This is a genomic window from Flexivirga sp. B27 (assembly GCF_052905685.1).
The window spans coordinates 401,375-456,314 of record NZ_JBPYUM010000001.1 but is presented as its reverse complement, the minus strand read 5'-3'; the positions used below and the strand labels follow the sequence as shown (position 1 = coordinate 456,314).

General features: G+C 68.4%; 60 protein-coding genes (2 of these 60 cut by a window edge). 43 read left to right on the top strand and 17 right to left on the bottom strand.

Annotated features, from left to right (window positions below; all coding sequences use genetic code 11):
* The 3 genes in view from ACSZL9_RS02235 to ACSZL9_RS02225 are tightly spaced (at most 37 nt apart) and all read left to right on the top strand, a layout consistent with a single transcriptional unit that may run on beyond the window.
* Positions 1 to 475, top strand: the 3' portion of a protein-coding gene (locus tag ACSZL9_RS02235) for an alpha/beta fold hydrolase (protein ID WP_446663834.1). The gene continues 353 nt to the left of window position 1, outside the view; 475 of the gene's 828 nt are visible here — the last part of the coding sequence; its start codon lies off the left edge, out of view; it ends in the stop codon at positions 473 to 475.
* Positions 476 to 509: 34 nt separating this feature from the next.
* A complete protein-coding gene (locus tag ACSZL9_RS02230; protein WP_446663833.1) occupies positions 510 to 1,337 on the top strand; it encodes a MerR family transcriptional regulator in 828 nt (275 codons plus the stop codon).
* 37 nt (positions 1,338 to 1,374) lie between these two features.
* On the top strand, positions 1,375 to 2,307 hold the full coding sequence (locus ACSZL9_RS02225; protein WP_446663832.1) for a transglutaminase-like domain-containing protein: 933 nt from the start codon (positions 1,375 to 1,377) through the stop codon (positions 2,305 to 2,307).
* Here the strand turns inward: ACSZL9_RS02225 and ACSZL9_RS02220 are convergent.
* From ACSZL9_RS02220 to ACSZL9_RS02210, 3 genes are all read right to left on the bottom strand, one after another.
* A complete protein-coding gene (locus ACSZL9_RS02220; RefSeq protein WP_446663831.1) occupies positions 2,282 to 2,776 on the bottom strand; it encodes a hypothetical protein in 495 nt (164 codons plus the stop codon). The two genes, ACSZL9_RS02225 and ACSZL9_RS02220, sit on opposite strands and share 26 nt — an antisense overlap.
* Before the next feature lie 160 nt (positions 2,777 to 2,936).
* Positions 2,937 to 3,332 (bottom strand): VOC family protein, encoded by a 396-nt coding sequence (locus ACSZL9_RS02215; RefSeq protein WP_446663830.1) that lies wholly within the window; start codon positions 3,330 to 3,332, stop codon positions 2,937 to 2,939.
* 104 nt (positions 3,333 to 3,436) lie between these two features.
* Complete coding sequence (locus ACSZL9_RS02210; RefSeq protein ID WP_446663829.1) at positions 3,437 to 3,721, bottom strand: EVE domain-containing protein; 285 nt, start codon at positions 3,719 to 3,721, stop codon at positions 3,437 to 3,439.
* A gap of 155 nt (positions 3,722 to 3,876) precedes the next feature.
* Here ACSZL9_RS02210 and ACSZL9_RS02205 point away from each other — a divergent pair, with 155 nt between their 5' ends.
* Entirely contained in the window at positions 3,877 to 4,365 is a 489-nt protein-coding gene (locus ACSZL9_RS02205) for an N-acetyltransferase family protein (protein ID WP_446663828.1), read from the top strand.
* Here the strand turns inward: ACSZL9_RS02205 and ACSZL9_RS02200 are convergent.
* The gene (locus ACSZL9_RS02200; RefSeq protein WP_446663827.1) at positions 4,358 to 4,795 is read right to left on the bottom strand and encodes a nitroreductase family deazaflavin-dependent oxidoreductase; all 438 of its coding nucleotides are present in this window, start codon (positions 4,793 to 4,795) and stop codon (positions 4,358 to 4,360) included. The genes ACSZL9_RS02205 and ACSZL9_RS02200 overlap by 8 nt on opposite strands.
* 90 nt (positions 4,796 to 4,885) lie before the next feature.
* Here ACSZL9_RS02200 and ACSZL9_RS02195 point away from each other — a divergent pair, with 90 nt between their 5' ends.
* The 6 genes from ACSZL9_RS02195 (at position 4,886) to pdxS (ending at position 9,856) form a co-directional block, all read left to right on the top strand.
* A complete protein-coding gene (locus ACSZL9_RS02195) occupies positions 4,886 to 5,437 on the top strand; it encodes an HIT family protein (protein WP_446663826.1) in 552 nt (183 codons plus the stop codon).
* Positions 5,438 to 5,465: 28 nt separating this feature from the next.
* Positions 5,466 to 6,101, top strand: coding sequence for a phosphatidylinositol phosphate synthase (gene pgsA, locus ACSZL9_RS02190; protein WP_446663825.1), 636 nt, complete (start codon positions 5,466 to 5,468; stop codon positions 6,099 to 6,101).
* Positions 6,098 to 7,039, top strand: coding sequence for a phosphatidylinositol mannoside acyltransferase (locus ACSZL9_RS02185; RefSeq protein WP_446663824.1), 942 nt, complete (start codon positions 6,098 to 6,100; stop codon positions 7,037 to 7,039). The genes pgsA and ACSZL9_RS02185 overlap by 4 nt, the downstream gene beginning before the upstream one ends.
* 8 nt (positions 7,040 to 7,047) lie before the next feature.
* Entirely contained in the window at positions 7,048 to 8,211 is a 1,164-nt protein-coding gene (locus tag ACSZL9_RS02180) for a glycosyltransferase family 4 protein (RefSeq protein ID WP_446663823.1), read from the top strand.
* A complete protein-coding gene (locus tag ACSZL9_RS02175; RefSeq protein ID WP_446663822.1) occupies positions 8,211 to 8,786 on the top strand; it encodes a hypothetical protein in 576 nt (191 codons plus the stop codon). Before ACSZL9_RS02180 ends, ACSZL9_RS02175 begins: the two co-directional genes overlap by 1 nt.
* Positions 8,787 to 8,962: 176 nt before the next feature.
* The gene (pdxS, locus tag ACSZL9_RS02170; protein ID WP_446663821.1) at positions 8,963 to 9,856 is read left to right on the top strand and encodes a pyridoxal 5'-phosphate synthase lyase subunit PdxS; all 894 of its coding nucleotides are present in this window, start codon (positions 8,963 to 8,965) and stop codon (positions 9,854 to 9,856) included.
* Positions 9,857 to 9,871: 15 nt separating this feature from the next.
* Here the strand turns inward: pdxS and ACSZL9_RS02165 are convergent, their stop codons facing one another.
* Entirely contained in the window at positions 9,872 to 10,390 is a 519-nt protein-coding gene (locus ACSZL9_RS02165; protein ID WP_446663820.1) for a GNAT family N-acetyltransferase, read from the bottom strand.
* A gap of 69 nt (positions 10,391 to 10,459) precedes the next feature.
* On the bottom strand, positions 10,460 to 11,368 hold the full coding sequence (locus tag ACSZL9_RS02160; protein WP_446663819.1) for an alpha/beta fold hydrolase: 909 nt from the start codon (positions 11,366 to 11,368) through the stop codon (positions 10,460 to 10,462).
* A 108-nt stretch (positions 11,369 to 11,476) separates the two neighbouring features.
* Here ACSZL9_RS02160 and ACSZL9_RS02155 point away from each other — a divergent pair, with 108 nt between their 5' ends.
* From ACSZL9_RS02155 to ACSZL9_RS02145, 3 genes are read left to right on the top strand one after another with little or no spacing between them, the layout of a single operon-like run.
* The gene (locus tag ACSZL9_RS02155) at positions 11,477 to 12,136 is read left to right on the top strand and encodes a TetR/AcrR family transcriptional regulator (RefSeq protein WP_446663818.1); all 660 of its coding nucleotides are present in this window, start codon (positions 11,477 to 11,479) and stop codon (positions 12,134 to 12,136) included.
* Between the two features lie 38 nt (positions 12,137 to 12,174).
* On the top strand, positions 12,175 to 12,642 hold the full coding sequence (locus ACSZL9_RS02150; protein ID WP_446663817.1) for a globin domain-containing protein: 468 nt from the start codon (positions 12,175 to 12,177) through the stop codon (positions 12,640 to 12,642).
* A gap of 2 nt (positions 12,643 to 12,644) precedes the next feature.
* A complete protein-coding gene (locus ACSZL9_RS02145; RefSeq protein ID WP_446663816.1) occupies positions 12,645 to 13,400 on the top strand; it encodes a VOC family protein in 756 nt (251 codons plus the stop codon).
* A 148-nt stretch (positions 13,401 to 13,548) separates the two neighbouring features.
* On the opposite strand, the gene ACSZL9_RS02140 is transcribed toward ACSZL9_RS02145, so the two are convergent.
* Entirely contained in the window at positions 13,549 to 14,343 is a 795-nt protein-coding gene (locus tag ACSZL9_RS02140) for a deoxyribonuclease IV (RefSeq protein WP_446663815.1), read from the bottom strand.
* Between the two features lie 97 nt (positions 14,344 to 14,440).
* Between ACSZL9_RS02140 and ACSZL9_RS02135 the strand changes: the two genes are divergently transcribed.
* The 7 genes from ACSZL9_RS02135 to ACSZL9_RS02105 all read left to right on the top strand — a co-directional run bounded on the left by ACSZL9_RS02135 (position 14,441) and on the right by ACSZL9_RS02105 (position 21,532).
* Complete coding sequence (locus ACSZL9_RS02135; protein WP_446663814.1) at positions 14,441 to 15,292, top strand: alpha/beta fold hydrolase; 852 nt, start codon at positions 14,441 to 14,443, stop codon at positions 15,290 to 15,292.
* A 9-nt stretch (positions 15,293 to 15,301) separates the two neighbouring features.
* Positions 15,302 to 15,826, top strand: coding sequence for an RNA polymerase sigma factor (locus ACSZL9_RS02130; protein WP_446663813.1), 525 nt, complete (start codon positions 15,302 to 15,304; stop codon positions 15,824 to 15,826).
* Positions 15,823 to 16,293, top strand: coding sequence for a hypothetical protein (locus ACSZL9_RS02125; protein ID WP_446663812.1), 471 nt, complete (start codon positions 15,823 to 15,825; stop codon positions 16,291 to 16,293). The genes ACSZL9_RS02130 and ACSZL9_RS02125 overlap by 4 nt, the downstream gene beginning before the upstream one ends.
* 70 nt (positions 16,294 to 16,363) lie before the next feature.
* On the top strand, positions 16,364 to 17,788 hold the full coding sequence (locus tag ACSZL9_RS02120) for a sigma 54-interacting transcriptional regulator (RefSeq protein ID WP_446663811.1): 1,425 nt from the start codon (positions 16,364 to 16,366) through the stop codon (positions 17,786 to 17,788).
* Between the two features lie 48 nt (positions 17,789 to 17,836).
* A complete protein-coding gene (locus tag ACSZL9_RS02115) occupies positions 17,837 to 18,976 on the top strand; it encodes a YCF48-related protein (RefSeq protein ID WP_446663810.1) in 1,140 nt (379 codons plus the stop codon).
* Positions 18,977 to 19,009: 33 nt separating this feature from the next.
* The gene (locus ACSZL9_RS02110) at positions 19,010 to 21,019 is read left to right on the top strand and encodes a vWA domain-containing protein (RefSeq protein ID WP_446663809.1); all 2,010 of its coding nucleotides are present in this window, start codon (positions 19,010 to 19,012) and stop codon (positions 21,017 to 21,019) included.
* A 27-nt stretch (positions 21,020 to 21,046) separates the two neighbouring features.
* Complete coding sequence (locus tag ACSZL9_RS02105) at positions 21,047 to 21,532, top strand: SRPBCC family protein (protein ID WP_446663808.1); 486 nt, start codon at positions 21,047 to 21,049, stop codon at positions 21,530 to 21,532.
* Between the two features lie 12 nt (positions 21,533 to 21,544).
* Here the strand turns inward: ACSZL9_RS02105 and ACSZL9_RS02100 are convergent, their stop codons facing one another.
* Positions 21,545 to 21,850 (bottom strand): hypothetical protein, encoded by a 306-nt coding sequence (locus tag ACSZL9_RS02100; protein ID WP_446663807.1) that lies wholly within the window; start codon positions 21,848 to 21,850, stop codon positions 21,545 to 21,547.
* Between the two features lie 177 nt (positions 21,851 to 22,027).
* Positions 22,028 to 24,145 carry an MMPL family transporter gene (locus ACSZL9_RS02095; RefSeq protein ID WP_446663806.1) on the bottom strand — a complete coding sequence of 706 codons (2,118 nt, stop codon included), beginning with the start codon at positions 24,143 to 24,145 and terminating at the stop codon, positions 22,028 to 22,030.
* Between the two features lie 195 nt (positions 24,146 to 24,340).
* Here ACSZL9_RS02095 and pdxT point away from each other — a divergent pair, with 195 nt between their 5' ends.
* From pdxT to ACSZL9_RS02035, 12 genes are all read left to right on the top strand, one after another.
* Positions 24,341 to 24,943, top strand: a complete 603-nt coding sequence (pdxT, locus tag ACSZL9_RS02090; protein WP_446663805.1) for a pyridoxal 5'-phosphate synthase glutaminase subunit PdxT — start codon at positions 24,341 to 24,343, stop codon at positions 24,941 to 24,943.
* Between the two features lie 99 nt (positions 24,944 to 25,042).
* Entirely contained in the window at positions 25,043 to 25,813 is a 771-nt protein-coding gene (locus ACSZL9_RS02085) for a YebC/PmpR family DNA-binding transcriptional regulator (RefSeq protein ID WP_446663804.1), read from the top strand.
* Between the two features lie 4 nt (positions 25,814 to 25,817).
* Positions 25,818 to 27,233, top strand: a complete 1,416-nt coding sequence (locus ACSZL9_RS02080; RefSeq protein ID WP_446663803.1) for a serine hydrolase domain-containing protein — start codon at positions 25,818 to 25,820, stop codon at positions 27,231 to 27,233.
* A gap of 118 nt (positions 27,234 to 27,351) precedes the next feature.
* Positions 27,352 to 27,885, top strand: coding sequence for a crossover junction endodeoxyribonuclease RuvC (gene ruvC, locus ACSZL9_RS02075; RefSeq protein WP_446663802.1), 534 nt, complete (start codon positions 27,352 to 27,354; stop codon positions 27,883 to 27,885).
* Complete coding sequence (gene ruvA / locus ACSZL9_RS02070; RefSeq protein ID WP_446663801.1) at positions 27,882 to 28,481, top strand: Holliday junction branch migration protein RuvA; 600 nt, start codon at positions 27,882 to 27,884, stop codon at positions 28,479 to 28,481. Before ruvC ends, ruvA begins: the two co-directional genes overlap by 4 nt.
* 8 nt (positions 28,482 to 28,489) lie before the next feature.
* On the top strand, positions 28,490 to 29,584 hold the full coding sequence (gene ruvB / locus ACSZL9_RS02065) for a Holliday junction branch migration DNA helicase RuvB (protein WP_446663800.1): 1,095 nt from the start codon (positions 28,490 to 28,492) through the stop codon (positions 29,582 to 29,584).
* A gap of 179 nt (positions 29,585 to 29,763) precedes the next feature.
* A complete protein-coding gene (yajC, locus tag ACSZL9_RS02060) occupies positions 29,764 to 30,129 on the top strand; it encodes a preprotein translocase subunit YajC (RefSeq protein WP_446663799.1) in 366 nt (121 codons plus the stop codon).
* Positions 30,130 to 32,136 carry a protein translocase subunit SecD gene (secD, locus tag ACSZL9_RS02055; RefSeq protein WP_446663798.1) on the top strand — a complete coding sequence of 669 codons (2,007 nt, stop codon included), beginning with the start codon at positions 30,130 to 30,132 and terminating at the stop codon, positions 32,134 to 32,136. It begins immediately after the preceding gene.
* The gene (secF, locus tag ACSZL9_RS02050) at positions 32,136 to 33,293 is read left to right on the top strand and encodes a protein translocase subunit SecF (protein WP_446663797.1); all 1,158 of its coding nucleotides are present in this window, start codon (positions 32,136 to 32,138) and stop codon (positions 33,291 to 33,293) included. Before secD ends, secF begins: the two co-directional genes overlap by 1 nt.
* Positions 33,286 to 33,828: an adenine phosphoribosyltransferase gene (locus tag ACSZL9_RS02045; protein WP_446663796.1), complete on the top strand. Its 543-nt coding sequence runs from the start codon at positions 33,286 to 33,288 to the stop codon at positions 33,826 to 33,828. The genes secF and ACSZL9_RS02045 overlap by 8 nt, the downstream gene beginning before the upstream one ends.
* An 80-nt stretch (positions 33,829 to 33,908) precedes the next feature.
* Positions 33,909 to 36,215: a RelA/SpoT family protein gene (locus ACSZL9_RS02040; RefSeq protein WP_446663795.1), complete on the top strand. Its 2,307-nt coding sequence runs from the start codon at positions 33,909 to 33,911 to the stop codon at positions 36,213 to 36,215.
* Between the two features lie 92 nt (positions 36,216 to 36,307).
* A complete protein-coding gene (locus tag ACSZL9_RS02035; protein WP_446663794.1) occupies positions 36,308 to 36,727 on the top strand; it encodes a hypothetical protein in 420 nt (139 codons plus the stop codon).
* A 24-nt stretch (positions 36,728 to 36,751) separates the two neighbouring features.
* On the opposite strand, the gene ACSZL9_RS02030 is transcribed toward ACSZL9_RS02035, so the two are convergent.
* The 4 genes from ACSZL9_RS02030 to ACSZL9_RS02015 all read right to left on the bottom strand — a co-directional run bounded on the left by ACSZL9_RS02030 (position 36,752) and on the right by ACSZL9_RS02015 (position 40,915).
* Positions 36,752 to 37,297, bottom strand: a complete 546-nt coding sequence (locus ACSZL9_RS02030) for a hypothetical protein (protein ID WP_446663793.1) — start codon at positions 37,295 to 37,297, stop codon at positions 36,752 to 36,754.
* A 47-nt stretch (positions 37,298 to 37,344) separates the two neighbouring features.
* Complete coding sequence (locus ACSZL9_RS02025) at positions 37,345 to 38,646, bottom strand: M18 family aminopeptidase (protein WP_446663792.1); 1,302 nt, start codon at positions 38,644 to 38,646, stop codon at positions 37,345 to 37,347.
* The gene (locus ACSZL9_RS02020; RefSeq protein WP_446663791.1) at positions 38,646 to 40,109 is read right to left on the bottom strand and encodes a DUF349 domain-containing protein; all 1,464 of its coding nucleotides are present in this window, start codon (positions 40,107 to 40,109) and stop codon (positions 38,646 to 38,648) included. Before ACSZL9_RS02020 ends, ACSZL9_RS02025 begins: the two co-directional genes overlap by 1 nt.
* 65 nt (positions 40,110 to 40,174) lie before the next feature.
* Positions 40,175 to 40,915, bottom strand: a complete 741-nt coding sequence (locus tag ACSZL9_RS02015) for a peptidylprolyl isomerase (RefSeq protein ID WP_446663790.1) — start codon at positions 40,913 to 40,915, stop codon at positions 40,175 to 40,177.
* Between the two features lie 166 nt (positions 40,916 to 41,081).
* Here ACSZL9_RS02015 and ACSZL9_RS02010 point away from each other — a divergent pair, with 166 nt between their 5' ends.
* Both ACSZL9_RS02010 and hisS read left to right on the top strand, forming a co-directional pair.
* Positions 41,082 to 41,777 carry an MBL fold metallo-hydrolase gene (locus ACSZL9_RS02010; protein ID WP_446663789.1) on the top strand — a complete coding sequence of 232 codons (696 nt, stop codon included), beginning with the start codon at positions 41,082 to 41,084 and terminating at the stop codon, positions 41,775 to 41,777.
* Positions 41,778 to 41,794: 17 nt separating this feature from the next.
* On the top strand, positions 41,795 to 43,126 hold the full coding sequence (gene hisS / locus ACSZL9_RS02005) for a histidine--tRNA ligase (protein WP_446663788.1): 1,332 nt from the start codon (positions 41,795 to 41,797) through the stop codon (positions 43,124 to 43,126).
* Here hisS and ACSZL9_RS02000 read toward each other — a convergent pair.
* A complete protein-coding gene (locus ACSZL9_RS02000; protein WP_446663787.1) occupies positions 43,048 to 43,758 on the bottom strand; it encodes a hypothetical protein in 711 nt (236 codons plus the stop codon). The genes hisS and ACSZL9_RS02000 overlap by 79 nt on opposite strands.
* 92 nt (positions 43,759 to 43,850) lie before the next feature.
* On the opposite strand from ACSZL9_RS02000, the gene xerD reads away from it, so the two are divergent.
* Together xerD and ACSZL9_RS01990 are read left to right on the top strand one after the other, a co-directional pair.
* Positions 43,851 to 44,774: a site-specific tyrosine recombinase XerD gene (gene xerD, locus ACSZL9_RS01995; RefSeq protein WP_446663786.1), complete on the top strand. Its 924-nt coding sequence runs from the start codon at positions 43,851 to 43,853 to the stop codon at positions 44,772 to 44,774.
* A gap of 26 nt (positions 44,775 to 44,800) precedes the next feature.
* Positions 44,801 to 45,781, top strand: coding sequence for a TIGR03557 family F420-dependent LLM class oxidoreductase (locus tag ACSZL9_RS01990; protein ID WP_446663785.1), 981 nt, complete (start codon positions 44,801 to 44,803; stop codon positions 45,779 to 45,781).
* A gap of 120 nt (positions 45,782 to 45,901) precedes the next feature.
* On the opposite strand, the gene ACSZL9_RS01985 is transcribed toward ACSZL9_RS01990, so the two are convergent.
* Genes ACSZL9_RS01985 through ACSZL9_RS01975 form a run of 3 tightly spaced genes read right to left on the bottom strand, consistent with a single transcriptional unit; the run spans position 45,902 to position 48,854 of the window.
* Positions 45,902 to 46,729 carry an ABC transporter ATP-binding protein gene (locus ACSZL9_RS01985; protein ID WP_446663784.1) on the bottom strand — a complete coding sequence of 276 codons (828 nt, stop codon included), beginning with the start codon at positions 46,727 to 46,729 and terminating at the stop codon, positions 45,902 to 45,904.
* Positions 46,729 to 47,826, bottom strand: a complete 1,098-nt coding sequence (locus ACSZL9_RS01980) for an iron chelate uptake ABC transporter family permease subunit (RefSeq protein WP_446663783.1) — start codon at positions 47,824 to 47,826, stop codon at positions 46,729 to 46,731. Before ACSZL9_RS01980 ends, ACSZL9_RS01985 begins: the two co-directional genes overlap by 1 nt.
* Positions 47,823 to 48,854: a putative F420-0 ABC transporter substrate-binding protein gene (locus ACSZL9_RS01975; protein ID WP_446663782.1), complete on the bottom strand. Its 1,032-nt coding sequence runs from the start codon at positions 48,852 to 48,854 to the stop codon at positions 47,823 to 47,825. Before ACSZL9_RS01975 ends, ACSZL9_RS01980 begins: the two co-directional genes overlap by 4 nt.
* Before the next feature lie 248 nt (positions 48,855 to 49,102).
* On the opposite strand from ACSZL9_RS01975, the gene ACSZL9_RS01970 reads away from it, so the two are divergent.
* The 7 genes in view from ACSZL9_RS01970 to ACSZL9_RS01940 are tightly spaced (at most 2 nt apart) and all read left to right on the top strand, a layout consistent with a single transcriptional unit that may run on beyond the window.
* A complete protein-coding gene (locus ACSZL9_RS01970; protein WP_446663781.1) occupies positions 49,103 to 49,957 on the top strand; it encodes a ParA family protein in 855 nt (284 codons plus the stop codon).
* Positions 49,958 to 49,959: 2 nt separating this feature from the next.
* Positions 49,960 to 50,940: a segregation and condensation protein A gene (locus ACSZL9_RS01965; protein ID WP_446663780.1), complete on the top strand. Its 981-nt coding sequence runs from the start codon at positions 49,960 to 49,962 to the stop codon at positions 50,938 to 50,940.
* On the top strand, positions 50,933 to 51,658 hold the full coding sequence (gene scpB / locus ACSZL9_RS01960; RefSeq protein WP_446663779.1) for an SMC-Scp complex subunit ScpB: 726 nt from the start codon (positions 50,933 to 50,935) through the stop codon (positions 51,656 to 51,658). The genes ACSZL9_RS01965 and scpB overlap by 8 nt, the downstream gene beginning before the upstream one ends.
* Positions 51,655 to 52,587 (top strand): pseudouridine synthase, encoded by a 933-nt coding sequence (locus ACSZL9_RS01955; protein WP_446663778.1) that lies wholly within the window; start codon positions 51,655 to 51,657, stop codon positions 52,585 to 52,587. The genes scpB and ACSZL9_RS01955 overlap by 4 nt, the downstream gene beginning before the upstream one ends.
* A complete protein-coding gene (locus tag ACSZL9_RS01950; RefSeq protein ID WP_446663777.1) occupies positions 52,584 to 53,738 on the top strand; it encodes a prephenate dehydrogenase in 1,155 nt (384 codons plus the stop codon). Before ACSZL9_RS01955 ends, ACSZL9_RS01950 begins: the two co-directional genes overlap by 4 nt.
* Positions 53,731 to 54,432, top strand: a complete 702-nt coding sequence (gene cmk, locus ACSZL9_RS01945) for a (d)CMP kinase (RefSeq protein WP_446663776.1) — start codon at positions 53,731 to 53,733, stop codon at positions 54,430 to 54,432. The genes ACSZL9_RS01950 and cmk overlap by 8 nt, the downstream gene beginning before the upstream one ends.
* A protein-coding gene (locus tag ACSZL9_RS01940; protein ID WP_446663775.1) for a lysophospholipid acyltransferase family protein crosses the window boundary here: on the top strand, positions 54,398 to 54,940 show its 5' portion. The gene runs 126 nt beyond the window's last position; the window shows 543 of its 669 coding nt (coding positions 1-543); the start codon lies at positions 54,398 to 54,400; its stop codon lies off the right edge, out of view. Before cmk ends, ACSZL9_RS01940 begins: the two co-directional genes overlap by 35 nt.

The window sequence follows — 54,940 nt, the reverse complement described above, 5'->3', positions numbered from 1 at the left end:
CCATCCGGACCTGGTGCGCGCCCTCGTGCTCGGGTGCACCACGCCCGGCGGCTCACTGGCAACCGAGCGTGGTCAGGACGTGCGACGGGCGCTCGCTGACCGGGACTACGATGCGCGGCTGAGCACGACGGTCGACCTCTTCTACACACCCGACTGGGTTGCCGGCCAAGGCGGTTATCGCAGCGTCCCGAGACACCTCTTCGGTGACCTGACGATGAGCTCCCGCGATGCGAACCGCCACCTGCGGGTGAGCGGAAAGCATGACGCCGCAAGCCGACTGGGGCTTATCCACGCACCGACGCTGATCCTGCACGGTGCGCAGGATCGCTTCGCGCCGGTCGTCAACGCCACGGTGTTGCACGAGCAGATCGCCGGCAGTCGGCTGCGGATCCACGACCCCGGCCGGCACGGTTTCTTCGACGAGTTCGCGACCGAGACGAGCGAGCTGGTGACCGAGTTCTTGCTGAGTTCTTGACCTTGCCCCAAGGGCAGGCCCCAGACTCGCCGACATGCAGGAAATGACGGCGGGAGACTTCAGCCGAGTGACGGGCCTGAGCCCCAAAGCACTTCGGTTGTATGCGGATTCGGGCCTACTGCCGCCGCGCCGAGTCGACGACCGCAACGGTTACCGCTACTACGGTGAAGATCAACGCGGACGCGCGGAGCAGATCACCATGCTGCGGAGGGCCGGCGCTCCGCTCGCGGTGGTCGAGTCTGTGGTCGACGCCCCGGACGACTCCCGGTCCGCTGAACTCCTCGCGGGGTGGTGGCGTCATCACGAGCAGTTGCACCACGAGCAGCAGAACGTCGTGGATCATCTGCTGGCTCGTTTCGCGAGCGCGGCGGAGGATGAGGTCGCGCTGGAGGTTCGCAGGCGCAGCGTGGGGGAGTGCACCGTCGCGTCGGTCACACGCCGCGTCTTTCAGAGCGAGCTGGTCGACACATTCATCGAGGCCGAACGCCTCGTCTCGGATCACTTGAGCGCGCACGATGCGACGCGAACCGTCGAGTTCTGGGTCATCTATCACGGTGTGGTGAGCCCGGACAGCGACGGACCGATCGAGGTCTGTGTGCCGTTCGAAGGCATCATCCCGCCGACCACCGAGATCACCGTCCGGGTCGAGCCCGCCGGCGAGCAGCTCTACACCGAGATCGACGCGGACCTCTGCGCCTACCCGCAGATCCTGCGGGCCTACACGGCGGTCGCGAAGGCGTCGCACGGCCTGTCGCTCGCCGGTGCCGTCCGGGAGCGGTATGTCGCGGACTGGGACGGAAGTCCGGGAGTCGAGCACGTTGCCGACATCGTGCAGCCCTTGGCGCCCGCCCACCAACGTTGACTCATTGAAAACCCTCATGACAGAACGGAGCCCAGTCATGCGTGAAACCAGCGCAGTCGCTGTGATCGACCATGCGACGCACACGGCATACAGCGACCCGGGTCGCTTCGCGGCGCTGCTCGAAGCAGTGCCCTCCGAGCTCGACGCGTTGTCCACGGTGGTGCGGAACGTCATCGTCCACTACCGCGCGTCCGACCACGTGTTGCCCGCGGACACCGTCCGGGACATCCACTCACGATGGGTCGCGCGATCGCTCGAACTCGATCAGCAACGGCACCCGGCGCAGCTGGCAGAGACGCGTGAGCCCACGACGAAGGTCCAGGGCTGCTGCCGCGACCACACCCTGCTCAGCGTGGCGATCTTGCGCCAGCACGGCATACCCGCCCGTTCGCGGATCGGCTTCGCCGACTACTTCGCCGACGGGTGGCACCACGATCATGTCGTGCCGGAAGTGTGGACGGGAGATCGGTGGCTGCGCTTCGATCCGGAAGTGGCAGCGCCGACACCGCTGCTGGTCGATCCTCGAGACATCCTCGCTGGCAAGGGATTTCACACTGCTGCAGAAGTATGGCGCGGCCATCGAGCCGGCACGCTGGATGCCGAGACGTATGGCGTCGACCCGTCTCTTCCGGTGGCACGAGGTGCGTGGATGGTCCGCAACTATGTCGTGCTCGAGGTGGCACACCGCTTCGGCGACGAACTGTTGCTCTGGGACAACTGGGGCACGATGAGCGGCCGGGGCAGCGGGGACCAGGACGCGGACCTCATCGACGAAGTGGCGGACCTGCTGGTCGCTGCGGACAACGGTGACCTCGCTGCCGAGCAGCGACTGCTCGAGCTCTACCGGGCCGACGGCCGGTTGCATCCGGGTGATGAGGTGCTGCGGGTCGACCTGCCCGAGCAGGAGTTGGTGCCGGACTCGCTGATCCGCGCGCCGGAGCCCGTCAGTCGCCGACCTTGTAGTAGGTGACGTCCCAGTGGTTGCCCTCATCGCAGTAGAGGTTGCCGGAGGCGGCCTTCCACTGCGGGAAACCGTCGCCGCGCTTGCCGACATACGTGAAGTGGTTCTTGACGTAGCTGTTGAGGCAGCTGCTCTTGGCGATGTCCACCTTGTAGCCGTTGTAGTGGCTGTAGGTGCCGGACGCGTGCCCGACCTCGGTGCCGCCGGTGATCCGGATGGCGCACCCGCTGGCCTTCTTGAGCGTGATCACACCGCTCACCGTCGTCTGGTTGATCTGCTCGTATGACGTGCAGTGCTTGTTGCTGCGGGTGGTGCATCCGCCGGTGGACGAGGAGGTCACGCCCGCAGCCTTGAACTGGGACGCTGCCTTGGACTGGGACAGTTTGGTGACGGCCGCTGCCGGACCCGCCGAGACTGCGATCGTTGCCGCGGCGATGCCGGCGACAGCGGAGACCTGGAGCATGCTCGGAGTGCGCATTGCGGTGTTGCCTTCCTGCCGGGAGACGGCGCCTCGGATGAGGCGTCAATGGGCATGCTAGGCAGCGCCAAGTAAAAGAAAGGTCCCCGTCGACTCTGGATCTGGCAAAAAGTTACACGGAGAGAGTCGAGGGGGGACCTCAAGGTTGTGCGGGCGGGCCTCAGGCCGGTGGGGCGAAGAACTCCAGCGCAATGTTGTCCGGGTCGCGGAAGGAAATGCCGGAGCCGTAGTGCGCGTCCTTGACGCCACTGTGCTTGATCCCGAGTCCGTCGAGCTTGGTGACCCACTCGTCCAGCTGGTCGCGGGTGATAGCGAAAGCGATGTGGTCCAAGCCGGTGCGGCGCTCGTCGAATGCGTCGCCCGATCCGCCCCCGGTGTGCGTGTGCAGACCGAAGAGCATCCCACCGTCGAGCGCGAAGACTGTGTGATGGAAGGTGCCTGACGCCTCGTCCTCGTCGAGCACGGGCTCGGAGTCGAAGAGCTTGGTGTACCACTTCGTGCTGGCGTCAAGATCACTCACGGTGATTGCAACGTGGGTGAGCGCGGGGAACGACATGGACTACCTCCAGGGTTCAAGGGTGAGGAATGCCTGACCGTACGCGAGCGACGCTATGGGCCCTTGCTGTCCTGTTCAACTGGTCGTTCGGACAGTGCGCGGGGCTACTCGGCCAGCTCGCGCAACGTGGCAGCCCGTCGGAAACCACCCTCGATGACCGGACTCGGCTCCGGCCCGGCACCCGTCACCGTGCCGACGATGGTGATTGCGCGCAACGGATCACGCTGCGGATAGGTCGTTTTCGGGGAGTAGACGAAGATGCGGTCGCCGGTGGCCATGCGTGCCAACGGAGCCCTTTTGCCGTGATTGGCCATGATGAAACCGTCGGACACGCCTCGGCGGGCGTGCTCGAGGGAAGCAACGAGGACCCAGGTGCGTGCAGCTGCCATGGCTGCACGCTAGGCGTCGCATCGGACAGTTGTTGTCCGGATCCCTGGTCCGCGCCGGCGCAATCCGCGCGGCATACGTTTCGATACGTTTTGATCGAAACGTAGCCGACCGTATTGCACGCCGTTCTCGATCACGACATGGAAAGCTGGTGCCCGTGACCGAGGAACTGCACGGGATCCGCATCGAGCGGGCCGCCCCCGACGACGCCTTCGTGCTGGCGGCGATGACGCTGCGCTGGGACCTGGAGGGCGGATCGCCGCGGCGGGACGGCTTCATCGACGAATTCGCCGAGGCCTGGCTGGCGCAGGGGAGTGCACGTCCGGCCTGGCTCGCCAAGCGGGCCGACGGTGACCCGGTCGGGTTCGTGATCGGTGTGCTGGCCACCAGCCTGCCGAGCCTGCGCCGGCCAGCCGGGGGCTGGCTGCACCTCAGCTCGTTCTACGTGGTGCCGGAGTTGCGCGGGCACGGGCTGGGTCGGCTGATGATGCGCGAGGTACTCGCCTGGGCCACCGAGTGCGGGCTGCACCGCCTGCAGCTGAACGCCACTGACGACGCCCGCGCCTTCTACCGCAGTGCGGGTTTCGGCGGTCCGCAGGACACGCTGATGCAGCTCGTCCTGTCGGACCGCCTGCCGGCTACTTGACCGGCTCGACCAGGAAGACCGGGATCTGCCGATCGGTCTTGGACTGGTAGGTCGCGTAGGGCGGGAATGCCGCCACTGCGCGCTCCCACCACTCGTCCCGCTCGGCACCGGTGATCTCGCGGGCGACCGCGTCGTGCGACTCCGTGCCGTCCTGAACCTCAACGTCAGGGTTTGCCTTGATGTTGTGGTACCAGGCCGGGTGCTCCGGCGCGCCGCCCTTGGACGCGACCGCGGCATACGTGCCGTTGTGCTCCACCCGCATCAGCGGCACGCGGCGCAGCTTGCCGGACTTGGCGCCGCGCATGGTGAAGACGACGACCTGCATGCCGTTGATGCCCACCGATTCCGTGGTGCCACTCTCGTCGATCTTGGCAAGCTGGTCCTTGACCCAGCCGGTCTTCTCCTCGGCGTATTCGCCCTGCAACGGCATGTCGACTCCTTGTCGATCGTTCGGGTAGTCCTCGTTCGTCAACCGTGAGGTGCCGCAGGATGTTCCGCGTGTTCGGCATACCATCGCGGTATGCCGCATGAGATCGACACCGAGGCCGAGTTCGCCCGCGTGCCCGACGGCTTCGAGCGCCTGTGGACCCCGCACCGGATGGCCTACATCGAGGCGGACAAGCCCGACCACGACGACGATGATGCGTGCCCGTTCTGCGCCGCGCAGGCCAAGGATGACGAGGAAGCGCTGATCGTGCACCGAGGCCGGACGTGCTTCGTGATCCTCAACCTCTTCCCTTACAACCCGGGACACCTGCTGATCTGCCCCAACCGGCACATCCCGTCATACCTCGACCTAACTGACGAGGAGACCGCCGAATTCACCGAGCTGACCAAGCAGTCGGTCCGGGCACTGACCGCCGCTTCGGCGCCGCACGGCTTCAACCTGGGCATGAACCAGGGCGAGGTCGCGGGTGCGGGCGTGGCCGCTCACCTGCACCAGCACGTCGTGCCGCGCTGGGGCGGCGACTCCAACTTCCTGCCGATCGTGGCGCAGACCAAGGCGCTCCCGGTGCTGCTGGCAGACACGCGGTCGCGGCTCGCCGACGCCTGGCCGCACAACGGCGACTGACCAACCGCCAAGTAGTCTTGGGCCCACCATGCTCAACCGTTACGCCCGGGCGGCGATCACCAAATTCTTCACGCCACTCGCGAAACTCCTGTTGCGGCTGGGCATCTCGCCGGATGTCGTCACGATCGTCGGCACGCTCGGCGTGTGCTTCGGAGCGCTCGCCTTCTACCCGCGTGGCAGCTTCTTCTGGGGCACGGTCGTCATCACCTGCTTCGTCTTCTCCGACACGCTCGACGGCAACATGGCCCGCATGTCGGGCCGCTCCAGCGTGTGGGGCGCCTACCTCGACTCGACCCTCGACCGCGTCGCTGACGCAGCCATCTTCGGCGCGCTGGTGCTCTGGTATGCCGGGTCGGGCGACAACCTCGTGATGGCCGGACTCGCTCTGGCGTGCCTGATCCTCGGCATGGTGGTGTCCTACTCCAAGGCGCGCGCCGAAGGCCTGGGTATGACGGCCAACGTCGGCATCGCCGAGCGCTCCGAGCGGCTGGTGGCGGTGCTGGTCACGACCGGCCTCGTCGGCATCCCGTGGCTGCACCTGCCGACCGCGGTGCTCGGGGTCGTCCTGGCCCTGTTGGCGGTCGCGAGCTTCATCACCGTGCTGCAGCGCATGCTGACCGTCCGCCGGCAAGCACTGGACGGCGCGGGGGAACTCCCGCAGTGACCCTGCGGGACGACGCGGAGGGCCTCGCCTACCGGGCCGCGTGGCGGATGGTCCGTCGGCTTCCGGAACGAGCGGCGTATGCCGCCTTCGACCGCGTCGCATGCTCGATGCACCGCCGCAACGGCCGCTCCGTGCAGCAGATGCGCGCCAACTACGCGCTCGTCCGACCGGAGCTGGACGCTGCGGAGCTGGATTCGCTGGTGGGGGAAGGTGTTTCGTCATACCTGCGCTACTGGTGTGACGCCTTCCGATTGCCGCGGGAGACCCCTGAGACGCTCGATGCACGGATCCGGCTGACCGGGCACGAGGCGGAGGCCCGGGCGATCGTCGAGCGCGGCGAGCCGCTGATCCTCTTCCTCGGGCACCTGGGCAACTGGGATCACTGCGGCGCCTGGGCGACCAACTCCTTTGCCCCGGTCACGACCGTCGCCGAGCGGCTGAAGCCGGAGTCGGTCTTCGACGCGTTCGTGGAGTTCCGCGAGTCGCTGGGCATGCGGATCCTGCCGCTGACCGGCGGGGACAACGCCTATCCGCAGCTGCGGGAGGCACTTTCACGCGGCGGCTTCGTGCCCCTGCTGGCCGACCGCGACCTGACCCGCAGCGGCGTCGAGGTCACCCTCTGCGGGCAGCGGACCCGCGCCGCCGTCGGCCCCGCGCGGCTGGCGATCGAGACCGGTGCCGCGCTCTTCCCGCTGGCGATCACCTACGAGCCGATCCCCGGCCGGGCCGCGCACCGGGTCGTCGCACGCTTCGGGGCACGGGTGCAACCGGTTGCCGGGCGGTCGGAGGCCGAGCAGGTGCAGGCCATGACGCAGCAGTGCGTCGACGACCTGGGGGAGACGATCAAGGCGCGCACGCAGGACTGGCACATGATGCAGCGCTATTTCTCCGACGGACCCCGACCCGGTGCTCCGGGCGACGTGCGGGGTCTGCCGTGAGGATCGGGATGGTCAGCCCCTACGCGTTCGATGTGCCCGGAGGCGTGCAGTTCCACGTGCGCGATCTCGCTGAGCACCTGCTGTCGCAGGGACACGACGTGCGGGTGCTCGCGCCGGCGGACGAGGACGCCGACCTGCCGTCATACGTCGACTCGGCCGGGCGTGCCGTGCCGGTGCCCTACAACGGCTCGGTGGCGCGGCTGCTCTTCGGCCCGGTGACCTCCAGTCGGGTCAGCCGGTGGATCGAGCGCGGGCGCTTCGACGTGCTGCACGTGCACGAGCCGTTCTCGCCGAGCGTGTCGATGCTGGCCATGATGGCCGCCGACGGAGCCGCAGTCGGCACCTTCCACTCCAGCACCATGCGGTCACGCGCACTGCTGACGGTCATGCCGTTGCTGGAGCCGCAACTGGAGAAGCTCAGCGGCCGGATTGCGGTGTCCCGGGAGGCATTACGCACGATTCATCGGCACGAGGGGGCTGCCGACGCGGTCATCATCCCCAACGGCGTGTATGTCGACAGGTTCGCCGCCGCCGAGGTCGTGCAGCACTGGCGGGGGAGTGACGAGCGTCCGACACTGGCGTTCCTCGGCCGGCTGGAGGAACCGCGGAAGGGACTGGCGGTGCTGTTGGACGCGATGCCACGACTGCTGGACGCCCGGCCGGGGCTGCGACTGCTCGTCGCCGGTCCGGGCGATCCGGGGGAGGTGTTGCGGCATACCCCTGCACGCGTGCGTGCGGCGACCGAATTCCTGGGGATGGTCAGCGAGCGCGACAAGGCGTCGTTGCTGCGATCGGTCGATCTCTACGTCGCGCCCAACACCGGTGCCGAGAGTTTCGGCATCATCCTGGTCGAGGCGATGAGTGCCGGCGCCCCGGTGGTCGCCAGCGATCTGCCGTCCTTCAGCGACGTGCTGTCCGCCGGTGAAGCGGGCGTGCTCTTCGCCACCGGTGACCCGGCGTCGCTCGCGAACAGCGTGCTGCGACTGCTGGATTCGCCGGCGGAACGAGCCGCGGTGGCCGGCCGTGGTGCGCAGCGTGCACGGGTCTTCGACTGGTCCCGTGTGTCGGCCGACGTGATGGACGTCTACGAGACCTGCCGGGCGGCGCGGCCGGGCGTTGTGCGCACCACGGCTGCCAGCCGGACCAAGCGCGTGCTGCGAGGTCGTGGCTGATGGCTCTGTTCGCATGGACCGCAGTGGCCATCGCCGTGGTGGCCCTGGTCGCGTGGTACCTGTCCTATACCGCAGCACGGCTGGACCGGTTGCACACCAGACTCGAAGGCTCGGTGTCGTCACTGGACGCCCAATTGGTTCGGCGCGCCGAGGTCGTCCGGGAAGTGGCCGGCTCCGGTGCGCTCGACCCGGCCAGTGCCGCGCTGCTGGCGGACGCCGCAAGCGCCTCGTTGGACGCTGCCGACGCGGCGTCACTGCACGACGAGGTGCGAGACGACGGCATCGGCGCCTCGCGCTCACAGGTGGAGTCGCTGCTGACCGAGGTCTTGTGGACCACGCTGGACGACGAGGTGATGGCCGAGCTGCGGGACGAGAACGACGGGTGGCCCGAGCTGGTCGAGCGGTTGCGCTCGGCCGGGCAACGGGTGGTGATCGCGCGGCGCTTCCACAACGACGCGGTGCGTGACGTGCGGCGGCTGCGTGGCCGTCCCCAGGTGCGCTATCTGGGACTGGCCGGGCACACCCCGCTGCCGTCCGCGGTGGACTTCGACGATCGGTTACCCGAAGGCCTCTGAGCCCCGCAGTCCTGAGGTGGCCGAGGAGCGAGGAACGAGTGTCTCGAGGCCCCGCACCATCGATGGCCGGATGTCGCCGTGTCCTGAAAGTGCCATACCAACTCTCGTGGCATGAAGCTGCCGAAGGCGGCGGTATTCTGGGAGAAACGTCGTCAGCCGAGTAGGGAGACCCAGAAGTGACTGCAGTGACCGAGACCGGGACCGCCCGGGTCAAGCGGGGAATGGCGGAGATGCTGAAGGGTGGCGTCATCATGGACGTCGTCACGCCGGAGCAGGCGAAGATCGCCGAGGACGCCGGAGCCGTTGCCGTGATGGCGCTGGAGCGGGTGCCTGCCGACATTCGCGCCCAGGGTGGCGTGTCCCGGATGAGCGACCCGGACATGATCGACGGCATCATCGAGGCCGTCTCGATCCCGGTGATGGCCAAGGCGCGCATCGGTCACTTCGTGGAGGCGCAGGTGCTGCAGAGCCTCGGCGTCGACTACATCGACGAGTCCGAGGTGCTGACCCCGGCCGACTACGCCAACCACATCGACAAGTGGGAGTTCACCGTCCCCTTCGTCTGCGGTGCGACCAACCTGGGCGAGGCGCTGCGCCGGATCACCGAGGGCGCGGCGATGATCCGCTCCAAGGGTGAGGCCGGCACAGGTGACGTCTCCAACGCCACCACGCACATGCGCAAGATCCGTCAGGAGATCCGCCGGCTGCAGAGCCTGCCGGAGGACGAGTTGTATGTCGCCGCAAAGGAATTGCAGGCACCATACGAGCTGGTCAAGGAGGTCGCAGAAGCGGGCAAGCTGCCGGTCGTGCTCTTCACCGCCGGTGGGATTGCGACTCCGGCGGACGCGGCGATGATGATGCAGCTGGGTGCCGAAGGCGTCTTCGTCGGCTCGGGCATCTTCAAGTCCGGCAACCCGGCGCAGCGTGCCGAGGCCATCGTGAAGGCGACGACCTTCCACGACGACCCCGACATGATCGCCAAGGTCTCCCGTGGCCTGGGTGAAGCGATGGTCGGACTCAACGTCGATGAGCCGGCGCGGTCGATCCAGTTCGCCGAGCGAGGCTGGTGAGCTGACTGCCCCGCGTCAGTCGGCGGCGCGGGGCAGGATCATCAGGTGGATGGGGAGGTCCGTGCCCGGGTGCCAGGGGGCCTGCGTCGTCTCGATGATCTGCCACCCACGACGCAGATAGAGCGCCACCGGCCCCTCGTGGGCCGCAACGACGTCCAGCACCGGATATCCGTCGGCCAGTGCGTAGTCCGTCGCGTGCTGCAGCAGCCGCGAGCCGATGCCTTGGCCGGCCCGCGAGATGTCGGCGAAAAACACTGACACGCAACGAAGTTCGGACGTGTCGACACCATGCGCTGCTGCCCACGACTTCCCGATGGGGTCGTCGTCGGCGGAGGTGACGGAGACATGGCCGACCACCTCGCCATCGATCTCACCGACCCAGGCGCGCAACTCGCTCGACCGCTTGAGGAACCCCTCGATCGGCGCCGGGAAGGGCCACACGAAGGGGTAGTGCGTCTGTGGCTGCTGTCGACCCAGCAACTCGGCGAGGGCGGATAGGTCGGAGTCCTGCCGATCGCGTATGACGAGGTCCACACCTGCACGCTAGCGGCAGCGTGGGACCGTGCCGGAGGCAGCCAGGCAAGCAGTGGTTCGACGCAGGTCTCAGCCGGTGAGCGCCCGCACGGCGCGGCGGCTCGGCTGTCCACCGAGCATCAGGTCCCGCAGGCGTTCCGGGTCGTATGGCGCAGGCTGTGTCGTGGCCAGGAAGTCCCGCAGGATGCGCAGGACCTCGCGCGGGTGATCGCGATGCGGGAAATGTCCGCTGTCCTGGATGATTTCGACCCGGGATCCGGGTGCGAGCGACTCGAGCGTCCGCGCTTGCGAAGCGGGGATGATCGGATCGTCAGCGCCCCAGATGACCGCGAGCGGCATCGCCTCGGTGAGATAGGCACGGTCGGCCATGGTGACGATCTGGCCGCGGACGTCGACGACGGCGCTGAGCAGTCGATTGACCGCGGATCGAGAGCCCGGGTCGCGCAGGCCTTCGTAGATCGCGGCGATCTCGTCGATGTCACGAGTGCCCGGCAGTCGCGCGGCGTGGGCGATGCGTAGGCCTGTCGCGTTGACGTGCCGGATGCCCGGGAGGGTCAGCGCTCTCATCACCTGGTGGAAGCCGGGCATGGCCGCCAGGCGGATCAGCGGGCTGACTTCCCGGCCGACGCCACCGGGTGCGACCAGGACGAGGCGCTCGGTGAGCTCGGGGAACTGGTAGGCGAACTGCATGGCGACACCGCCGCCGAAACTGTGCCCGACGACGGTGGCGCGGTCGATGCCCAACACCGACAACAGGTCCCGCATGCCGTTGGCGTAGGCACCGAGTGTGTAGTCACCGCGCGGTTTGGCGGATCGGCCGTGGCCGAGCAGGTCGGGCGCGATCACCGTGTGATTGCGCGACAACGGCTTGATCAGGCGATCCCAGGTCGTGTGGTCGCATGCGACACCGTGCAGCATCAGCAACGCCGGACCCTGTCCACTGAGGACGAAGGCACGGCGATGTCCGTGGATGTCCACGAACCGAACTCGACGGGAAGCCCTCATGAATCGGATTCAATCATTTGGACGACCGTCCTGCTAGGGATTGAGACGTCTCTTTTTCTGATCGTGTCCTACGCTCGGCCCGTGACAACGCAGGACGGGACGGAGCCCACCCGGGCCCGGGGGCAGGCGCTCAGCCGGGAACGCATCCTGGCAGCCGCGGGCGAACTCGTCCGCGACGGGCAGTCGCAGTCACTCAGCATGCGGGCACTCGGCGCGCGGCTGCACGTCACCCCGATGGCGATCTATCGGCACTTCGCCGGCCGCGATGAGCTGCTGGTCGCCCTGCTGGACGAGGAGTTTGCGCAGGTCCGCTGGCCTGAGTTGCCGCCGCCCGGCGCGGAGCGCGCGGTGCAGGTCCTGCTGTTGCTGCACCGCGAGTTGGCGGAGCGCCCGTGGGTGATCGACGCTCTCACCCGCGGTGACTTGATGGCCCCGTCCGCTGCGCGGGCGACCGACGACATCCTCGGCTCTCTGCTTGCGGCGGGCTGCACCCCGCAGGACGCGGCGCACCGTTACTCAGCGGCGTGGCGGCTGATCCTCGGTGCGACCCAACTGGACGCCCGTACTGCCGCGGCCGTGCGTGGTCTGGCGCGCCCGACGGTGCAGGAGGAGGTCCGCCGAGCGGCCCCGACCGCCGGCTTCAAGGCCCTCGCGACGTGCGGTGCGGAGTTGGCGCAGCAGCGGGCCGGGTTCGACATACGTGCGGCGCTGGTCTTGTTGGTCGGTGCTCCGAGCGAGTAGAGTTTACGCGTAAACAACCGCACGGTGGAGGCAGTTGTATGGCGGAGCAGAGCATCTTCGACGCAGCCGGCGGCGCCGCAGGCATGACGCGGATCGCGGCCGCGTGGCACCGGCGCGCGATGGCAGATCCGGTCGTGGCACACGCATTCCGCCGCGGTGCGAAGCCGGACCACGTCGAGCGGCTGGCGACATACCTCGGTGAAGCGCTCGGCGGACCGGTGAGTTACACCGAGCGCTACGGCCCGCACGCCGATGTCGTGCGCATGCACAGCGGCAATGGCGAGCACGACGAGATGAACGAGCGAGCGGTCGCCTGCTTCCGGGGCGCGCTGCACGACGCCGGGTTGGCCGAGGACCAACGGGTCTTTCAGGCGCTGCTCGACTACTGGGGCTGGGCGACCTGGCACCCGATGTACGCGTACCACCGGTCCAGCGCCGACGTACCGGCGGATCTGCCGATGCCGCAGTGGAATTGGGACCAGACAGTCAGTTATCGAGGGGAGTAGGCATGATCACGCCATACATCTGCGTCAAGGACGCGCGGGCCGCAATCGACTGGTATCGCAACGCATTCGGTGCCCGTGTCTCGTTCGAGCCGATCGTCATGGACGACGGGCGGATCGGGCACGTCGAGCTGACGATCGGCGAGGACGGGCGCTTCATGATGTCCGACGAATTCGACGGCGCGGGAGTGGCTGCACCGGATCCGGCGCGGCACAACTCCGTTGCCATGCACGTCGAGACCACAGCTGTCGATGTGGTCGTCCGGCAGGCGAAAACCGCTGGCGCGCAGATCGATCGAGAGCCCGAGGACACACCGCACGGTCGCCTCGCGGTGCTGCACGACCCGTTCGGGCATCGCTGGATGTTCAACCAGGCGCCGACTGATCCGGAGCAACCGGCCGGCCCCGGAAACGCTCGTGATCTCACCGCCAACCTGCCGGTGGAGAGCCTGGACGGCGTCGACGACTTCTGGGGTGACTACCTCGGGCTGACCGACGAAGGGTTCAACCTGGGCTGGGTCGCGCATCGCAGTGCGCCCGACTCCGGCGCGCACGTGCAATTCGTGACTCGCGACAGGACCGCACCGGTCGACTCGGCCGTCTCCGTGCACGTCGTCGATGTGGACGCGGCGTATGCCGAGGCGCAGCGTCGCGGCTACCGCATCGTGCATCCGCTGACCCACGAGGAGTGGGGTGTGCGGCGGTTCTTCGTGCAGGCGCCCGACGGCACGGTCGTCAACATGGTCAGCCACGCCGACTGAGCCCTCAAGCTGGTTGAGTAGTCGGGGGGAGCGCAGCGGAGGAGACGTATCGAAACCCGCGGCGTATCGAAACCGGCGGCGTATCGAAACCGGCGGTCTCGATACGGCCTCGGCTAGCGCCTCGCCCTACTCGACCCGCTTGGACAGATCAAAGCCGATCGCGCAGCCAGGCGATGTCGGCCTTGTGCTCCTCGGCTCCACCCGGCGTCTCACACACCACCGGCGCACCGGCAGCTCGTATGACGGACGCCAACTCGTCCGGATCGATATGTCCTGCACCGAGATTGGCATGCCGGTCGGCTCCTGAGTCGAAGTCGTCGCGGCTGTCGTTGCCGTGCACCAGGTCGATCCGGCCGGTGATGTCATGGATGCGCTCGGCGGCCTCTGACAGTGCGATGCCACCCGCCCAGGCGTGGCAGGTGTCGAGACAGAAACCCACCTGTTCGTGGCCATCGGCCCGGCCGATTGCTTCCCACAGTTCGGCGATGCGATCCAGCTTGCGGCCCATCGCGTTGTCACCACCGGCGGTGTTCTCCACCAGCAGCGGGATCTTGCAGTCGGTGGCCTCGATCGCCTTGCGCCAGTTGTCGAAACCCTTGGCCGGATCGTCCGACTTGTTCACATGCCCGCCGTGCACGATCAGCCCGGCCGCGCCGATCTCGGCGGCCACGTCCATGTGCTGCTGGAGGAGCTTGCGGCTGGGGATGCGGATCCGGTTGTTCAGCGTCGCGACGTTGATCAGGTACGGCGCGTGCACGAACAATGTGACCCCGGCGGCCTCCGCGTCGGCCCGCAACTTGGCGGCGCCCCCGTCATACGCCACGACCGGGCCCTTGTAACTCTGCGGATCACCGAGGAAGAACTGCACGACATCAGTGCCGCGAGCGGCCGCCTCCGCGATGGGGTCCTGCTGGTCGACATGGGCACCGATGTGTTGCGTCATGCGGCCCAGCCTACGAAGTCGCACCGACATCGATGGAACCTTTCGGCCGGTCGCGTCCCCTTCCTGGCAGACAACGTCAACCCACGGGAGGAATCGGATGGACACGATCGCGCTGGAGCATCGAAAGGTCGACACGGGACGAGTGCGGCTGCATGTCGTGGAGGCCGGTGATGGGCCGCCGGTGCTGTTGCTGCACGGCTGGCCGCAGCACTGGTATGCGTGGCGGCACGTCATACCGCGGCTGGCCCGCTCGCATCGAGTCATCGCCCTCGACCTTCGTGGCGCGGGCGACTCCGATGCGCCGACGACGGGCTATGCCACGGACGACCTCGTCGCCGACGTCATCGCACTGCTCGATGCTCTCGACCTGCCGGCGGTCGACATCGTCGGCCACGACCGGGGCGGCTCGCTCGCATTCCGACTCGCGCTGGAGCACCCGGACCGCGTCCGGCGGCTCGTGGCCCTCAACGCGGTACATCCGTACTCGCAGCTGCGTCGGATGGCGCCGCATGCCTGGCGCTACTTGTGGACGCCCTTCGTCGAGACCCGGCTGGTCGGACGATGGGTCCTGCGGCACTGCCCCTGGTTCCTGCGCCGGCTACTGCGGGCCGGTGTCAGCGACCGCGCGGCCATGCCCCGTGAGGCGGTCGAGACGTATGTCGCGAGCGTCCGCCGCCCGCCATACGCACGCGCCGGTGAGGAGCTGATGCACGAATTCGCCTACCACGAGATCCTGCCGATGCTCCGGCATCCGGAGCGTCGACGGCTCGAAACGCCGACGTTGCTGCTCGTCGGCGGCGCGGACCGGCTGACTCCGCCGGGGATGCTCGGCGACGCGACGCCATACACGGATCAGCTGACGATCGAGCAGGTCGAGGGCGTCGGGCATCATCTTCCTGAGGAACGACCGGAGCTCGTCGCCGAGCGAATCCTCGCGCACCTGCAATGATCGTGGATCATGAGTGATGCCAACCCGATCGAGGACGCGGCGAGCGATCTCGCCGACCTCGTGACGGCTGCGCAGGCCGGCAGCAGCATGGCGATGCAGGCGCTGCTCACCGAGCTCACGCCGTATGTCGGCAAGCTCTGCGGACCCATCGCGCTCGACGACGGGGCGGACGCCGCGCAGAACGCATTGATCACGGTGTTGCGCGACCTCCGCCGACTGCGGGAGCCCGCCGCGCTGCACGGTTGGGTGCGGACCATCGCGGTGCGCGAGGCCGTGCGGGTCGCGCGACGGGCCAGGCGGGACATTCCTGCGGAGTTGCCCGAGGTGCCTGCCGCGGGGGACCCGCAGCTCGCGGCGGACGTGCGGGATGTGTTGGACCGCCTGTCGCCCGAACACCGTGCGGTTCTCGTGCTGCGTGATCTGGAGGGGATGGACGAGTCCGAGGCGGCGCAGCTGCTCGCCATACCGACCGGCACGGTGAAGTCACGGCTGCACCGTGCACGGCGAAGCTTCCGGCAGGAGTGGGAACGATGAGCAATTCGTGGCCGACCGCTGACCTCGACCCGGCGCGGCGGTTGCAGATCATGGCCGCCGCCATCCCCGGCGCGATGGCCGGCGAGGTGCTCGTGCACCGCCCGATCGATGAGGTCTGGGCACGCGCGAGCGACCTGGAGACGGAGCTGCCACTGTTGGTGCACGACTTCCGCGAGGTCCGGGTCAGCGACCGCGTCGGCGACCGGCTCGTGGCACGAGCGCGCAGCCCGCTCGGGCTACGCGCGTGCTTCGATGTGGTGCTGCAACCGCACTGGTGCTGGTGCGAGAGCCGCTTCCTGCTGTGCGGGATGGCAGCGGCGCCGCAGGGAGACGACACCGTGTTCGCCTTCCTCGGCGGATTGCGGCTCCCGGGCGCTGCCGGGCTCGAGCGGGTCGCGTCGCGTCCGGCCGCCGCGCTGTTGCAGGGGACACTCGAACGGTTCGCGGCTCGCGCGGAGGCCACGTAGGCGGGGGGAATGTCAGCCGCATCCGGATACCCCCTCCGTTTTTGCTCGGAAAGGGCGTAGCGTTGCGGGTGTGACGGATTCGACTGCTTCGACCCCTGCACCCACCATCTCCACCGTCGGCGAACTCCGGGCGTCCGGACACCGACAGCGCAGCGTGCGCGAGGAGCTGCGCGACAACCTGCTCGCCGCGCTGGCGGCAGGCGAGGATCCGTGGCCCGGCATCCAGGGCTTCGAGTTCACGGTCATCCCGCAGCTGGAGCGTGCCCTGCTGGCCGGGCACGACGTCGTGTTGCTCGGCGAGCGCGGCCAGGGCAAGACCCGCGTGTTGCGTACTTTGGTCGGTCTGCTCGACGAGTGGACCCCTGTCATCGACGGCTCCGAGCTGGGGGAGCACCCCTTCGAGCCGATCACGCCCGCGTCGCGGCGTCGGGCGATCGAGCTCGGCGACGACCTGCCGGTCGCCTGGCGGCACCGCAGCGAGCGGTATGCCGAAAAGCTCGCAACCCCAGACACTTCCGTGGGTGACCTGGTCGGCGACATCGACCCGATGAAGGTCGCCGAAGGACGCAGCCTGGGTGACCCGGAGACGATCCACTTCGGACTCATCCCACGGTCCCACCGCGGCATCGTCGCCATCAACGAGCTGCCGGACCTGGCCGAACGCATCCAGGTCGCGATGCTCAACGTGATGGAGGAGCGCGACATCCAGGTCCGCGGATACACGCTGCGTCTGCCGCTGGACGTGCTCGTCGTGGCCAGCGCGAACCCGGAGGACTACACCAACCGCGGCCGGATCATCACGCCGCTGAAGGACCGTTTCGGTGCTCAGATCCGCACGCACTACCCGCTCGAGGTCGACGGTGAGATCGCCGTGATCGAGCAGGAGGCACAGTTGGTGGCGGCGGTTCCGGCATACCTGATCGAGATCCTTGCGCGTTTCACCCGCGCGCTGCGCGAGTCCAGTGCCGTCGACCAAAGGTCAGGAGTGTCAGCACGATTCGCGATCGCCGCGGCGGAGACGGTCGCGGCCGCGGCGCTGCACCGAGCCACCGTCCAGGGCGAGACTGAGGCCGTGGCACGGGTGGTCGACCTGGAGACGGCAGTCGACGTGCTCGCGGGCAAGGTCGAGTTCGAGTCCGGGCACGAGGGTCGCGAGGAGGCGATCCTGGAGCACCTGCTGCGCACTGCGACGGCGGAGACCGCCCGGGGTCGTCTGCGTGGCATCGACCTCGGGATGCTGGTGCGGGCCCTGGAGCAGGGCGGCCAGGTGACGACCGGGGAGCAGGTGAGCGCCGGGGCCATCCTCGACGCATTGCCGGTGCTCGGCGAGTCCGACCTCTACGACCAGATCGCCGACCGGCTGGACGCACACACGCCGGGTGAGCGAGCCGGCGCTGTCGAGCTCGCGCTGGAAGGTCTCTACCTGGCCAAGCAGGTCAGCAAGGACTCCGACGACGACGGCAATGCCGTCTATGGCGAGGGCGACTCGGAATGACAGTGCAGAACCACACTCTCGCCTCGTGCGCGGGCTAGCGTCTCGAAGATGTTCACTCACAACGCATCTCACCCATCCCGTCGACTCCTGCGCCTCGCCGGCCCGGTAGCGGCCGCCTGCGCGGCGACCGCGCTGGCGGTGCCTGCTGCTGTGGCGGCACCGGTTGGCACCACGTCGCAACCGCACGCCGGCTATTCGTGGAGCCCACGCCCCACAGGTGTGCAGGAGCAGTTCCGCGGTCTTGCGGCCGTCGACAAGCAGGTGGCCTGGGTCAGTGGCGAGAAGGGCAGCGTGCTGCGCACGACGGACGGTGGTCGGCACTGGCAGGACGTGTCGCCGAGCGCGGCGAAGGACGCCGGCCTCGCGCTGCGCGACATCGAGGCGTGGGACAGCAAGCATGCGGAGGCGCTGTCGATCGGTGAGGGCGATGACTCGCGGATCTTCCGCACGGACGACGGCGGGAAGACCTGGCAGCAGGTCTTCACCAACAGCGACCCCAAGGCGTTCTACGACTGTATGGCGTTCGACGTGCACGGGATCGGCCTGGCGATGAGTGACCCGGTGGACGGACACTTCCGGATCGCACGCACCGTGGACGGCGGTCGGTCCTGGACAGCGTTGCCCACCAAGGGAATGCCGCCGGCGCTGACGAACGAATTCGGCTTCGCAGCATCGGGCACCTGCCTGGTCACGGCACAGGATCAACGGGATGCTTCGTGGGGCGAATTCTGGTTCGCGACCGGCGGTGAGTCACCGCGGGTGTTCCACACTACGAATGCCGGCGCCACCTGGACCGCGGAGCGCGCGCCGGTGCGACCGGGTGACGCTGCGGGCATCTACAGCATCGCCTTCAAGAACTCCCGCTCCGGTGTTGCCGTGGGCGGCGACTACACCGCGCCGGACGACGGCAGCGACTCGGCGGCGGTCAAGCGAGGACGGTCATCCTGGAAGGCGAGCAACAGCTCGCTCGGCGGCTACCGGTCCGGCGTCGCCTACGTGCCCGGCCCGGGCAACGTCGTCGTCGCGGTCGGTCCGACCGGCAGCGACGTGAGTGTCAACGGTGGCCGCAACTGGTCGTCCTTCGACGACACGGCATACGACGGCATTCACTGTGCGACCGACGGCGCGTGCTGGGCGTCCGGTCCGGACGGCGTTGTCGCAACTCTCAAGACCCCGCAGTCGCATTGACCCTGGACGAAGTAGCCATGGAGGCGTATCTCGTTGGCACGTAAGCACACTCACCGTTCACGTTATGGCCGGTACGACGGCGGGCCGGACCCGCTGGCACCGCCGGTCGACCTGGCCGAGGCGCTCGACGCCATCGGCGAGGACGTCATGGCCGGCTACAGCCCGGAGCACGCGATGCGGGAGTTCCTGCGCCGCGGTGGGCGGCAACAGCGTGGCCTGGACGATCTCGCTCGGCAGGTGGCGGAGAAGCGCGGGGAGCTGCTGGCCAAGCACAACCTGGACGGGACATTCGGTGAGATCAAGCAGCTGCTCGACGACGCCGTGCTGTCCGAGCGCAAGCAACTCGCCCGTGACCTGGACGACGACGCGCGGTTCGCGGAGATGCGCATCGAGAATCTCCCGCCGTCGACCGCCGCGGCGGTCAACGAGTTGGCCGACTACCCGTGGCGCAGCGGGGAGGCTCGCGAGAAGTACGAGCAGATCAAGGACCTGCTCGGCCGGGAGATGCTGGACCAGCGGTTCGCCGGCATGAAGCAGGCGCTGGAGGATGCCACCGACGAGGACCGCGAGCAGATCAGCGAGATGCTGCGCGACCTGAATGACCTGCTCGAGGCGCACGCGCGCGGCGAGGACACCGACCAGCAGTTCGCCGATTTCATGGCCAAGCACGGCGACTTCTTCCCGGAGAACCCGCAGAACATCGAGGAGCTGCTGGACTCACTCGCGCAGCGGGCTGCCGCCGCGCAACGCATGCTCAACTCGATGACGCAGGAGCAGCGCGACGAGCTGATGCAGTTGTCCCAGCAGGCATTCGGCTCACCCGAGCTGATGCAGCAGCTGGCACAGCTGGACGCCAACCTGCAGGGGCTGCGACCGGGGGAGGACTGGTCCGGCTCGGAGGAGTTCGGTGGGCAGCAGGGCATGGGGCTGGGTGACGGCACCGGCGTCATACAGGATCTGGCGCAGCTGGACGAGCTGTCCGAGCAGTTGTCGCAGCAGTATGCCGGCGCCCAGATGGACGATCTCGATCTCGACGCGCTGGCCAAGCAGCTCGGCAACGAGGCAGCGGCGTCGGCCCGGACCCTTGCTGAGCTGGAGCAGGCGCTTCGCGAACGCGGTTATCTGACAAAGAATTCCAGCGGCGAGCTGAAGCTGTCGCCGCGTGCGATGCGTGAGCTCGGTCGCACCTTGTTGAAGGATGTCGCGACGCGGCTCAACGGTCGTTCCGGGTCTCGCGACGCACGTCGGGCGGGTATGGCGGGGGAGCCGACCGGCGCCAGCCGCGAGTGGCAGTTCGGCGACACCGAGCCGTGGGACGTGACGCGGACGCTGACGAATGCCGCGCTGCGTCGTGCGGGCGGTGACGACGACCGGTTGCTGACGATCTCCGACGTCGAGGTGCAGGAGACCGAGGCGCGCACGCAGGCGGCTGTCGCTCTGCTGGTCGACACGTCGTTCTCGATGGCGATGGACGGCCGCTGGGTGCCGATGAAGCGCACGGCTCTCGCGCTGCACCACCTGATCCAGACCCGGTTCCGTGGGGATTCGTTGCAGCTCATCGGTTTCGGCCGGCATGCGCAGACCATGGACATCGACACGCTGACCGCGCTGTCGGCCGAGTGGGACAAGGGCACCAACCTGCACCACGCGCTGATGCTGGCCAACCAGCATTTCCGCCGGCACCCCAACGCGCAACCGGTGCTGCTGATCGTCACCGACGGCGAGCCGACCGCACACCTGGAGCCGGACGGCGAGGCGTGGTTCAGCTATCCGCCGCATCCGTTGACGATCGCCTACAGCGTGCGTGAGCTGGACACCGCGACGCGACTCGGCGCGCAGACGACCATCTTCCGGTTGGGCGAGGACCCCGGGCTGGCACGCTTCGTCGATCAATTGGCCAAGCGCGCCGACGGTCGTGTCGTGGCACCCGAGTTGGACGACCTGGGCGCAGCCGTCGTCGGCGGCTACCTCGGTGGCCGCGGCGGTGGCCCGACGTATGGCGACCTCGGTGGGTTCGGCTGGCGTGGCAACTGGGTCGGCTGACCTCCGCACGTTCTCTACACTCGCGGCATGCCACAGGTGAGTGCCGAGGTGTGGGTGCCGGTCGACGTCGACACGGCGTTCGCGGTGAGTCAGACCACGGGGGAGGTGCGGCTGCGCTGGGACCCGTTCATCCGGTCGCAACGGCTGATGGATGCGGAGCGCCCCGGGGTCGGTGTGCACACGCTGACCAGGGCACGCGTCGGCCCGAAGATGGTCAGCCGGTACGTCTCCTACCGCCCGCCGAAGAGCGTTGGCATGACGATGGAGACCGGCCCGTGGTTCTTCGAAACCTTCGGCGGCGGCTGGCGATTCGTCGCTGCCGAGCAGGACGGTGTCGGTGGGACGACCGCGCGCTGGAAGTACACCTACTCGGTCAAGCCCGGCTGGCTGCGCCCGATCGCCGAGCCCATCGGCCAGTGGCTGCTCGGCCGCGAGATCCGGGCGCGCATCGCGGCATACGCGAAGGCCTGCGTCGATCCCGACGTGGTCGCAGCGATCGGTGACGCGAGCTGACGGCGGCGTCCGTCAGCGGATGCGTCCGTCGCGGTAGTCGCGCACCACGGTGTCGACCACCTTCTTCGCATCCCGGAGCCCGGCACCGGATTCCTGGCGATACTGCTTGATCGCGTGGATCTCCTTGCCCTGCCGGACGAATCCCATCACGCTCTCCGAGACCGGACCACCGGACATCGTCGGCGGCGGGACATCCGGGTTGATCGGCGGCTGGGTCCACATCGGCGAGGTGTAGGGACCCTGCTGGCCGAGCAGCGCGTAGAGGCGGTCGATGTGCTGCTCCAGCGCGGCGATCCTGACTGCGGTGTCATCGTCCATACGAACCATCAGACCGCCCGTCGGTCGTGTCTGCAGGTTGCGCCGGCCTGCAGGCAGTGTGCTTCACCGCACTTCATGCTGGTCCTACATGCCGTCGCTGCACGGGCTGGAGTCAAGCACCAGCAGGACGTGCGCCCCACCGCACATCCTGCTGGTCCTAACTCGTCGGGACCGGCGTCATACGCGGGCGGCAGCGTCTCGTTCCGCGTCGGCCTCGATCTGCCGGGCCGACGCGTCCGGCACCAGCCGCAGCTTGCCGGGCCACCAGATCTTCGGGCCGATGTCGAGCGTCAGTGCGGTGACCAGCACGGCGCGCACGATGATCGTGTCCAGGAGTACGCCGAGTGCCACCGCGAAGCCGATCTCGGCGAACGCCACCAGCGGCAGCGTCCCGAGAACCGCGAACGTGGACGCGAGCACCAGTCCGGCGGAGGTGATGACACCACCCGTCGCTGACAACCCGACGATCGCGCCGCGTCGGGTGCCGTGTTGGCGTGCTTCCTCGCGCACCCGGGTCATCAGGAAGATGTTGTAGTCGATGCCGAGCGCCACCAGGAAGACGAAGACGAACAGCGGCAGGGACGGGTCGGTGCCGGCGAAATCGAAGACGTAGTGGAACACCAGCGACGACAGTCCGAGTGCCGCGCCGAACGACACGATCACCGTCAGGATCAGCAGCACCGGGGCGACGATCGCCCGGAGCAGGATCGCGAGGATGACCAGCACGACCAACAAGGTCAGCGGGATGATCACCCGGCTGTCGTGATCGGTGGCTTGCTGCACGTCATACGTCACTGCGGTGGTGCCGCCGACCAGCCCATGCGAGTCGGGTATGCCGTGCACGATCCCCCGGATCTTCTTGACCTGGTCGAATGCGTTGCCGCTGTAAGGATCTCCCGACACGGAGGTCTGCAGCAAGGTGCGATCTCCACGCACGATCGGCTTCGCCGCGGGTGCGAAACCTGCCGACGAGAGCGCCTTGCCGGTCCGGGTCGAACCGGCCGTGTCGACGACGACGTAGACCGGGTCGGACGAGTTGGTGCGGTAGTGGTCCTGGAGGAGCTTGGTCGCGGTCACCGAATCCGGATTGCCGGTGAAGCTCTGGGTGCTCGACAGGCTGTGCGAGTTCAGCTGGGTCAGCCCGAGCGAGCACAACAGCAGGAGGCCGACCGTCACCAGCCACACCGCGCGCGGCCGTGGGCGGATGAAGCCGCCGACTTTCGCCCACAGGCCGCTCTGAGTCGGCTCAGGGCTGCCGTAGGTGGGGCGACGAGGCCAGAAGACCCAGCGTCCGACGGTCACCAGCAACGCAGGCAGGAGCGTCAGCATGGCCAGCAGCGCGAAGACGATGCCCAGCGCCGCAACGGGGCCGAGCCCCTTGGTGGAGTTCATCTCGGCGGCCAGCAGGCAGAGCATGCCCAGGATCACCGTGCTGCCGCTGGCGATGATCGCCGGACCCGATCGATGCAGCGCGAATGCCATTGCCTCGTGGCGGTCCTCGTGCCTGCGCAGCTCCTCCCGATAGCGAGCGACCAGCAACAACGCGTAGTCGGTCCCGGCACCGATCACCAGCACGGTGAGGATGCCGTAGCTCTGGCCGTTGACGGTCAGCCCGGTGTGGTCCACCAGCAGGTAGATGAATGCCTGCGCGGCGGTGAGCGCCACGCCCGCGCTGAGGATCGGCAGCACCCACAGCACCGGGCTGCGATAGGTGAGCAGCAGGATCAGGATCACCACGCCGAGGGTGCCGAACAACAGCGTGCCGTCGATGCCGGCGAACGCGTCCGCCTGGTCGGCGCCGAAACCGACCGGGCCGCCGAGGTGCACGCTCATCCCGTTCGCGCCGTCCGTCGCGGTCGCGCGGATCTTCTTCGCGGTGGTCGGCAGATCGTTCCAACCGCTCTTCGGGTCGACGTGCAGGGGGACGAGTGTCTGCAGCGTCGTGCCGTCCTTGGACGGGATCGGACCCATGATCGGACCGCCCAGGTGCGGCGTCTGTTTCTTGTATGTCGCAACGTCGGCCTTCGCCTTGGCCCGGTCGGCCGCGGTCAGGCCGTTGTCGCGGTGATAGACCACGATCGCCGGCATGCTGTTGCGGTCGACGAACGTCCCGAGTTCGTCGTAAACCTTGGTCGACTCCGCACTGGCCGGCAGCCATGACGACGTCTGGTTGTCCTGCGCGCCGGACAACTTGCCGGCGAGTGGGCCGAGCGCGATCAGCGCTACGACCCAGATGACGAGTACTGCGTATTTGCTGCGGCGACCACACACCAGTGCCGCGAAACGACGATCCATCCGATGACCCCTCCGGAATGTTGGCTTCGCGGCAGATACTTAGCTTCCCTCACTGTCGCGATATATCGTGATTTTACGGGAAGTCGGGTGCGTTGCGCAGGAATTTTTTTCCGAAGCCGATGCGTAGAACTGCGATATTTCTCTTGCGCCCGATGTGCGGCCGGGCGGCTCGGGTGCGTGTGGGACGCTTGCGCAGTGAATTCACTCATCGGTGTGCTGGCGGTGCAGGGGGATGTCCGCGAGCACGCACGCTCCCTCGAATCCCTTGGAGCAGCAACACGGTTGGTACGTCGTCCGGAGGAGCTCGACGGTCTCGACGGCATTGTGCTGCCCGGCGGCGAGTCCACCACCATGGACAAGCTGCTCCGGGCGTTCGACCTGCGGGACCCGCTACGCGAGCGTCTGCAGGCCGGGCTCCCGGCATACGGCTCGTGCGCGGGAATGATCCTGCTGGCCGACCGCGTCCTCGACGCGACGCCCGACCAGCAGACGCTCGGTGGGTTGGACGTGACCGTCCGGCGCAATGCGTTCGGTCGGCAGGTCGACTCCTTCGAGGACGATCTGGAGATGCCGCTGGTGCTGGGGGAGGAGCACGAGCCGGTGCGCGCGGTCTTCATCCGCGCGCCGTGGGTGGAGGCGGTCGGTCCGCAGGTGCAGGTGCTCGGCACGGTGACGACCGGTCCGGCCGCGGGCCGCATCGTCGCGGTGCGGCAGGGCAGCCTGCTGGCGACGTCGTTCCACCCGGAGGTGACCGGGGACCACCGCATCCATGAGTACTTCCTGGGTATGACGAAGTAGCGCCGGGTCTCGATACGCTCCTTCGTCGCTACCCGACCAGCGGCGGGTTATAACATCGTCGGTCGAGGCTTCAGCACGTTCGAATCAGAAGAGGGATGTATGAGCGGTCACTCCAAGTGGGCGACAACCAAGCACAAGAAGGCTGCGATCGATGCCAAGCGCGGCAAGCTGTTCGCCAAGCTGATCAAGAACATCGAGGTCGCGGCTCGCTCCGGTGGTGGTGACCCGGCGGGCAACCCGACGCTGTTCGACGCCATCCAGAAGGCGAAGAAGTCCAGTGTCCCAAACGACAACATCGACCGCGCCGTCAAGCGCGGCTCGGGCGCGGAGGCCGGCGGCGCCGACTACCTCGCGCTGACCTACGAGGGCTACGCGCCCGGTGGCGTCGCCCTGTTGATCGAGTGCCTCACCGACAACAAGAACCGCGCTGTCGCGGAGGTGCGCACCGCGCTGTCGAAGAACGGCGGCTCGATGGGGGAGTCCGGCTCTGTCGCGTTCCTCTTCAACCGCAAGGGTGTCGTGATCGTGCCCAAGAAGCAGCCGGAGGGCGAAGCGACCGAGGACAGCCTGCTGGAGGTCGTGCTCGACTCCGGAGCCGAAGAGGTCAACGACCTCGGCGAGTCCTTCGAGATCGTCTCGGAGGCAACGGATCTGGTCGCCGTGCGCGAGTCCCTGCAGGGTGCCGGCATCGACTACGACTCCGCCGACTCGTCGTGGTTGCCGACCACCGAGGTCCCGCTCGACAAGGACGGCGCCAAGAAGATGTTCCGCATCATCGAGGCGCTCGAGGACAGCGACGACGTCCAGAACGTCTACGCCAACGGCGACGTCCCCGACGACGTGCTCGCGGAGCTCGAAGCCGAGGACTGATCGGGTGACCGCGACCGCCCTGCGCAGGAGCACGCCGAGCGATGCCGGTGTCGATGCCGCGGCGGTCACGGGATTCCTGGACGCACTGACCGGTGCCGGCATCGAGGCGCACAGCCTCATGCTGCTGCGGCACGGTGCGGTGGTCGCGGAGGCGCATTGGGCGCCATACGAAGCGGGGCAGGTCAACCTGCTCTACTCGCTGAGCAAGAGCTTCACCAGTGTCGCGGCCGGGATCGCAATGGGGGAGAAGCGTTTTCAGCTCGACGACCGGATCGTCGACCTGGTCCCCGAGCTCGTGCCCGACGATGTCGCCGACACCTGGCGCCGTGTCACCGTCCGCGATTGTCTGCGCATGGCGACCGGGCATCTCGACGACCCGGAGGTGCACCCGGGCGAAGGTGACGTGCTGGCGGCCTTCCTGCGACTGCCGCCGGAAAGCGAGCCCGGCAGCGTCTTCACCTACAACCAGCTGGCGACCTACACGATCGCGCGGCTGGTCGAGTCCAGCATCGGACTGCGCTTGCTGGACTACCTGCGGCAACGACTGTTCGAACCGATCGGCATCGGTCCTGCTGCCTGGCTCACGGACGGCCACGGGCACGACTTCGGCTTCTCCGGACTGCACGTGTCGACGGACGCCATCGCCCGACTGGGTCAGCTGCTGCTGCAGCGCGGCCGGTGGGATGCCCGACAGTTGGTCCCCGCGGACTGGGTGGAGCTCGCCACCTCACCGCAGATGCCGAACGACGGAGCGCACCGCAAGCCGGGTGTCGAGGAGCCGACCTTCGACTGGGGCCATGGCTATGGCTTCCAGTTCTGGATGTGCCGCAACGGTTTTCGCGGTGATGGGGCTTACGGACAGTTCTGCGTCGTACTGCCGGAGCAGGACGCCGTCCTCGCGATGACCGCCGAGACGACCGAGATGCAGACCGTGCTGGATGCCGTATGGGAGCACCTGCTGCCGGGCCTTTCCGGTGCCGGTTCAGGATCCGGGGATGCTGTCCTGGCCGACCGACTGGCAGCTCCGACGATCGCGCCGCCTCCGGACGATGCCGGCGGAGCTGGCACGGAATCTCTCCGGCGCACGGGTGGCGACGCAGCGCCGTCCATCGACAGCGTGCAGGTCGAGGCCGACGGCGAGCATTGGGTCGCCGTGCTCAGCTCAGGCCAGCGGTCCTGGCGCCTACCGATAGGTCGGGGCACATGGCTCGCCGGCGTCTGGGACGGCGACCCGGGACTGCCCTTCCGCTGCGCCGGCGGGTGGCTCGACGGGGTTTTCCGGGCGGAGTTGCGGATGATCCGGACGCCGCACGTCATACAGCTCGTCGTCGATCCGGCACGGCATACGGTCGAGATGCGCTGGCGGCAGCCGCCGTTGCACGGACTCGAGCCGGCCGACCACAGCATCTCGGCGCCATGACGCTGGCAGCCCGGCCCGACGCGCCGCCCGCGCCTTCACGGGTATGACGGGACTCCCGCCTAAGCTGACGGGGGACCGAACATATGTCGGACCCCCGTCCCGAAGGAGCTGCCCAGCTGTGCGAGTGCTCGGAGTCGACCCCGGCCTGACCCGTTGTGGTCTCGGTGTGGTCGAAGGAGGCATCGGACAGCCGGTGCGGATGATCGCGGTCGGCGTCGTGCGCACGCCGGTGACCGATGATCCGGCCGAGCGACTGCTCAGCCTGCAGACCGAGATCGACGAGTGGATGGAGCATCACCAGCCCGACTCGGTCGCGGTCGAGCGGGTCTTCGCCAAAGCCAACATCAAGGGGATCATGGGCACGGCGCAGGCGTCCGCCATACCGATGCTGGCCGCGGCGCGCCGCGGACTGCCGCTCGCCCTGCACACCCCGAGTGAGGTCAAGGCCGCCGTCACCGGCAACGGCCGCGCCGACAAGGCCCAGGTCACCTCGATGGTCACCCGCATCCTGCGGCTGGACACCGCGCCCAAACCCGCTGACGCCGCGGACGCACTGGCCATCGCCATCTGTCACGTATGGCGCGGCGGCGCTCAGGACCGCATTGCGGCAGCTGTCGCCAAGCAGCGCGCCGCGACGGGAGCGCGCGGATGATCGCCAGCCTGCACGGGACCGTCCAACATGTCGGGCTCGACCAGGTGGTGGTCGAGGTCGGGGGAGTGGGGCTGCTGACGCACACGACGCCCGGCACCGCAGCGGCGCTGCGGATCGGCGGGTCGGCGACGCTGTCGACCACGCTCGTCGTGCGCGAGGATGCGCTGACGCTCTACGGCTTCGGCACCGCGGACGAGCGAGATCTCTTTGAGCTGGTGCAGACAGTCAGCGGCGTCGGACCGCGAATTGCCTTGGCAATGCTGGCCGTTGCGAGCCCTGACCAGATTCGTGCGGCGATCGCCGGTGGCGACGTTGCAGCCCTGGTCAAGACGCCGGGCATCGGCAAGAAGGGTGCCGAACGCATCGTGCTGGAGCTGAAGGACAAGGTCGGACCGCTGGTCGCCGCAGATGCTGCGGACACCGCGCCCGCACCGACCGGCACCGGCCACGGGCAGGTCAGCGAGGCACTCATCGGACTCGGTTGGTCGGCCAAGCAGGCCGATGACGCCGTCGCGAAGGTCACCGCCGCTGACCCGTCGCTCACCGAGGTGTCCGACCTGTTGCGGGCCGCGCTGCGGCAGCTGGGTCCGTCATGATGGAGGAGATGGAGCAGCGAGAAGACGACGGGTCATGGGACGCAACCTCGCGGATCGTGGACCCCGGCGGCGATGAGGAGGAGCGCCGGATCGAGGTCGCGCTCCGTCCCAAGCGACTGGCCGACTTCCCCGGTCAGCCGCGCGTGCGCGACCAACTCGGTCTGCTGCTGGAGGCGGCTCGCCGTCGGCAGCGTCCGCCCGACCACGTGTTGCTCTCCGGGCCGCCCGGACTGGGCAAGACATCGCTGGCGATGATCATTGCGGCCGAGCTGGAGCAGCCGATCCGGATCACCAGCGGTCCCGCGATCCAGCACGCCGGTGACCTGGCCGCCATCCTGTCCTCGCTTGCCGAGGGAGAGGTGCTCTTCGTCGACGAGATCCATCGGATGGCCCGCCCCGCGGAGGAGATGCTCTACCTGGCGATGGAGGACTTCCGCGTCGACGTGGTCGTGGGCAAGGGGCCGGGCGCGACCGCCATACCGCTGGAACTGCCGCCGTTCACCGTCGTTGGTGCCACCACGCGCGCCGGGCTGCTGCCCGCGCCGCTGCGCGACCGATTCGGCTTCACCGGGCACCTGGACTTCTACACCGCGGACGACCTGGCCGCGATCCTGACGCGCAACGCGACACTGCTCGGGATCGACTCCACCGAGCAGGGCATCGCCGAGATCGCCGGTCGGTCCCGTGGCACCCCTCGCATCGCCAACCGGTTGCTGCGTCGCGTGCGCGACTATGCACAGGTGCACGGGGCCGGCGTGCTCGACTTGACCGCGGCCCGCGCCGCGCTCGAGTTGTTCGACGTCGACCGCAGCGGCCTGGACCGGCTGGACCGCGCCGTGCTCGAAGCGTTGTGCAAGCGGTTCGCCGGCGGACCGGTCGGCCTGTCGACCCTCGCTGTAGCCGTCGGAGAGGAGCCGGACACCGTCGAGACGGTCGCCGAGCCCTACCTGGTGCGGGAGGGTTATCTGGTGCGCACCCCGCGCGGTCGTGCGGCGGCTCAGCTCGCGTGGGACCATCTCGGACTCACCGCGCCGCCCACGGCGACCGGCGGCGCCATACCCTTGCCTTTGGGCGATGACGGCGGGGGCCGATTCACCGACTGATTTGCACAAGGACGGCGTGGGCCGATTCACTGATCGATAGCGACACGCTCGGAACCCGGACACGGGGTGACGACGTTGCTCACTTAGACTCTCCCGTCGGCCGCCTTCCGCGCGCGACGACCGTGTCTGACGACAACCATCTCAAGGACTGACTTTTCGATGTATGCACAGGAGCTGTCATGGGCTCTCTGATCATTCTGGTGCCGTTGTTGCTGCTCGCGTGGCTCTTCTGGACCCAACGCAGGCGTCAGCAGCAGATGCGTGATGCGCAGGCACAGATCGCGGTCGGTGACGAGATCAGCACCACGTCCGGGCTGCTGGGCACCCTGGTGGAGCTCAACGACGAGGAGGGCACCGTCGAGGTGTCACCCGGTGTGCGGATGCGCTTCGTCCGCCGCGCCATCGTGCCGCGCAGCCAGGTGGGCGCCCCGAGCGAGTCGTCTCGCACAGAGCAGTCCGAGACGAGTGAGCAGTCCGAGACGACCGAGTCCGTCGATCTGAACAAGCACGACGAAGGCACCACTCCCGAGACGAAGGCCGAATAGGTGGCAACCCGCGTACGCCGATCCAACCCGGGCAAACCCCGGCGGATCCTGACCATCCTGCTGCTACTGGTCGTTGCGGTCTATGCCGGCATCGCCGGCACCGTCGCCTGGGGCTCGCCCAAGGGACAGTGGACGCCGCTGCTCGGCCTCGACCTCGAGGGCGGCCGGCAGATCGTCCTGGAGCCCATCGTCGGCAAGGACCAGCAGGTCAACGCCGGCCAGGTCAACCAGGCCGTGCAGATCATCCGCAACCGCGTCAACGGCAACGGTGTCTCCGAAGCTCAAGTGGCCACGATCAACAAGTCGCTGATCCAGGTGTCGCTCCCGGGCAACCCGAGCGAGCAGACGCTGAAGTCACTGTCCCAGTCCTCGCAGCTGCGATTCCGGGCGGTGATCCAGGCCCAGAACATCCCGGCCGCCGCGCCGAAGGCTCCGACATCGAAGTCGGGCTCGGACTCCAAATCCAGCTCCAAGTCCAGTCCCGCGTCGAGCTCGAAGTCCAGCCCCACCTCCAGTGCGTCGCCGAGCTCGAAGTCGAGCCCCACCTCCAGCGCGTCGCCGAGCACCACGAAGTCCGGCGCCAACGACCTGCTGCCGCAGGCATTCCTGAGCGACACCAAGACGCCGTCCCCGACGTCCACGGGCAGTGCCACCTCGAAGGCCTCCAAGAAGGCCACGCCCTCGGACAAGGCCACGCCGGCGCCCACCCAGACGGAGCCGCAACGCCAGCTGCCGGGTGCACGCCCGGCTCCCTCATCGGCCAGCGACACCAACTGGGGCAGCATGCCGGTCGACCAGATCTGGGTCGACAACAAGATGGCCACGGCGGGGGAGACCTACTCCGAGCTCTTCGCGGCATACCCGTGCACCAAGGCACAACACACCACGGGTCCGTCCGCGACAGAGTGGCGCGAGATCTCCGCGCAGGCGCCGAAGGACCAGCCGACCGTCAGCTGTGACGAGAAGCAGAAGTACCTGCTCGGCCCGGCCGAAGTGACCGGCACCGACGTCACCGACGCGACCTGGGGCAACCAGACCAACCAGCAAGGCATCGCGACCAACACCATCGCGGTCAACCTGACGTTCAACGACAAGGGCAAGAAGGCCTTCGCCGACGTCACCAAGCGGTTGATGCAGTATCAGGGCACCGACCAGAACCGCTTCGCGATCACCATGGACGGTCGAGTCATCTCCGCGCCGACGACCAATTCGCCGATCACCGACGGCCACGCCGAGATCAGCGGAAACTTCACCGAGTCCAGCGCCAAGACGCTCGCCAACCAACTGAAGTTCGGTGCGTTGCCCTTCTCCTTCAAGGAGCTGACCTCCAACCAGGTCAGCCCCGAGGTCGGGACCGACCAGCTGCAGAAGGGCATCATCGCCGGTCTGATCGGCCTGCTGCTCGTGGTGATCTACTCGCTGTTGCAGTACCGCGCACTCGGCTTCGTCACGGTCGCCTCGCTGATCGTCGCGGGCTTCCTGAGCTACGGCCTGGTCACCCTGCTCGGCTTCACCAGTGGCTTCCGACTCACCATGGCCGGCGTGACCGGTCTGATCGTCTCGATCGGTATCACCGCCGACAGCTTCATCGTCTACTTCGAGCGGGTGAGAGATGAAGTCAGATCCGGGCGGCCCCTGCGGGCCGCTGTGGAGACCGGCTGGGCGCGTGCCCGTCGGACGATCATCATCTCCGACATGGTCAACTTCCTGGCCTCGGCAGTGCTCTACGTGCTCAGTGAGGACAACGTCAAGGCCTTCGCGTTCACGCTCGGGTTGTCGACCCTGGTCGACATCGCGGTCGTGATGATGTTCACCCACCCGCTGCTGACGATCCTGGCGCGCACCAAGTTCTTCGGCAACGGCCACAAGTGGTCCGGGTTCGATCCGGAGCGCCTGGGTGCTGCGGGAGTCACGTATGCCGGCCGCGGTCGCGTCACCATCGCGGACCGCAAGGCCGCGGCGGGCTCCACGGCGAGTTCTGCCACGGTCGAAGGAGGACGAGCCTGATGGCCAGCTTCGCGCAGTTCGGCAACGACCTGTTCACCGGTCGCCGACAGATCAACTTCATCGAGCGCCGGAGGACCTGGTACCTCGTCACCGGTGTCCTGCTGATCGTTGCGGCGATCGGGCTCTTCGGTCGCGGGCTGAACTTCAGCCTCGAGTTCGAGGGCGGCTCACAGGTCGCGGTGTCGAACATCAAGAACATCTCCAACTTCGACCAGCGGGCGCACGACGCCGTGAAGTCCGCGGTCGGGTCGGCAGACAACCTGCAGGTCACCAAGGCCGGCCCGAGCACCCTCAAGATCGAGTCCAAGAAGCTCGGCGACGGCACCTCGACGGCCACCAACAAGGTGGCAGATTCGTTGGCCAAGGAGTTCAACGTCAAGCAGAAGTCGGTGGACACCCAGTTCATCGGCCCCTCGTGGGGATCCTCGGTCACTCACAAGGCGATCCAGGCGTTGATCGTCTTCCTGCTGCTGCTGGCGATCCTGCTGTCGGTCTACTTCCGCACCTGGACGATGGCCGCCGCAGCGCTGGTCGCGCTGCTGCACGACCTGTTCTTCACCGTCGGCATCTACGCGCTGACCGGCATCGAGATCTCGCCCGCAACGATGATCGGCTTCCTGACCATCCTCGGCTACTCGATCTACGACACGGTCGTTGTCTTCGACAAGGTGCGCGAAAACACCGACGAGGCGGCCCGCGACGGCAACCGCACCTACGCGCAGGCAGCCAACTACGCCGTCAACCAGACCCTGGTGCGCTCGATCAACACCTCGGTCGTGGCGCTGCTGCCGATCACCGCGATCATGGTCATCGGCATCTTCCTGCTGGGCCCGGGCACGCTGCTCGACCTGGCGGTGGCGCTGTTCTTCGGCATCGCCGTCGGCACCTACTCCTCGATCTTCATCGCAACCCCGTTGCTGACCTCGCTGCGGCACCGGGAGGCGGGGATCCAGGAGTTGGACCGTCGGGCGCTGGCCTATCAGACCAGCCAGGCGAGTGTGCTGGCTCGGACCGGCAGCGGTGGGGTGCACACTCCCGGCGAGAGCGCGTCGGGTGTGATCGAGCCGGAGCGTGCCAAGGCGGCGCGGGCGGCAGCAGCCACGAAGGTCCGCAAGCGCGAGATCCACCCGCTGGCCAAGCGCGACGACGATGCCTGAGCAGGGCGCCGCCGAGCGGATCGCGCAGGTGCTGGCCTCGCGTACCCGTGAGGTGCCCGACTTCCCCAAGCCGGGCGTGCTGTTCAAGGACCTCACACCGCTCTTCCGGGACCCGGAGGCGTTCGGTGTCGTGCTGGACGACATCGCCGGGCGCTGGGCCGGCAAGGTCGACGTCGTCGCCGGTGTCGAAGCTCGCGGCTTCATCCTCGGTGCGCCCCTGGCACTGCGAATGGGCCTGGGATTCGTGCCGATTCGCAAGGCCGGCAAGCTGCCGGGCGAGACCCACACGCGGTCCTACGACCTGGAATACGGCACGGCGACCATCGAAGTCACCACCGACGCCTTCGCAGCAGGGCATCGCGTGTTGCTGGTGGACGACGTGCTGGCGACGGGTGGCACCGCCGCTGCCGCCTGCGAGCTCATCGAGGGCGCCGGCGCCGAGGTCATGGGACTGGAGATGCTGCTCGAGCTCAGTTTCCTGCAGGGCCGCGACAAGTTGCCCGGACGCGACGTGCGCGCGATCCTCATCGACTGAGCCTGCTCGTTGACCCGGCCGACTGATCCCTCGCGGACCACCTCGGGTGCCGGACCGGTTCACCCGATTACACTCTGGATATGAGTCAGGACGAGCGCACCAGCAATCCGTCAGGTGCCTCCCGGGTGCGAGCCCGGCTCGTTCGTTTCGGTGCTCCCCGGCCGAGCACCAACCGTGAGATCGAGCCGCTGCTCGCCATCGTGCGAGCGACCCACCCCAAGGCGGACCTGGCGATCATCGACCGCGCCTACGGCGTCGCGGAGCAGTCGCACCGTGGCCAATTGCGCAAGTCGGGCGATCCCTACATCACCCATCCGCTGGCCGTCGCCACCATCCTGGCCGAGCTCGGTATGACGCCTCCGACCCTCGCCGCAGCGCTGCTGCACGACACGGTGGAGGACACGCCATACAGCCTGACGCAGTTGAAGGACGAGTTCGGCGAGGAGATCGCCATGCTCGTCGACGGCGTCACCAAGCTGGACAAGGTGACCTACGGCGACGCCGCGCAGGCCGAGACCGTGCGCAAGATGGTCATCGCGATGGCCCGCGACATCCGGGTGCTGGTCATCAAGCTCGCCGACCGGCTGCACAACGCCCGCACCTGGCGCTACGTGTCTGCCGAGTCGGCGCAGCGCAAGGCGACCGAGACGCTGGAGATCTACGCCCCGCTCGCGCACCGGCTGGGCATGAACACCATCAAGTGGGAGCTGGAGGACCTGTCCTTCGCCACGCTCTACCCGAAGGTCTATGACGAGATCGCCCGGCTGGTCGCCGACCGAGCGCCGGCCCGCGAGGAGTACCTGCGCGGTGTCCGTGAGCAGGTGACCGCCGACCTGCGCACCGCCAAGATCAAGGCGACCGTCACCGGCCGACCGAAGCACTACTACTCCGTCTACCAGAAGATGATCGTCCGCGGCCGCGACTTCGAGGACATCTACGACCTGGTCGCGATCCGGGTGCTGGTGGAGTCGGTGCGCGACTGTTATGCCGTCCTGGGCACGATTCACTCGCGGTGGAGTCCGCTGCCGGGGCGGTTCAAGGACTACATCGCGATGCCGAAGTTCAACATGTACCAGTCGTTGCACACGACGGTCATGGGCCCGCAGGGCAAGCCGGTGGAGATCCAGATCCGCACCTTCGCGATGCACCGCCGCGCCGAATACGGTGTCGCGGCGCACTGGAAATACAAGGAGGACGCCAAGAAGGCCGGCGACGGTGCCGACGGCGACGCCCCCGGCAACGACATGAGCTGGCTGCGGCAGCTGCTGGACTGGCAGCGCGAGACCGCCGATCCGGGGGAGTTCCTGGAGTCGCTGCGCTTCGACGTCGGCTCGCAGGAGGTCTACGTCTTCACCCCCAAGGGCTCGGTCATGGGGCTTCCGGCCGGGTCCACCCCGGTGGACTTCGCCTATGCCGTGCACACCGAGGTCGGCCACCACACGATCGGTGGCCGGGTCAACGGACGCCTCGTGCCGCTGGAGAGCCCGCTGGAGAACGGCGACGTCGTCGAGATCCTCACCTCCAAGGCCGACGGCGCAGGGCCGAGTCGTGACTGGCTCGGGTTCGTCAAGAGCCCGCGTGCCCGCAACAAGATCCGTCAGTGGTTCTCCAAGGAGCGCCGTGAGGAGGCGATCGAGAACGGCAAGGACGCCTTGGCGCGCACGATCCGCAAGAAGGGGCTCGGCATCCAGCGGCTGATGTCGCACGAGTCGCTCACGTCGGTCGCCGAGCGGTTGAAATACCACGACATCGATGCCCTGTATGCCGCCATCGGCGACAGCCACGTCTCACCCGAGCACGTGGTCAAGCAGTTGGTGACGATGCTCGGCGGCGAGGAAGGCACCACTGAGGACCTGGCCGAAGCGACCAACCCGGTGCGTCGCAATCGCCGCTCGTCCGAGGCGGATCCGGGCGTCACCGTCGTCGGCACCGACGACGTCTGGGTCAAGCTCGCGCGCTGTTGCACCCCCGTGCCCGGCGACGACATCATCGGCTTCGTGACGACCGGCAACGGCGTCTCGGTGCATCGACGCGACTGCACCAACGCCGAGCAGCTGCTCGCCCAACCCGAGCGGCTGATCAACGTCGCGTGGTCGCCGTCGGCGGCGTCGGTCTTCCTGGTGCAGCTGCAGGTCGAGGCGTTGGACCGCAACGCGTTGCTGTCCGACGTCACACGGGTGCTCTCCGAGCAGCACGTCAACATCCTGTCGGCGTCGGTGCAGACCACCCGCAATCGCGTGGCGATCTCGAAATTCACCTTCGAGATGGGCGACCCCAACCACCTCGAGCACGTCATCAAGGCGGTGCGCAAGATCGACGGCGTCTTCGACGTCTACCGCATCACCGGGTCCGGCCACCGCAGCACCGAGCACGCCACCCAGTCCTGACGTCCTGCCGAATCCCCTTGTCTCACAGGTGCTTTCGCGACCTGTGGATAACTTCTGCGGGAGTATGACGCACGGGTGCAAGCTCTGCAGGCATGGTTACTTCACCGCAACACAGCAGACCGATCCGCACGCACACCGACCTCCTCGAACGCTGGGAGGAGCTCATGGGCACCGGCGGCTTCGACCGGCGCAGCCTCTGGCTGATCTTCCTGGACGCCGACGGTCACCAGTCCGACCTGATCGTGCCCATCGACGACATCCCGATCCTGCCCGACAACCGTGACGTCACGGCGATCGCGGACCTGGTCGGACGCGTCCGGGCGGAGGTCGGCGTCGCCCAGGTGCCGATGCTGCTGTCGCGTCCCGGGCCGCGCGACATCACCGAGGGAGACCGTCGCTGGGCAGTCGCATTGAGCGCAGCCGTGCGTGACCTGCATCCCCGCTGGCCCATCCACCTCGCAACCCGCGACCGGGTGCAGGTTTTCGCGCCCGACGACCTGATTGCGGCCTGAGCGCGGTCGCATGCGTTCCTGCGCTCAGGGGGCTCCCGCCCAGGTGGCGTCGGCAGCGGCCGGCTCACCCGTCACGCCGGACAGGCCGCCCAACTGCAGGCAGTCGGTGAGTCGTGCTGTGCTGTCGCCGATCGCCATCTCGAGGCTCGTGGCGCCGCGATCGCACCGACCGGACGACAGCCAGTGCAGGCGTAAGTAGATGTCGTGACCGGGGTCGACGTCGCGGGCGATCTTGGGATCGCGCCAGTCCCATTGCACGGCAACGGTTTTGCCGGCCGCGTCGCGCACCACGATGGCCGGAGTGTCCGGCACCGACCGGGAGCGGTCGCTGCAGTTGCGCAGCTGCACGCTCAGGAATCGGTTGCCCGACGCCGGCTGGACCGGTGTGAAGCCGAACGCCCACGATCGGGCACCACACCTCGCGAAGGTGGTCGTGGTCCGGACCGGAGCAGGTGTCGGCTCGGCAGAGGTCGGGGTTACGGCGCTCGACGTCGGACGCGCGCCGGTGGGACCGCCGCCGGTGTCGAGCTGCACCGAAGCGCAACCGGCGACGGTCGCGGTGAGCGCCACGGCAGCAAGCGTGGCAAGGGCGGCATCGCCGCGGCACAACATCCGCGTCAGGCGGGGGAGAGGAACGCGGTCAGGGCGTCGGCATACATCCGCTGATCCTCGGTGCCGACGAGCTCGCGCACCGAGTGCATCGACAGGGTCGGTGCACCGAAGTCGACCGTGGTGACGCCGGTGAGCGCCGACGTGACCGGCCCGACCGTCGAGCCGCACGGCAGGTCCGAGCGCACAACGAAGGCCTGCACCGGGACGCCTGCCTGCTCGCACGCGAGTGAAAATGCTGCAGCACCAACCGAATCCGTTGCATAGCGCAGATTGGTGTTGATCTTCAGCACCGGCCCGCCGTTCATCGCGATCCGGTGCTCTGCCTCGTGCCGGTCGGCGTAGTTGGGGTGTGTCGCGTGCGCCATGTCGCCGGAAGCGATCACGCTCCCCGCGAGTGCGCGATGCATGTCCTCACGGTCGCCGCCGAGGCTGTGGGTGATGCGCTCCAGCGTCGTCATCAACAGCGCCGACTGCGCGCCGCGCTCGGAGACCGAGCCGATCTCCTCGTGGTCGAAGAGCGCGAGCACCTGCGTCGTCGGGGTGCTCACCCCGTCGCGGTCGGCGCGGATCAGCGCGAGGGTGCCCGCGTATGACGTCGCCAGGTTGTCCATCCGGGCACCGGCGATCAGCTCCCGGTCGCGGCCGAAGAAGGCCGCCGGCTGCAGGTCGACAGTCATCGCGTCCCAGCCGAGGACATCGCCTGCAGCGACCCCCAACTGGCCGGCCAGGTAGCCGCGGAAGTCGACCGTGGCGTCACCGAGACCCCAGTGCGGGACGAGGTGCTGCTGCGGGTTGAGCTGCTCACCCTCGCGTGCCGACCGGTCCAGATGTATGGCGAGCCGGGAGATCCGCAGGATCGGGTCATCGACCCGGAAGAGCGCCTCGCGCGCGCCGCTCCCGTCGCGGACAGCGACCCGGCCCGCGACGCCGAGGTCACGATCCATCCAGCTGGGCGCGATGATCCCGCCATACGGCTCGACACCGAGCAACTGCCAGCCGGCGCGGGTGACGTCCGGCTGTGGCTTGATCCGGAAGTTGGGGGAGTCGGTGTGCGCGCCGATCATCCGGACCGGTGTGGTCGGACCGGCGGAGTGCCGGGTCGACCAGGCGAGCAGCGAGCCGCCGCGGATCAGGAAGTAGCCACCCGGCTCGGTCGGCCATGCGTCGGTCTCGGCGAGCTGCCGGAAACCCGCTTCGGTCAGCATCCGTGCCGACTCGGCGCACGCGTGGAACGGCGTGGGTGCTGCGTTCAGATATTCGACGAGGCCGGCACCGACCTCCATTGCCGCGGACGAAGAAGCTGTCATCACGCCTTTCCTGTGTCACCTGCGTCTTGGAGTCCGCCGCGTGCCTGCTCGAGCCACGCCTGGCGCGCCGCGAGTGAGTCCTCGAGCTCCTTGACCTTCTTGTCGTTGCCACCGGCGCGAGCCTTGTCCAGATCAGCCTGCAGGTCGGCGACTGCGGCCTCCAGCTGGTCGACCATCGACTGGGCGCGGGCGGCCAGCTCCGGGTCGGTCTTCTTCCACTTGGAGTCCTCGGCGTCGCGGACGGCCTGCTCGACCTTGCGCATCGCCGCCTCGATGCGGTGCATGTCCTTGCGCGGCACCTTCCCGGCGGCGTCCCACTTGTCCTGAATCCCGTGTAGCGCCGACTTCGCCGCGGCGAGGTTCTTGACCGGCAACAGCGCCTGCGCCTCCTTCAGCAGCTGCTCCTTGACCACCAGGTTGGCCTCGAACGCCTTGTTCTCCTCGGCGACGACCTCGTCCTTCGCGGCGAAGAACGAGTCCTGCGCGGTCTTGAAACGGGCCCACAGCTTGTCGTCGTCCTGCCGCGAGGCGCGGCCGGCCTGGCGCCATTCGCCCATCAGCCGCTTGAACGCCGACGCGGTCTGTCCCCAGTCCTTGGAGGTCGCCAGCCGCTCGGCCTCGGCGATCAGCTGCTCCTTGCGTGCCTTGACCTGAGCGTGCTCCTCGTCGAGCTTGGCGAAGTGCGAGCGACGGGTCTTGTCGAAGCCGTTGCGGGCCCGGCTGAAGCGCTGCCACAGCGCGTTCTCGGTCGGCTTGTCCAGCTTGGCGCCGGTTCGCTGGAGGTTCTTCCACTCCTCGAGCAGGGCGCGCATCCGTGCCGTGCTGGCCTTCCACTGGACCTTCTCGGTCGGCTGCGCAGCGATCTGCTCGGCCTCGGCGACGACGGCTTCGCGCTGCTCGGCAGCCTGCGCGCGTGCCGCCGCACGAGCCTCACCCTCCACTTGAGCCTTGGCCTTCAGGGCGACGGCGATCTGCTCCACGGTGGAGTCCAGGTGCGCCAGGTCACCGACGACGTGCGCGTCACCGATCTGCTCCCGCAACGCCCGCAGCGCCTCTTGCCCGTCGTGCACGGCGAGGTCGGTCTGCACCACGCGCTGCAGCAGCAGGCCCGCTGCGGCGGCCAGCTCGTCGTACTTGCGGGCGAAATATGCCAGCGCCTCGGCGTGCGTCGCGTCGGGGTAGGACCCGACCTCGCGCTCACCGTCGGGTGTGCGCACGAAGACGGTGCCGTCGTCGCCGACGCGGCCGAACGACGCCGAGTTGCTCGAGGCCGCCACCGCCGGTGCGGGGGCGGTCGGCACTGCCGTGCCGGCCGGAGGGCGCGGCACCCCGTCGGCCGGGGGCTGCGGTGTGGGAACGACCGGCGGGTGCGGCTTCGGCGCCGGAGGCGTGGGCTTCGGTGCAGCTGCAGGTGCCGGCTGGGCCGTTTCCGATTCGGTGACGTTCTCGGGTCGCTCGCTCATGGCCTCCCCTTCTTGTGTCGGGCGAGGCCATTCGGTGACGTTTTCGGGTCGCTCGCTGCGCTCGCTCATGCCTTCTTCTCCGTGACGGTGACCTTGAGGATGCTGATCGGCTTTGTCGGTGGGCCATCGCCGCCCGGGCTGTTCGTGCCGGCCTTGGCGACAGCGTTGACGATCTTCATGCCGTCCACAACCTTGCCGAAGATGGAGTAGCCGCCGCCGTCGGTCGGCAGCTGGGTGTCGTCGTAGACGATGAAGAACTGCCCGCCGTTGGACTCCGGGTCGGTCGAGCGCGCCATGGCCAGCGTGCCGGCCGGGTAGTCGCCGTCCTCGGGTGCGTTCTCGATGCCGAACCCGTAACCCGGATTGCCCGTCCCGGTGCCGGTCGGGTCACCGCACTGCAGGACGTAGATGCCCTGGGTGGTGAGCCGGTGGCAGGGGCTGTCGTTCCAGTAGCCCTTGGCCAGCTGCAAGAATGACGCCACGGTCTGCGGAGCCTTGTCGCCATACAGCTCGAGGGTGATGTCGCCGCAGTTGGTGTGCAGCACGGCCGTGAACGTCTTGCCCTCGGCAGCGGCCTTGGACGGCAGCTTCTCCTTCTTCGGTGAGGTCGGCGTAGCCGGAGCTTTCGAGCAGTGCAGCGTGGTGCCGGTGACCCCGAGAGTGCGGCCGGAAGCGGACGGGGCCGACCCCGCGATCGAGTCGCCGGAGCCGGACGAGCCTCCGTCGCCGGACCCGCAGGCGGTGAGGCCGAGTGTCGTGGCGAGGCAGGCAACGCCGATGACTGACCGGACCCGGTTCAGACGCACAGTGCAAGTTCTCCTCGGTGATCTCCACACGGCGGATCTGCACGCTCGTCGGGAGGCAGCTGACAAACGTCAGTCAGTCTAGGCGGTCCGGATGGGAATTCCACCCGGTTACTCAGCAGGTGGTCCATCGTGACTGCAGTTGTTGTGGCCCCGATAGGCTCGCCGGGTGCTCACCGCGTCCTTCCCAGCCGCCGTATTCGGCACGAACTGCTATGTCATCGCGCCCGGTCAGGGCGAGGAGTGCGTCATCGTCGACCCCGGCATCGGTGTCGTCGACACCTTGCGTGACGCACTCGCCGAGCTGCGGCTGCGGCCCGCGGCGGTGCTGCTCACCCACGGCCACGTCGACCACGTCTACTCGGTCACCCCGGTGTGCGGTGGCGCGATCGGCGCCTACATCCACTCCGACGACCGCTACCGGCTGACCGATCCGCTCGAGTCGCTCGGTCCGCAGCTGGTCGGCATGTTCGAGCAGCAGTTCGGCAAGGCACCGACGTGGACCGAGCCGAGTGACGTCGTGGAGATCCGCGACAAGCAGACCCTGCAGCTGGCGGGTATGACGTTCGAGGTGCGACATACGCCCGGGCACACCGAAGGCTCGGTCTGCTTCGGCATCGACCAGATCCCCGACGGGCTGCCACCGGAGGCCGAGGTCACCTCGACCCAGCTGACCGGGGACACGCTCTTCGCCGGATCGATCGGCCGCACCGACCTGGCCGGCGGCGACACCGAGGCGATGAACCGCTCCCTGCGTGACGTCGTGCTGTCGTTGCCCGACACCGCCCTCGTGCTGCCCGGTCACGGGCCCGGCAGCACCATGGCGCGCGAACGCGCCACCAACCCTTATCTGCAGAACCTTTGAAGAGGACCCCGAAACACATGGCAACGAAGGTCACCCCGATCAGTGGCTTCCAGGAATGGCTCCCCGCGGACCGCATCGCCGAGCAGATCGTGCTCGACACCATCCGGGAAGTCTTCGAGCTGCACGGCTTCGCCTCGATCAACACCCGATCCGTCGAGCCCGTCGAGCGGCTGTCGTCGCAGGGCGAGGACGCCGACAAGGAGATCTACGCCGTTCGCCGACTGGCGGCGCCCGCCGACGACAGCGAGCCGTCGCTCGGTCTGCACTTCGACATGACCGTGCCGTTCGCCCGCTACGTGCTGGAGAACGCCGGCAAGCTGACGTTCCCCTTCCGGCGCTACCAGATCCAGCAGGCATGGCGCGGCGAACGCCCCCAACGCGGCCGATACCGCGAGTTCATCCAGGCCGACATCGACATCATCGACGCGAATGAGCTGCCGCCGCACTACGAGGCGGAGCTGCTGCTGGTCATCGCCGACGTGTTCTCCCGGCTGCCGGTCGGCGACTACACGGTCCACGTCAACAACCGGAAGATCTGCCAGGGCTTCTACACCGGCATCGGCATCGACGACGTCATCGGCACACTGCGGATCGTCGACAAGCTCGACAAGATCGGCGACGACGGCGTCGCCAAGATGCTGCTGGCCGCCGGACACACGCAGGAGCAGGTGGATCAGTGCCTCGCGCTGGCCCGGATCAACTCGACCGACAGCTCGTTCGTGGAGCAGGTGCGCGCTCTGGGCGTCGAGAACGAGTTGCTCGACGAAGGCTTGGCGCACCTGAAGTCGGTCATCGACACCGCGAACGAACACGCGCCCGGTGTGGCCGTGGCCGACCTACGGATCGCCCGCGGCCTGGACTACTACACCGGCACCGTCTACGAGACGATGCTCGAACGCGACCCGGGTTATGGCTCGGTGTGCTCCGGCGGCCGGTATGACGCCCTCGCCACCGACGGCAAGCGGACCTTCCCCGGTGTCGGCATCTCGATCGGGGTCTCCCGGCTGCTCGGCCTGCTGATCGGTGAGGAGGGTCTGACCGCCTCGCGGGAGACGCCCGTCGCCGTCCTGGTCGCCGTGACCGACGAGCAGTCCCGCCCCGAGTCGATGCGCGTGGCAGCGGCGTTGCGCGCTCGTGGCATACCGACGCTGCTGTCGCCGAAGGCGGCGAAATTCGGCAAGCAGATCCAGTTCGCCGATCGGCGCGGCATCCCGTTCGTGTGGTTCCCCGGCGCCGACGGTGACCAGGTGAAGGACATCCGCAGCGGCGATCAGGTGTCGGCCGACTCCTCGTCCTGGACGCCGCCTGCCGACGACGTGCGTCCGTCGCTGGTGCCACCGGCCGGCTGATCGCCCACCTCCGCGTCGGTCCGGATCTCGGGCATCGCCCGCAGCCCCAGGTGACGCAGGTAGGCATCGGCGAGGTCGCCGATCGCCGCCTCGTCCCCGGCCCGCCACGACGCGACCGGCCGGTCCGAGACCGTTGCCAGCTTGCGCGCGGGCAGGCGGGTCAGCGCGTCGAGCGCCAGCAGGTCGCCCCCACCGGGCAGGGTCCGCAGCCGCTGCGCGCGGCCGGCCCGGCGGGCGTAACCGATGCGCAGGAAGAGCCACCCGAAGATCGCCACGAGCACCGGCACGAGCGCGATCTCGAAGCCGACCGCGGCGCCGAGATTGCCCAGGTTGTCGGCCAATTCGCGGCCGGCACGTTGTAGAGAGGTCGCCGCGTCCGCGGACTTGTCGACCGGTTTGCGCACCTTGTCACCGACGATGGGAGTGTGCGCGAGGATGCCGGCAGCGTCGTGCAGGTGCCGCGCCATGTCGCTGCCGCTCCGCTCGATCTTGCGAGCGCCGTCCGCGGAGCTGGCAATCTGCTGGTGCACGTGTATGCCGAGCCAGACCCACGCGGTCAGCCAGGCGATGGTCAGCACGTCATACAGCACCTGACGGATGACGCGCGCCGGCTGCGCGGCATACAACTTCACGGTTGTGCCTCTCCTTGCACCTGGTTCTTGCACCTGCCGCTCTCCGCGGACCCTCACTTTGCTGCTGACGTCCCGCGTGAGAATGTCGTTCCGTGGCAACGTCCCTCGAACGCTCGGTGCGCGGCTGGCTGGATCACCTGCGTGTCGAACGCGGTGCATCCCCGCACACGTTGCGTGCCTACGAACGAGACCTGCGACGGTATGCCGAGCATCTTGCCGGTCGCGGCATCGACTCGGCCACCGCCGTCTCCGAAGCGGACATCACCGACTTCCTGGCGACCCTGCGGGAAGGGGACACCACGCACCAACCGCTTGCCGCATCCTCGGCGGCACGGACCATGGTCGCCGTCCGCGGGTTCCACAAGTTCCTCACCATGGAAGGCGACGCCGCCGACGACGTGGCGGCCGCTGTGTCACCGCCGAAACCACCGCAGCGGCTGCCCAAGGCGATCCCGCTGGAGGACGTGGAGCGACTGTTGGCCGCCGCCAGCGTGGGGGACACCCCCAAGTCGCTGCGGGACCGCGCGCTGCTGGAGTTGCTCTACGGCATCGGCGCTCGCGTGACCGAAGCCGTGAGCCTGGACGTCGACGACGTCGAGTTCGAGTCGGCCACCGTCCGGGTGCTCGGCAAGGGCAGCAAGGAGCGCATCCTGCCGCTGGGACGGTATGCCGCGGAGGCCCTGACGGCATACCTCACACGCGCCCGGGCGGCCTTCGCCACGAAGGGGACCGGGACACCCGCGCTGTTCCTCAACCAACGCGGCGGCCGACTGTCCCGGCAGTCGGCCTGGAACGTCATCCAGGCGGCCGCCGAGCGCGCCGACCTGTCCGGACACCTGAGCCCGCACACGCTGCGGCATTCCTTCGCGACCCACCTGTTGGACGGCGGCGCGGACGTCCGTGTCGTGCAGGAGCTGCTCGGACACGCCTCGGTCACCACGACGCAGATCTACACGATGGTGACCGTCCAGCAGCTGCGTGAGGTCTTCGCCAGCACCCATCCGCGCGCGCACTAGACCGATCAGCAGGGCAGGATGAGTCGATGCAGTTACCGATCGGCTACACCGTCGCCCTGGACCGGTTCCGACCGCAGGAGGCGGTCGAGCTGGCAGCCCTGGCGGACGATGCGGGTTTCGCGGGCGCCTGCTGCGGGGACAACTTCCAGCCGGCCCTGGCGCAGCACGGCCAGGCGGGTTTCATGTGGTCGGTGCTGGCGGCGATGGGCGCTCGCACCCGCGGCGTGCTGGGCGGGATCACCACACCGGGTTATCGGATGCATCCGGCGCTCGTCGCGCAGGCAGCCGCGACGCTCGCGAGCCTGCACCCGGACCGGCACTGGGTCGCCGTGGCGTCCGGGGAAGCGCGCAACGAGCATGTGGTCGGCGGCTACTGGCCCGAGCCGCCCGAACGCATCGCGCGGATGTTCGAGGCGGTCGAGATCATCAAGAAGCTCTTCGGCAGCCGGGACAAGGACGTTCGCTACAGCGGTCGCTACCACCAGTTGGAGACGACCCGGTTGTGGACGCTGCCGACCACACCACCGCCGGTGCTGGTCGCGACCTCTGGGCCGGCGACCGCCCGCCGTGCCGGTAGGACGGCGGACGGCCTGCTGACGATCGAGTCCACGCCCGAGCGTCTGGAGGTGCTGGTGCGGCGCTTCGAGCAGGGAGCGCGCGAGGCCGGACGGGACCCGGCGCGGCTGGTGCGCGCCGCGCAGGTGCGGGTGTCGTGGGCCGCAACCGACGAGCTCGCGATGGAGCAGGCGCTGGCCGGTTCGCCGGAGTCCGGCCTGCGCTTCTCGACGGCCGACCTGCGCTCGCCGTTCATCCTCACCCAGGCCGCTCGCGCGGTCCGCGCCGAGGACCTGGCCGGCCGCGTGCTCGCCTCGGCGGACCCGCGGGCCCACCGCGCACACCTGCAGCGGTATGCCGACCTCGGCTTCACCCACGTCTACGTGCAGCAGGTCGGCACCGACCAGCAGGGTTTCCTGCGCACGTATGCCGAGCACGTGCTCGGGGGCTGAGCCGGCCGAGCCTGTCGAGGTCTCGAGTTGGCCGAGCGCCCCGAGTTGGCCGAGCGTCCTGAGTTGGCCGAGCCTGTCGAGGTCTCGGGGTTTCGACGAGCTCAACCGTCTCAGGGAAGCTCAACCCTCACGAGTCTCGACGAGCTGAGTCATCTCGCGGTCCGACGGCAGCCGGCTGAACGCGAGGACGGACTTGCCGGTCACCGGATGCGTGAGCACCTCGGCGTGCACGCCATACAAGCGGTGAATGAGCGTCGGTGTGAGCACCTCGGCCGGCGGGCCCTGTGCGACGGCCTGCCCGCGCTCCATCGCGATCACGTGATCGGCGTGACCCAGCGCGTGCCCGAGATCGTGCAGTGCGGTGACGACGGTGAGCCCCGAGTCGGCGAGATCGCGCAACAGCGCCAGCGCGTCCAACTGGGCGCCGATGTCCAGGTGGTTGGTCGGCTCGTCGACGAGCAACAACCGGGGTTGCTGGGCCAACGCGGCAGCGAGGCGGACACGTTGCTGCTCGCCACCGGACAGGGCGTTGTAGGGGCGATCGGCGAGGTGCGGGGCACCGACCCGGTCGAGCATGCTCGCTGCGACCTCCCGGTCGGCAGGCCCGAGGCCACTCCATGGCTGTAGGTGGGGGATGCGGCCCAGAGTGACGACATCGATCGCGGTCAGGTCCTGGTCGGTGCTGGTCTGCTGCTCCAGCAGGGCGATCTGCCGAGCGCGCTCGCGGCGACCGAGGCGGTCCAGATCGGCACCGTCGAAGGCCAACCGCCCGGTGTCCGGTCGTAGGGCACCCACGAGCAGCCGCAGCACCGTCGACTTGCCGGCGCCGTTGGCCCCGACCAGCGCGGTGAGCTTGCCGGTCGGCGCGGACAGGCTCAGCTCGTGCAGGACCTGGGTGTGCCCGATCCGGGCGCTGACGGCATCCAGCCTGAGTCCTTCGGTGGTCATCACTTCTTCCTCCGCATCAGCACCATCGCGAAGACCGGTGTGCCGATCAGCGCCGTCACCACACCGACCGGCAACTCCTGTGCGCCGAAGGCGGACCGGGCCAGAGTGTCCGCCCACACCAGGAAAACCGCGCCGAGCAGAGCGGACAGCGGCAGGAGACGGCGGTTGGCAGATCCCGCGATGAGCCGGACGATGTGCGGCAGGACCAGGCCGACGAAGCCGATCGAGCCGCTGTAGGCGACCAACGCACTGGTCAGCATCGCCGAGGCGCCGAGCAGGATCCACCGGGTGCGTGCGACGTGCACGCCGAGGCTCGCTGCGGCAGTCTCCCCGAAAGTGAACGCATCGAGCGTGCGCCCGGCGAAGGCCAGCGGGATCCCGAGCAGGGCGAGTGCGCCGGTGGTGACGGCGACACTGTGCCAGGTGCTGCCGGCGACCGAGCCGAGCAGCCAGTTGAGCACCTCGCGGTAGTTGTCCCCGTCGGAGCTCCAGACGATGACCAGGCTCGTTGCGGCCCCGCAGCACGCCGAGACCGCGACGCCGGCCAGGATGATCCGGCTCGGGTCCAGTCGAGCGGTCGCGCTTCCAGCGATCAGCAACGTCGCGGCCAGCGAGACGGCGCCACCGCCGAACGCGGCAACCGGCAGGGCCACACCGATCTGCAGCACGAGCACCCCGACAGCGCCGAGGGAGGCGCCCGACGAGATGCCCAGCAGGTAGGGATCGGCCAGCGGGTTGCGGGTCAAGGCCTGCAGCAGCGCCCCGCACAGCGCGAGCCCGGCACCCACAGCGGCGGCCGTGAGCACCCTGGGCAGGCGCAGGTCCCACACGATGCCGTCGTCGATGCGGTCCAGTCGGGTGCCGCCCAGTCCGAGATGGGCGAGTATGTCGCCCCAGACCTCGTGGAAGCTCAGCCCCGAGGTCCCGACCGTGACGGCCAGGCCGACGGAGACGACCAGCAGGACGGCGAGCGCCATACCGACGACGGCCGCAGGCGGCTGGGCCCGCCGCGGTCGTGCGGTGCGCTGTGCCGCTGCCGATCCGGGCACTGGTCCCGTCGCTGATCCCGTCGTCGGTCCGGTCACTGGGCTGGTCACCGGTCCAAGGTCCGCAGCTGGCTGATGATCGACCGCACGGCAGCGACGTTGCGGACGCCGGCCTCACTCGCGGGGAAGGGGACGGTGACGAACCGGTGCTTGCGCACGGCGGTCAGTTTGGCCGTCGCCGGATTGTCCTGCAATTGCTTGATTTTCGACTTCGCGGTGTTCCACGAGGCGTCGACCAGCACGATGACGTCGGGATCCTCGGCGAGGATCTTCTCCCAGCCCATGCTCGTCCACGTCTTGTCGATGCCCGCAGCGACGTTGTGCAGGCCGGCGGCCTGCATGATCATGTTGGGCGCACCGATGCCGGCGCCGACGAACGGCGTCTTGGAGCCGGAGCTGTACCACAGCGCAGTGTGCCCGGCCGTCGACGGGCGCACGGCACGAAGCGACTTCTTCTGCTCGGCGACCAGGGCCTTCGCCCGCTTCGGCACGCCGAAGACCTTCCCGGCCTGGTCGATCTGCTTCCACAGCAGGTCGAAGGTCATCGGATGCGGTTGGTATTTCGCCTCCTCGCAGGCGCTGGGGGCGACATACGTGGCGACGCCCAGGTCGGCCAGCGCCGAGCGGTCACCGGCGGTCTGCGCGGTGAGATTGGACTCCCAGCCGGCGAAGATGATGTCCGGCCGCCGCTGCAGGACCGCCTCCTGACTGGGCGCGTTGTCGCTGAGCACCGGCAACTTCGCGGCGGCGTCGGACCAGGCGGCCGGCACCGGACCGTCCCGGAAGGCGGTGCCCACGATGCGGTCCTGCAGGCCCAGCGCCAGAGCCAACTCCAGGGTCGAGGACTTGATCGTCACGATCCGCGACGGCGGCTTGTCGATCGTCACCCGGGTGCCGCAGTTGTCGACTGTGACCGGGTAGCCCGGTGCCGTGGTCTGCGATGCGGGTGCGGCTGCCCGCGACCCCGTGCCGCAGGCGGTGAGGGCGAGGCCCGCACTGAGGGCGAGTGCGAGGAATGGCAGGAAAACGCGACGGCGGTGTCGCGTAACGGGTCGGGAAAGAGGTCGGGCAGCGGGCATGAGCGTCCTTGGCACAGGTATGTCGGAAGGTGTCGTCGCCTCGACGACAGGGTGAATCGGCGGGTGACAAGCAGCTCATGCCCGAGCGTGCAACGTCCGACCAGATCGGGTCGGCGGTCGGTTCGAAGCTAACACGGTCAAGGGCTGTTGCGGGTATGTCGGCGAGCCTGCGGGCACGCAGGTCGCCTCCGATGTATTAGGTTTGATCGCGATCGCCGAGAGGCCGAACGAGTGACACGGGAGCGAGATTGAGTTCGAAGGAGCAGGTCGGTCCGACGGGCCGCCCGCTGCCCACCTTTCCCAGGCCCGCCGAGCTGACCAGCCACGGGCCGGCGCGCATCATCGCGATGTGCAACCAGAAGGGTGGTGTCGGCAAGACCACCAGCACGATCAACCTCGGCGCCGCACTGGCCGAATACGGCCGCAAGGTGCTGCTGGTCGACTTCGACCCGCAGGGAGCCCTGTCGGTCGGCCTCGGCATCCGTGCGCACGAACTCGACACGACGGTCTACAACCTGTTGGTCTCGCGTGACGACGACATCCACGACGTCATCCAGTCCACCGCGACCGAGAACCTCGACGTCCTGCCGGCCAACATCGACCTGTCCGCGGCCGAGGTGCAACTCGTCGGCGAGGTCGCCCGAGAGATGGTGCTGGCGCGAGTGCTGCGTCCGGTCCTCGACGAGTACGACGTCATCCTGATCGACTGCCAGCCGTCCCTCGGACTGTTGACCGTCAACGCACTGACCGCCTCGCACGGTGTCGTGATCCCGTTGGAGTGCGAGTTCTTCGCGATGCGTGGCGTCGCGCTGCTGGTGGAGACCATCGACAAGGTCACCGACCGGCTCAACCCGCGCCTGGAGGTCGACGGCATCCTGGCGACGATGTATGACGGTCGCACCCTGCACAGCCGGGACGTGATCCGTTCTGTCGTGGGGCATTTCGGCGACAAGGTGCTGCACACGGTGATCAGTCGCACGGTGAAATTCCCCGACGCGACGCTGGCGGCCGAGCCGATCACGACATACGCCTCGACCCACGGTGCGGCAGAGGCCTATCGGCAGTTGGCGCGCGAGCTGGTGGCTCGCGGCGCTGCAGCGTAACCATGAGCACTGCCGACCCGGCCCCGCCTGACCAGGCGGAGCCGGCCACTGAGCCCAGCCCGACGACGCCCGACCAGCAGGAGGTTGTCCCCGGCGGCGTCATCACCCGACGGGCGGCGTCAGCGCCGTTCGAGGTGCACCTGGACGTCTTCTCCGGGCCCTTCGAGCTGCTCCTCGGACTGATCGCCAAGCACAAACTGGACGTCACCGAGATCGCACTGGCGAAGGTCACCGACGAGTTCGTCGGCCACATCCGGCACGCGCAGGAGTCCTCGACCGACTGGGATCTCGGGCAGGCCTCGGAGTTCGTGCTGATCGCGGCGACGCTGCTGGACATCAAGGCGGCCCGGCTGCTGCCGGACCTGCGCGCCGATGACGACGACGATCTCGCGCTGATCGAGGCACGCGACCTGCTCTTCGCGCGGCTGCTGCAATACCGCGCGTTCAAGGAGGTCGCCGACGCGTTCGCCGAGCGGATGGCCTCCGCGGGCCGTATGACGGCCCGGCAGGCCGGTCTCGAGGAACGCTTCGCCAAGCTGCTGCCCGAGCTGATCATCAACGTGACGCCGGAGCAGCTCGCCCGGATCGCGGCCAACGCGATGACCCCGCGGCCCGAGCCGACGGTGGGGCTGACCCACCTGCACGCCCCAGCGGTCAGCGTGCGGGAGCAGGCGTCGATCGTGATCGCCGAGCTGCGGGACCGCCGGCAGGCGAGCTTCCGGTCGCTGGTCGCGGACGCGGAGTCGACGCTGGTGATCGTGGCCCGCTTCCTGGCGCTGCTGGAGCTCTACAAGGAGTCGGCGGTGACGATGGACCAGCCCGAAGCGCTCGGCGAGCTGGTCGTCTGCTGGACCGGCGACGACCGCGGCACCGTGCAGGTGAGCGCCGAGTTCGACGAACTCGACAACGACCAGGCGACCGGTCCGGCGGACGCGAGTGCCGCCGACCCCGACGACGACCGTAAGGAGGAAGGCGATGACTGACCAGGAGTCACAGCCGGATCAGCCCGACGAGACACCGGACACGATGCCGGAGGATGACGTGACCGCCGAGCCGGTCGACGAGCCGGACGACGAGCCGGACGAGGACACCTCAGTCGAGGAGGACGCACCCGTCGAGGAGGCGCCGCCGTTCGACGTGCACACGATGCCCGGCGGGGCGCGCAGCGCCATTGAGGCGGTGCTGATGGTCGTCGACCAGCCGGTCACCGCCGCCGAGCTGGCAACCGCGCTGGAGCTGCCGGAGCCGGAGGTCGTCGAGACGCTCGATGACCTCGAGCGCGAATATGCCGATCAGCACAGAGGATTCACGCTGCGGTGCATCAACGACGGCTGGCGTGTCTACAGCCGTCCGGACTACGCACCCGCGGTGGAGAAGTTTCTGCTGGACGGGCAGCAGGCCAGGCTGACGCAGGCGTCCCTGGAGACGCTTGCGGTGATCGCCTACCGCCAACCGATCTCGCGCTCCCGGATCAGTGCCGTGCGCGGGGTCAACGTGGATGGTGTCGTTCGCACACTGTTGACCCGTGGACTGATCGTGGAGGTCGGATCCGAGGGTGAGCAGGGTGCGATGCTCTACGGCACCACCCCGTACTTCCTGCAGCGACTCGGGCTCAGCTCGCTCGACGAACTGCCGGCACTGGCGCCATACCTGCCGGATGCAGATGTGGTGGACGAACTCATTGCGCAGGGGCACGGATGACAGGCAACAGGCGGAACAACCAGTCGGGCAACCGGTCGGGTCGCGGCACGGGTGGCCAGCGCGGTCAGTCGGGCCAGCGTGGTCAGGGCAGAGGGCGTGGCGCAGGGCGGCCCGGTGGACCCGGTCGGCCGGCTCGCACCCGACAGGGTGGGCAGCGCCCACAGCAGCCGGCACCGAAGACTCCGCCGGTCGACGTCCACAACCCGGACGGTGTGCGCCTGCAGAAGCTGCTGGCCGCTGCCGGGGTCGGCAGCCGACGGGTCTGCGAGGACCTGATCCGGCAGGGCCGGGTGTCGGTCGACGGGCAGCAGGTGCAGGAGCTCGGCGTGCGGATCGACCCGCTGTCGCAGACGGTCCACGTCGACGGCGAACGGGTGCAGCTCGACGAGTCGCGGGTCTACCTGGCGTTCAACAAGCCGCTGGGTGTCGTGTCGACGATGAACGACGACATGGGACGCCCATCGGTCGGTGACTACGTCGAGCAGCGCAAGGAGCGGCTCTTCCACGTCGGTCGCCTCGACGTGGACACCGAGGGCCTGCTGCTGCTGACCAACGACGGCGAGCTGGCCAACCGGTTGCAGCACCCGTCCTACGGCGTGCACAAGACGTATGTCGCGATGATCCCCGGCCCGGTGCCGCGCGGGCTGGGCAAGCAGCTGCGCGAGGGCGTCGAGCTGGACGACGGCAAGGTCGCGGTCGACTCCTTCAAGGTCGTCGACTCCACACCGGGCTGGGCGCTGGTCGAGGTGATCCTGCACGAGGGCCGCAAGCACATCGTGCGCCGGATGCTCGAAGCGGTCGGTCACCCGGTCGAGTCGCTGTCGCGCACCGACGTCGGTCCGGTGCACCTGGGCGAGCTGCGTCCCGGCAAGATGCGGCCGCTGACGAAGGCGGAGGTCGCCGGGCTCTACAAGGCAGCGGGGCTATGACGGTTGACCCGCAAGCTGGTCGAGTGCCGGAGGAGCGCAGCGGGGGAGGTGTATCGAGACCGAGCGCCATCACCGTCCGCATCGTCGGCACCGGACTGATCGGTGCGTCGATCGGCCTTGCGTTGTCGCGCAGGGGTTTTCGGGTCTTGCTCAGTGACCCGTCGCCGACTGCTCGGGCACTGACTGCCGACCTCGGTGGGGGAGTCGTCGACGACGACACACCGTGCGACGTGGTGTTCGTCGCGGCGCCACCCGACGTGGCGGCGGCCGTGGTGGCCGAGCAGCTGAAGCGGTGGCCGTCGGCTGTGGTGGCCGACGTCGCGTCGGTGAAGCAACGCATCGTCGACGAGGTGGCAGCGTCGGTCGATGCCGATCACCTGCGTCGGTATGTCGGCACCCACCCGATGGCCGGGCGTGAGCGCTCCGGTGCGGTCGCTGCGCGGGCCGACCTCTTCGAGGGGCGGACCTGGGTGGTGTGCCCGCAGGACGGGACCGACCCCGACTCGGTCGCGCTGGTGCAGGACCTCGCGCACGCGACGGGCGCAGCAGTCGTGACGATGCCGGCGGACGAGCACGACGCCGCAGTCGCCGTGGTCTCGCACCTGCCGCAGCTGGCCGCGTCAGCGGTCGCGTCGCAGCTGCGCGAGCTGCCGGACGAGGCAATCGTGTTGTCCGGCGGCGGGATTCGCGATGTCACCCGCATCGCCGAGAGTGACCCGATGCTGTGGACGCAGATCCTCGCGGGCAACGCGTCGTCGGTGGCGCCGGTGCTGCAGCGTGTCGTCGCGCAACTCAACTCGGTCGCGCGCTCCTTGCAACAGTTGGCGACCGACGAGTCCGCAGCGCCGGGCAGTCGCGGTGAGGTGGCCCGGTTGATTTCGGACGGGCAGGTCGGCCATGCGAGGATCCCCGGCAAGCACGGTGCGGCCCCTGCGACATACGCGACGGTGATCGTGCCGATCCCGGACGAGCCGGGGGCGTTCGCCAGGCTGTTCAACGATGTGGGCGACGCAGGCATCAACCTGGAGGACCTTCGGATGGAGCACGGTGTCGGTGCCCCGGTCGGTCTGGTCGAGCTCTCGGTGCTGCCCGCGGTCGTGGACCGACTGCGAGATGTGTTGGAGGACAAGGGATGGAATGTGCATGCGTAAAGCGCTGGTGATAGCTATTGACGGCCCCTCGGGGACGGGCAAGTCGAGTGTGTCGAAGGCCGTGGCGTCTCGCCTCGGGTTGAGCTACCTCGACACCGGGGCGATGTATCGCGCGCTGGCCTGGTCGTGTGTGGATGCGCAGATCGACCTGGCGGACGCGGACGCGGTGGCCGAGCACTGCCGCACCTTCGATCTGCGGATGGGCATGGACCCGTCGGCTCCGACCGTCGGTGTGGGGGAGCGCACCATCGACGCGGAGATCCGTGAGGACGCGGTGACGTCGGTGGTGTCGAAGGTCGCGACCAACCTCGACGTGCGCGCCAATCTCAAGCAACGCCAACGTGATCTGATCGCCGATGGTGCGGCAAAGACCGGTGGCTGTGTCGCGGAGGGACGTGACATCACGACGGTCGTCGCACCCGACGCACCCGTGCGGATCCTGATGACCGCGAATGAAGAAGCACGCATGAGGCGCCGTTCCCGGCAGCTGAAGGTCACTGCCGAGTCGACCCGGTCGCAGATCGTCGACCGTGACAAGGCCGATTCGACCGTCTCGGAGTTCACCACCGCGGCCGACGGTGTGGTCACCGTCGACACGTCGGACATCGATTTCCGGCAGTCGGTGGCGGCAGTCCTCAAGGTGGTGCAGGAGGTGCTCGATGGAGACCCGGAGCTATCGACCACGGCTGGTTGACGCTTCGCGCAAGTTCGGCGTCGGCCTGGCGCACACGTTGTATGCCGTCAAGACGCTGCACGGCGAGCGGATGCCGCAGGACGGGCCGGTCATCGTGGTGTCCAACCACCTCGGATTCCTCGACGGCCCACTGGTTTTCGTCCTCGCGCCGCGACGGCTGCGGTTCCTGGTCAAGCGCAGCTACTTCTCCTCGGCCTGGGGTGTGTTGCTGCGCGCGACCGGTCAGATCCCGATCGACCAGAACAGCGCGGACCGCGAGGCGCTGACGGCGGCGCGGGAGGTCCTGACCTCCGGCGGCGGGCTGGGGATCTTCCCCGAGGGCACCCGCGGCTCCGGCGCCGTCGAGACCGCGCAGCAGGGTGCGGCCTTCCTCGCCCAGGCGACGGGTGCTCGGATCGTCCCCGTCGCCGTCCTCGGCACGAAGGGCAGCGGCGGTCGCGACTCCTGGCCGAAGCTGCGTGACCCGCTGCGACTCGTGGTCGGGCAGCCGTTCACGCTCGACAAGCGG

What these genes read in the sequence shown, in the direction of transcription:
- ACSZL9_RS02045 (WP_446663796.1), top strand. Translation starts at nt 33,286, where the DNA reads ATGCCTGAGCAGGGCGCCGCCGAGCGGATCGCGCAGGTGCTGGCCTCG.
- yajC (WP_446663799.1), top strand. Translation starts at nt 29,764, where the DNA reads ATGGGCTCTCTGATCATTCTGGTGCCGTTGTTGCTGCTCGCGTGGCTC.
- ACSZL9_RS02145 (WP_446663816.1), top strand. Translation starts at nt 12,645, where the DNA reads ATGATCACGCCATACATCTGCGTCAAGGACGCGCGGGCCGCAATCGAC.
- ACSZL9_RS02040 (WP_446663795.1), top strand. Translation starts at nt 33,909, where the DNA reads ATGAGTCAGGACGAGCGCACCAGCAATCCGTCAGGTGCCTCCCGGGTG.
- ACSZL9_RS02115 (WP_446663810.1), top strand. Translation starts at nt 17,837, where the DNA reads ATGTTCACTCACAACGCATCTCACCCATCCCGTCGACTCCTGCGCCTC.
- ACSZL9_RS02230 (WP_446663833.1), top strand. Translation starts at nt 510, where the DNA reads ATGCAGGAAATGACGGCGGGAGACTTCAGCCGAGTGACGGGCCTGAGC.
- ACSZL9_RS02220 (WP_446663831.1), bottom strand. Translation starts at nt 2,776, where the DNA reads ATGCGCACTCCGAGCATGCTCCAGGTCTCCGCTGTCGCCGGCATCGCC.
- ACSZL9_RS01990 (WP_446663785.1), top strand. Translation starts at nt 44,801, where the DNA reads ATGCAGTTACCGATCGGCTACACCGTCGCCCTGGACCGGTTCCGACCG.
- hisS (WP_446663788.1), top strand. Translation starts at nt 41,795, where the DNA reads ATGGCAACGAAGGTCACCCCGATCAGTGGCTTCCAGGAATGGCTCCCC.
- secF (WP_446663797.1), top strand. Translation starts at nt 32,136, where the DNA reads ATGGCCAGCTTCGCGCAGTTCGGCAACGACCTGTTCACCGGTCGCCGA.
- ACSZL9_RS02100 (WP_446663807.1), bottom strand. Translation starts at nt 21,850, where the DNA reads ATGGACGATGACACCGCAGTCAGGATCGCCGCGCTGGAGCAGCACATC.
- ACSZL9_RS01950 (WP_446663777.1), top strand. Translation starts at nt 52,584, where the DNA reads ATGACGGTTGACCCGCAAGCTGGTCGAGTGCCGGAGGAGCGCAGCGGG.
- ACSZL9_RS02195 (WP_446663826.1), top strand. Translation starts at nt 4,886, where the DNA reads ATGCCGCATGAGATCGACACCGAGGCCGAGTTCGCCCGCGTGCCCGAC.
- ACSZL9_RS02135 (WP_446663814.1), top strand. Translation starts at nt 14,441, where the DNA reads ATGGACACGATCGCGCTGGAGCATCGAAAGGTCGACACGGGACGAGTG.
- ACSZL9_RS01985 (WP_446663784.1), bottom strand. Translation starts at nt 46,729, where the DNA reads ATGACCACCGAAGGACTCAGGCTGGATGCCGTCAGCGCCCGGATCGGG.
- ACSZL9_RS02150 (WP_446663817.1), top strand. Translation starts at nt 12,175, where the DNA reads ATGGCGGAGCAGAGCATCTTCGACGCAGCCGGCGGCGCCGCAGGCATG.
- ACSZL9_RS02130 (WP_446663813.1), top strand. Translation starts at nt 15,302, where the DNA reads ATGAGTGATGCCAACCCGATCGAGGACGCGGCGAGCGATCTCGCCGAC.
- ACSZL9_RS01975 (WP_446663782.1), bottom strand. Translation starts at nt 48,854, where the DNA reads ATGCCCGCTGCCCGACCTCTTTCCCGACCCGTTACGCGACACCGCCGT.
- ACSZL9_RS02095 (WP_446663806.1), bottom strand. Translation starts at nt 24,145, where the DNA reads ATGGATCGTCGTTTCGCGGCACTGGTGTGTGGTCGCCGCAGCAAATAC.
- ACSZL9_RS02140 (WP_446663815.1), bottom strand. Translation starts at nt 14,343, where the DNA reads ATGACGCAACACATCGGTGCCCATGTCGACCAGCAGGACCCCATCGCG.
- ACSZL9_RS02025 (WP_446663792.1), bottom strand. Translation starts at nt 38,646, where the DNA reads ATGACAGCTTCTTCGTCCGCGGCAATGGAGGTCGGTGCCGGCCTCGTC.
- ruvA (WP_446663801.1), top strand. Translation starts at nt 27,882, where the DNA reads ATGATCGCCAGCCTGCACGGGACCGTCCAACATGTCGGGCTCGACCAG.
- ACSZL9_RS02175 (WP_446663822.1), top strand. Translation starts at nt 8,211, where the DNA reads ATGGCTCTGTTCGCATGGACCGCAGTGGCCATCGCCGTGGTGGCCCTG.
- ACSZL9_RS02125 (WP_446663812.1), top strand. Translation starts at nt 15,823, where the DNA reads ATGAGCAATTCGTGGCCGACCGCTGACCTCGACCCGGCGCGGCGGTTG.
- ACSZL9_RS02200 (WP_446663827.1), bottom strand. Translation starts at nt 4,795, where the DNA reads ATGCCGTTGCAGGGCGAATACGCCGAGGAGAAGACCGGCTGGGTCAAG.
- ACSZL9_RS01955 (WP_446663778.1), top strand. Translation starts at nt 51,655, where the DNA reads ATGACAGGCAACAGGCGGAACAACCAGTCGGGCAACCGGTCGGGTCGC.
- ACSZL9_RS02085 (WP_446663804.1), top strand. Translation starts at nt 25,043, where the DNA reads ATGAGCGGTCACTCCAAGTGGGCGACAACCAAGCACAAGAAGGCTGCG.
- ACSZL9_RS01965 (WP_446663780.1), top strand. Translation starts at nt 49,960, where the DNA reads ATGAGCACTGCCGACCCGGCCCCGCCTGACCAGGCGGAGCCGGCCACT.
- ACSZL9_RS02035 (WP_446663794.1), top strand. Translation starts at nt 36,308, where the DNA reads ATGGTTACTTCACCGCAACACAGCAGACCGATCCGCACGCACACCGAC.
- ACSZL9_RS02210 (WP_446663829.1), bottom strand. Translation starts at nt 3,721, where the DNA reads ATGGCAGCTGCACGCACCTGGGTCCTCGTTGCTTCCCTCGAGCACGCC.
- ACSZL9_RS02215 (WP_446663830.1), bottom strand. Translation starts at nt 3,332, where the DNA reads ATGTCGTTCCCCGCGCTCACCCACGTTGCAATCACCGTGAGTGATCTT.
- ACSZL9_RS02225 (WP_446663832.1), top strand. Translation starts at nt 1,375, where the DNA reads ATGCGTGAAACCAGCGCAGTCGCTGTGATCGACCATGCGACGCACACG.
- ACSZL9_RS02105 (WP_446663808.1), top strand. Translation starts at nt 21,047, where the DNA reads ATGCCACAGGTGAGTGCCGAGGTGTGGGTGCCGGTCGACGTCGACACG.
- ruvB (WP_446663800.1), top strand. Translation starts at nt 28,490, where the DNA reads ATGGAGCAGCGAGAAGACGACGGGTCATGGGACGCAACCTCGCGGATC.
- ACSZL9_RS02020 (WP_446663791.1), bottom strand. Translation starts at nt 40,109, where the DNA reads ATGAGCGAGCGACCCGAGAACGTCACCGAATCGGAAACGGCCCAGCCG.
- cmk (WP_446663776.1), top strand. Translation starts at nt 53,731, where the DNA reads ATGCGTAAAGCGCTGGTGATAGCTATTGACGGCCCCTCGGGGACGGGC.
- pgsA (WP_446663825.1), top strand. Translation starts at nt 5,466, where the DNA reads ATGCTCAACCGTTACGCCCGGGCGGCGATCACCAAATTCTTCACGCCA.
- ACSZL9_RS02180 (WP_446663823.1), top strand. Translation starts at nt 7,048, where the DNA reads ATGGTCAGCCCCTACGCGTTCGATGTGCCCGGAGGCGTGCAGTTCCAC.
- scpB (WP_446663779.1), top strand. Translation starts at nt 50,933, where the DNA reads ATGACTGACCAGGAGTCACAGCCGGATCAGCCCGACGAGACACCGGAC.